General features: G+C 64.0%; 48 protein-coding genes and 1 pseudogene (2 of these 49 only partly in view). 34 read left to right on the plus strand and 15 right to left on the minus strand.

The genetic code is table 11. The features are described from left to right. Positions 1-293 carry the 5' end (the start) of an FdhF/YdeP family oxidoreductase gene (locus tag U0034_RS26345; protein ID WP_085228804.1) on the minus strand. It extends 2,035 nt beyond the left edge of the window, so 293 of the gene's 2,328 nt are visible here — the first part of the coding sequence; it begins with the start codon at positions 291-293; its stop codon lies off the left edge, out of view. Positions 294-507: 214 nt separating this feature from the next. Here U0034_RS26345 and U0034_RS26350 point away from each other — a divergent pair, with 214 nt between their 5' ends. The 3 genes from U0034_RS26350 to U0034_RS26360 all read left to right on the plus strand — a co-directional run bounded on the left by U0034_RS26350 (position 508) and on the right by U0034_RS26360 (position 4,140). Further along, on the plus strand, positions 508-1,935 hold the full coding sequence (locus tag U0034_RS26350) for an aminotransferase-like domain-containing protein (protein ID WP_085228903.1): 1,428 nt from the start codon (positions 508-510) through the stop codon (positions 1,933-1,935). 138 nt (positions 1,936-2,073) lie between these two features. Further along, a complete protein-coding gene (gene pyk / locus U0034_RS26355; protein ID WP_085228904.1) occupies positions 2,074-3,492 on the plus strand; it encodes a pyruvate kinase in 1,419 nt (472 codons plus the stop codon). 174 nt (positions 3,493-3,666) lie between these two features. Beyond that, positions 3,667-4,140, plus strand: a complete 474-nt coding sequence (locus U0034_RS26360; RefSeq protein ID WP_085228805.1) for a VOC family protein — start codon at positions 3,667-3,669, stop codon at positions 4,138-4,140. A gap of 141 nt (positions 4,141-4,281) precedes the next feature. Here U0034_RS26360 and U0034_RS26365 read toward each other — a convergent pair whose 3' ends face one another. The 4 genes from U0034_RS26365 to U0034_RS26380 are packed head-to-tail and all read right to left on the minus strand — an operon-like array spanning position 4,282 to position 10,244. Beyond that, on the minus strand, positions 4,282-5,304 hold the full coding sequence (locus U0034_RS26365; protein ID WP_085228806.1) for a beta-ketoacyl-ACP synthase III: 1,023 nt from the start codon (positions 5,302-5,304) through the stop codon (positions 4,282-4,284). A 54-nt stretch (positions 5,305-5,358) separates the two neighbouring features. Continuing rightward, positions 5,359-5,703, minus strand: a complete 345-nt coding sequence (locus U0034_RS26370) for an acyl carrier protein (protein WP_085228807.1) — start codon at positions 5,701-5,703, stop codon at positions 5,359-5,361. 60 nt (positions 5,704-5,763) lie between these two features. Continuing rightward, entirely contained in the window at positions 5,764-9,645 is a 3,882-nt protein-coding gene (locus tag U0034_RS26375) for a type I polyketide synthase (protein ID WP_244142491.1), read from the minus strand. Beyond that, complete coding sequence (locus U0034_RS26380; RefSeq protein WP_233211825.1) at positions 9,642-10,244, minus strand: zinc-binding dehydrogenase; 603 nt, start codon at positions 10,242-10,244, stop codon at positions 9,642-9,644. The genes U0034_RS26375 and U0034_RS26380 overlap by 4 nt, the downstream gene beginning before the upstream one ends. 57 nt (positions 10,245-10,301) lie before the next feature. Here U0034_RS26380 and U0034_RS26385 point away from each other — a divergent pair, with 57 nt between their 5' ends. The 6 genes from U0034_RS26385 (at position 10,302) to U0034_RS26410 (ending at position 14,850) form a co-directional block, all read left to right on the plus strand. After that, the gene (locus U0034_RS26385; RefSeq protein WP_233211826.1) at positions 10,302-10,634 is read left to right on the plus strand and encodes a hypothetical protein; all 333 of its coding nucleotides are present in this window, start codon (positions 10,302-10,304) and stop codon (positions 10,632-10,634) included. Continuing rightward, complete coding sequence (locus U0034_RS26390; protein WP_085228809.1) at positions 10,615-12,444, plus strand: tetratricopeptide repeat protein; 1,830 nt, start codon at positions 10,615-10,617, stop codon at positions 12,442-12,444. Before U0034_RS26385 ends, U0034_RS26390 begins: the two co-directional genes overlap by 20 nt. Position 12,445: 1 nt before the next feature. After that, positions 12,446-12,763, plus strand: coding sequence for a hypothetical protein (locus U0034_RS26395; protein ID WP_085228810.1), 318 nt, complete (start codon positions 12,446-12,448; stop codon positions 12,761-12,763). A gap of 10 nt (positions 12,764-12,773) precedes the next feature. Then, on the plus strand, positions 12,774-13,529 hold the full coding sequence (locus U0034_RS26400) for a glycosyltransferase family 25 protein (protein ID WP_085228811.1): 756 nt from the start codon (positions 12,774-12,776) through the stop codon (positions 13,527-13,529). A 63-nt stretch (positions 13,530-13,592) separates the two neighbouring features. Next, entirely contained in the window at positions 13,593-14,279 is a 687-nt protein-coding gene (locus tag U0034_RS26405; RefSeq protein ID WP_085228812.1) for a DUF2968 domain-containing protein, read from the plus strand. A 97-nt stretch (positions 14,280-14,376) separates the two neighbouring features. Then, the gene (locus U0034_RS26410; RefSeq protein WP_085228813.1) at positions 14,377-14,850 is read left to right on the plus strand and encodes a hypothetical protein; all 474 of its coding nucleotides are present in this window, start codon (positions 14,377-14,379) and stop codon (positions 14,848-14,850) included. A gap of 95 nt (positions 14,851-14,945) precedes the next feature. On the opposite strand, the gene U0034_RS26415 is transcribed toward U0034_RS26410, so the two are convergent. After that, complete coding sequence (locus U0034_RS26415) at positions 14,946-15,557, minus strand: recombinase family protein (protein WP_085228814.1); 612 nt, start codon at positions 15,555-15,557, stop codon at positions 14,946-14,948. Between the two features lie 1,221 nt (positions 15,558-16,778). On the opposite strand from U0034_RS26415, the gene U0034_RS26420 reads away from it, so the two are divergent. The 7 genes from U0034_RS26420 to U0034_RS26450 all read left to right on the plus strand — a co-directional run bounded on the left by U0034_RS26420 (position 16,779) and on the right by U0034_RS26450 (position 23,501). Beyond that, positions 16,779-17,639, plus strand: a complete 861-nt coding sequence (locus tag U0034_RS26420) for a MurR/RpiR family transcriptional regulator (RefSeq protein ID WP_085228816.1) — start codon at positions 16,779-16,781, stop codon at positions 17,637-17,639. A 573-nt stretch (positions 17,640-18,212) separates the two neighbouring features. Beyond that, entirely contained in the window at positions 18,213-18,911 is a 699-nt protein-coding gene (locus U0034_RS26425; RefSeq protein ID WP_085228817.1) for an MgtC/SapB family protein, read from the plus strand. Positions 18,912-19,140: 229 nt separating this feature from the next. Further along, positions 19,141-19,899: a glutamine ABC transporter substrate-binding protein GlnH gene (gene glnH, locus U0034_RS26430; RefSeq protein ID WP_085228818.1), complete on the plus strand. Its 759-nt coding sequence runs from the start codon at positions 19,141-19,143 to the stop codon at positions 19,897-19,899. 91 nt (positions 19,900-19,990) lie between these two features. Further along, entirely contained in the window at positions 19,991-20,647 is a 657-nt protein-coding gene (gene glnP / locus U0034_RS26435; protein WP_085228906.1) for a glutamine ABC transporter permease GlnP, read from the plus strand. Beyond that, positions 20,644-21,372: a glutamine ABC transporter ATP-binding protein GlnQ gene (gene glnQ, locus U0034_RS26440; RefSeq protein WP_085228819.1), complete on the plus strand. Its 729-nt coding sequence runs from the start codon at positions 20,644-20,646 to the stop codon at positions 21,370-21,372. The genes glnP and glnQ overlap by 4 nt, the downstream gene beginning before the upstream one ends. 158 nt (positions 21,373-21,530) lie before the next feature. Continuing rightward, on the plus strand, positions 21,531-22,892 hold the full coding sequence (locus tag U0034_RS26445) for an aspartate aminotransferase family protein (protein ID WP_085228820.1): 1,362 nt from the start codon (positions 21,531-21,533) through the stop codon (positions 22,890-22,892). Between the two features lie 36 nt (positions 22,893-22,928). After that, complete coding sequence (locus U0034_RS26450) at positions 22,929-23,501, plus strand: carboxymuconolactone decarboxylase family protein (protein ID WP_085228821.1); 573 nt, start codon at positions 22,929-22,931, stop codon at positions 23,499-23,501. A gap of 69 nt (positions 23,502-23,570) precedes the next feature. Here the strand turns inward: U0034_RS26450 and U0034_RS26455 are convergent, their stop codons facing one another. Then, positions 23,571-24,440 (minus strand): class I SAM-dependent methyltransferase, encoded by an 870-nt coding sequence (locus U0034_RS26455; RefSeq protein WP_085228822.1) that lies wholly within the window; start codon positions 24,438-24,440, stop codon positions 23,571-23,573. A 229-nt stretch (positions 24,441-24,669) separates the two neighbouring features. Here U0034_RS26455 and U0034_RS26460 point away from each other — a divergent pair, with 229 nt between their 5' ends. The 6 genes from U0034_RS26460 (at position 24,670) to U0034_RS26485 (ending at position 31,533) form a co-directional block, all read left to right on the plus strand. Further along, entirely contained in the window at positions 24,670-25,485 is an 816-nt protein-coding gene (locus U0034_RS26460; RefSeq protein ID WP_085228823.1) for an alpha/beta fold hydrolase, read from the plus strand. 290 nt (positions 25,486-25,775) lie between these two features. Beyond that, on the plus strand, positions 25,776-27,170 hold the full coding sequence (gene otsA / locus U0034_RS26465) for an alpha,alpha-trehalose-phosphate synthase (UDP-forming) (protein WP_085228824.1): 1,395 nt from the start codon (positions 25,776-25,778) through the stop codon (positions 27,168-27,170). Between the two features lie 247 nt (positions 27,171-27,417). Beyond that, entirely contained in the window at positions 27,418-27,840 is a 423-nt protein-coding gene (locus tag U0034_RS26470; RefSeq protein ID WP_085228907.1) for a rubrerythrin family protein, read from the plus strand. A gap of 216 nt (positions 27,841-28,056) precedes the next feature. Beyond that, on the plus strand, positions 28,057-29,394 hold the full coding sequence (locus tag U0034_RS26475; RefSeq protein ID WP_085228825.1) for a heterodisulfide reductase-related iron-sulfur binding cluster: 1,338 nt from the start codon (positions 28,057-28,059) through the stop codon (positions 29,392-29,394). 36 nt (positions 29,395-29,430) lie between these two features. Beyond that, a complete protein-coding gene (locus U0034_RS26480) occupies positions 29,431-30,012 on the plus strand; it encodes a DUF3501 family protein (RefSeq protein ID WP_085228826.1) in 582 nt (193 codons plus the stop codon). A 516-nt stretch (positions 30,013-30,528) separates the two neighbouring features. Beyond that, complete coding sequence (locus U0034_RS26485) at positions 30,529-31,533, plus strand: transposase (protein WP_085228908.1); 1,005 nt, start codon at positions 30,529-30,531, stop codon at positions 31,531-31,533. Positions 31,534-31,660: 127 nt separating this feature from the next. On the opposite strand, the gene U0034_RS26490 is transcribed toward U0034_RS26485, so the two are convergent. Beyond that, on the minus strand, positions 31,661-33,169 hold the full coding sequence (locus tag U0034_RS26490) for a mannose-1-phosphate guanylyltransferase/mannose-6-phosphate isomerase (RefSeq protein ID WP_269149695.1): 1,509 nt from the start codon (positions 33,167-33,169) through the stop codon (positions 31,661-31,663). Between the two features lie 341 nt (positions 33,170-33,510). Between U0034_RS26490 and U0034_RS26495 the strand changes: the two genes are divergently transcribed. The 9 genes and pseudogenes from U0034_RS26495 to U0034_RS26535 all read left to right on the plus strand — a co-directional run. Further along, on the plus strand, positions 33,511-34,920 hold the full coding sequence (locus U0034_RS26495) for an undecaprenyl-phosphate glucose phosphotransferase (protein WP_085228828.1): 1,410 nt from the start codon (positions 33,511-33,513) through the stop codon (positions 34,918-34,920). Positions 34,921-34,996: 76 nt separating this feature from the next. Then, positions 34,997-36,418, plus strand: coding sequence for a UDP-glucose dehydrogenase family protein (locus U0034_RS26500; RefSeq protein ID WP_085228829.1), 1,422 nt, complete (start codon positions 34,997-34,999; stop codon positions 36,416-36,418). 26 nt (positions 36,419-36,444) lie between these two features. Then, positions 36,445-37,620, plus strand: a complete 1,176-nt coding sequence (locus U0034_RS26505; RefSeq protein WP_085228830.1) for a polysaccharide biosynthesis/export family protein — start codon at positions 36,445-36,447, stop codon at positions 37,618-37,620. A 4-nt stretch (positions 37,621-37,624) separates the two neighbouring features. Then, positions 37,625-39,862, plus strand: coding sequence for a polysaccharide biosynthesis tyrosine autokinase (locus tag U0034_RS26510; RefSeq protein ID WP_085228831.1), 2,238 nt, complete (start codon positions 37,625-37,627; stop codon positions 39,860-39,862). After that, positions 39,859-40,779, plus strand: coding sequence for a glycosyltransferase family 2 protein (locus U0034_RS26515; RefSeq protein WP_085228832.1), 921 nt, complete (start codon positions 39,859-39,861; stop codon positions 40,777-40,779). Before U0034_RS26510 ends, U0034_RS26515 begins: the two co-directional genes overlap by 4 nt. Continuing rightward, positions 40,779-42,266 carry an O-antigen ligase family protein gene (locus U0034_RS26520; protein ID WP_085228833.1) on the plus strand — a complete coding sequence of 496 codons (1,488 nt, stop codon included), beginning with the start codon at positions 40,779-40,781 and terminating at the stop codon, positions 42,264-42,266. Before U0034_RS26515 ends, U0034_RS26520 begins: the two co-directional genes overlap by 1 nt. Continuing rightward, complete coding sequence (locus U0034_RS26525; RefSeq protein WP_085228834.1) at positions 42,263-43,486, plus strand: glycosyltransferase family 4 protein; 1,224 nt, start codon at positions 42,263-42,265, stop codon at positions 43,484-43,486. Before U0034_RS26520 ends, U0034_RS26525 begins: the two co-directional genes overlap by 4 nt. 14 nt (positions 43,487-43,500) lie before the next feature. Beyond that, positions 43,501-44,685, plus strand: coding sequence for a glycosyltransferase family 4 protein (locus U0034_RS26530; RefSeq protein ID WP_085228835.1), 1,185 nt, complete (start codon positions 43,501-43,503; stop codon positions 44,683-44,685). Positions 44,686-44,910: 225 nt separating this feature from the next. Then, positions 44,911-45,173, plus strand: a pseudogene (locus tag U0034_RS26535) (tyrosine-type recombinase/integrase); the annotation flags it as partial. A 40-nt stretch (positions 45,174-45,213) separates the two neighbouring features. Here the strand turns inward: U0034_RS26535 and U0034_RS26540 are convergent. Then, entirely contained in the window at positions 45,214-46,110 is an 897-nt protein-coding gene (locus tag U0034_RS26540) for a hypothetical protein (RefSeq protein ID WP_085228836.1), read from the minus strand. Continuing rightward, entirely contained in the window at positions 46,110-47,189 is a 1,080-nt protein-coding gene (locus U0034_RS26545) for a type IV toxin-antitoxin system AbiEi family antitoxin (RefSeq protein ID WP_102622871.1), read from the minus strand. Before U0034_RS26545 ends, U0034_RS26540 begins: the two co-directional genes overlap by 1 nt. Positions 47,190-47,893: 704 nt before the next feature. Here U0034_RS26545 and U0034_RS26550 point away from each other — a divergent pair. The 3 genes from U0034_RS26550 to U0034_RS26560 all read left to right on the plus strand — a co-directional run bounded on the left by U0034_RS26550 (position 47,894) and on the right by U0034_RS26560 (position 52,885). Next, on the plus strand, positions 47,894-49,063 hold the full coding sequence (locus tag U0034_RS26550; RefSeq protein ID WP_139831182.1) for a hypothetical protein: 1,170 nt from the start codon (positions 47,894-47,896) through the stop codon (positions 49,061-49,063). A 339-nt stretch (positions 49,064-49,402) separates the two neighbouring features. After that, positions 49,403-51,169, plus strand: coding sequence for a methyl-accepting chemotaxis protein (locus U0034_RS26555; RefSeq protein WP_085228839.1), 1,767 nt, complete (start codon positions 49,403-49,405; stop codon positions 51,167-51,169). A 114-nt stretch (positions 51,170-51,283) separates the two neighbouring features. Next, on the plus strand, positions 51,284-52,885 hold the full coding sequence (locus U0034_RS26560; RefSeq protein ID WP_085228840.1) for a peptide chain release factor 3: 1,602 nt from the start codon (positions 51,284-51,286) through the stop codon (positions 52,883-52,885). A gap of 99 nt (positions 52,886-52,984) precedes the next feature. Here U0034_RS26560 and U0034_RS26565 read toward each other — a convergent pair whose 3' ends face one another. The 5 genes from U0034_RS26565 to U0034_RS26585 form a co-directional block, all read right to left on the minus strand. Continuing rightward, positions 52,985-53,434: a hypothetical protein gene (locus tag U0034_RS26565; protein WP_085228841.1), complete on the minus strand. Its 450-nt coding sequence runs from the start codon at positions 53,432-53,434 to the stop codon at positions 52,985-52,987. 148 nt (positions 53,435-53,582) lie between these two features. Next, positions 53,583-55,043, minus strand: a complete 1,461-nt coding sequence (locus U0034_RS26570) for an NAD-dependent succinate-semialdehyde dehydrogenase (RefSeq protein ID WP_085228909.1) — start codon at positions 55,041-55,043, stop codon at positions 53,583-53,585. A gap of 29 nt (positions 55,044-55,072) precedes the next feature. After that, on the minus strand, positions 55,073-56,092 hold the full coding sequence (locus U0034_RS26575) for a dihydrodipicolinate synthase family protein (RefSeq protein ID WP_085228842.1): 1,020 nt from the start codon (positions 56,090-56,092) through the stop codon (positions 55,073-55,075). A 34-nt stretch (positions 56,093-56,126) separates the two neighbouring features. Further along, positions 56,127-57,137: an ornithine cyclodeaminase family protein gene (locus U0034_RS26580; RefSeq protein ID WP_085228843.1), complete on the minus strand. Its 1,011-nt coding sequence runs from the start codon at positions 57,135-57,137 to the stop codon at positions 56,127-56,129. A gap of 79 nt (positions 57,138-57,216) precedes the next feature. After that, positions 57,217-57,671, minus strand: the end of a protein-coding gene (locus tag U0034_RS26585) for a LysR substrate-binding domain-containing protein (protein ID WP_158243583.1). The gene runs 757 nt beyond the window's last position; the window shows 455 of its 1,212 coding nt (coding positions 758-1,212); its start codon lies beyond the right edge, outside the window; its stop codon occupies positions 57,217-57,219.

Here is a 57,671-nt window from a genome sequence, read left to right on the forward strand (position 1 = left end):
GCAACCGTATGGGCTTCGAAGAACGCGGGCGTCACGCGCTTGCTCGTTGCTTCCGCCGCCACTGCCTTGACGCCGTTTTCGCAGAACTCGAAAGTGGACGAATGCTTGCGATCGGGCCACGCGCAGCCCGGGCAGTCGAAACCGTCCGGCTGGTTCTGCTTGAAGAGCGTGCGGTACTTCCCGCCGGCCACGCGTTCCTTCACGAGATTGATGGCCACTTGTTTCAACGCGCCCCAGCCGCCGGCGGGTTGCGTATAGGGTTCGATGTGCCCCTGTGCTTTGAGCTTTTCCATGATTCGATTCTTTTGCTGACGGCTCACCCGCTTGCCGGGTGGCCGTCGGGTGGTCGCCGGGGGGCGCCGGGTGCTATTACGCCGCGATGAATCGAAGCTTAAGGGCAATGCCATGCGACCAAAGCGCACACATTTGCCTCTGAAAAAAGAGCACAGTTCGAATATGATGCGATATGGACGAAAACTGTGCTCCATAACGGTGCGCAGCGAACGCATGAAACTCTACGAAAAGCTCGCCAAGGACATCGACGATCTCGTCAAACGGGGTGTGTTTCGGCCCGGCGACCGCATTCCTTCGGTCAGGCAGACGAGCCAGCATCGCCAGGTCAGCGTCACCACGGTCATTCGCGCCTATTTGCTGCTGGAGAGCCGCGGCGTGATCGAAAGCCGCCCGCAATCGGGGTACTACGTGCGTGGTACCCAGCGCGAGCAGGTAGCCGAGGACACCACGAGCCTGCGCATATCGCGTCCGGTAGCGGTCTCTGCCAAGGTGGACGTCAGCCGCCTCGTGCTTTCGACGCTGCGCTCCATCGGCACCGGCGAGGCGATTCCGCTCGGCTCGCCGTATCCCGACCCGCGGTTGTTTCCGTTCGAGAAGATCAACCGCTATGCCTACAACATCGGCAAGGAGAAGGCGAGCTGGGGCGTGACCGACGATCTGCCGCCCGGCAACCCGGGCCTTATTCGCCAGATCGCGCGGCGCTACCTGCAAAACGGCATTGCGATCGACCCGGGCGAAATCGTCGTGACGGTGGGCGCAACGGAGGCGATCAATCTGTGTTTGCAAGCTGTCGGCAAGCCAGGGGATACCGTGGTCGTCGAATCCCCGACGTTCTACGCGATGCTGCACGCGATCGAGCGGATGGGCATGCGGGCGATCGAGGTCGCCACCGATCCGCAGCACGGCATCGATCTCGATTCGCTCGAGCAGATTCTGAAAAAGCGCAACATCGCGGCCTGCATGGTCATGCCGAACTTCCAGAATCCGCTGGGCTTCCAGATGTCCGACGAAAAGAAGCAGGCGCTCGTGGCGCTGGCCATGCGCCACGACGTGCCAATCATCGAAAACGACGTCTATCACGAGCTTTATTTCGGCGAGGCCCATCCGAGCGCCCTGAAGTCCTATGACACGCAGGGCATCGTGCTGCACTGCGCGTCTTTTTCGAAAAGCCTTTCCGCGGCGCATCGCATCGGATGGGCCATGCCGGGGCGGTATCGCGAGCAAGTGGAGAAGCTGAAATTCCTCAATACGCTGACCACGCCCTCGATTCCGCAATTGGCCATCGCCCAGTACCTCGAAAACGACGGCTACGAGCGCCATTTGCGGCGCGTGCGCGCGCTTTATCGCCAGCAGGCGCGTTTGACGAAGACGATGGTGAGCCGGTTCTTTCCCGAAGGCACGCGCACATCTCAACCGATGGGCGGTTACGTACTCTGGGTGGAATTGCCGAAAAAGGTCGACTCGATGAAGCTTTATCGCGCGGCCCTCGAGCACGGCATCACGATCGGGCCCGGCTACATGTTTTCGGCATCGGCGAGCTACAGCAATTTCATCCGGCTCAACTACAGTTACGCGTGGTCCGCCGAGATCGAGGATGCGCTCGTCACGATAGGGAAGATCGTCGCCCGGCTCGCGCGATGAATGCGCCCAGCGGTATCGGCATTCGATACATCTCGTACCGGCTCTCGTGACTTTAACGGGTCTTATCGTCGCTGGTTCGGGGTACTAAATTGCTCGCCTGGCGCAAATGTGTGCAGCAAGGAAAAGGAGAAGAGGACCATGAAGCGGGAACGTCACGCAAAGATCGTCGCCACGCTAGGGCCTTCGAGTTCCGATCCGCAGACGATACGGCGGCTCTTCGATGCCGGCGTGGATGTCTTCCGGCTCAATTTCAGCCACGGCAGCCATGACGATCATCTGCAGCGGCTGCGGCACATCCGCGAGATCGAAAAGGAAACGGGCCGCCCGATCGGCGTGCTGCTCGATCTTCAGGGGCCGAAACTGAGGCTCGGCACGTTCGAGTCAGGCAGTGTCGTGCTGTCGCGCGGCCAGCGCTTTCTGCTCGATACCGATCTCACGCCCGGCGATGCCTCGCGCGCGCCGCTGCCGCATCCGGAGATCTTCGCCGCTATCGAGCCCGGCTCGGAACTGCTGCTCGATGACGGCAAGGTACGGCTGCGAGTCGTCTCGAAGGGGCCCGATCGCGCGGAGACGACGGTGATCGTGGGCGGGCGCGTTTCCGACCGCAAGGGCGTGAACGTGCCGGGCGTCATGCTGCCGATCTCGGCGATGACCGGCAAAGACCGCGAGGATCTCGCGTTCGGCCTCGAACAGGGCGTCGACTGGGTTGCGCTCTCGTTCGTACAGCGCCCGGAGGACATCGACGAGGCACGTGCCATCATCGGCGATCGCGCGTGGATCATGGCCAAGCTCGAAAAACCGCGCGCGATCGATCATCTGGATGCGATCGCCGCGCGCTGCGACGGGATCATGGTCGCGCGCGGCGATCTGGGCGTGGAGCTGCCGGCCGAGCAGATTCCGGAGCTGCAGCGGCGCATCGTGCGCGTCTGTCGCGCAGCGGGCAAGACCGTGGTGGTGGCCACGCAGATGCTCGAATCGATGACGGAATCGCCGGTGCCCACGCGCGCGGAAACGTCGGATGTGGCCGGTGCGATCTACGAAGGCACGGATGCCGTCATGCTTTCGGCGGAATCCGCCAGCGGGAAATATCCGCTCGAAGCCGTTTCGATGATGAACCGGATCATCGCGCGTGTGGAGCTGGATCCGGAGTATCGGGCAGGCATAGACGCCTCGCACACGCCGGCGCAGTCGACAGCCGCCGATGCGATCTGCTGCGCGCTTCGTACGGTCGTTCAACTGATCGCTCCCGCGGTCACGGTCACCTGCACCTCTTCGGGTTTCACGACGGTGCGGGCGGCGCGCGAGCGGGCGCCGAGCGCGATCATGGCTCTTACGCCCTCTCTGGCGGTGGCCCGGCGGCTCGCGCTCGTCTGGGGCACGCATCCGATTGCGTTGCGTACCGCGCACGATGTCGACGACATGATCGCGCTGGCCTGCGACACGGCCCGCCATGAGGGGTTCGCGAATACCGGCGATTCGATCGTCATTGCAGCCGGCTTGCCGTTCGGCGAGTCGGGGACCACAAACCTGCTGCACATTGCCAAGGTGGGCACCTGAGGTGGCGCAGCGCCGGATAACTAAGCAGGTTTTTCATTTCGCCGAAAATTTTTTTGGCGGCCATGTCGATTTCGGGTTGGCTCGTTCGTCGTCAGGATAGAGCCGCACGAATGCGGGCAACGGGTGTTGCCGTGCGGCTCCCTTACCGACAACTTTCAGACAGGAGCCATCGCCATGACCACCTCGACCGTCAAGCCGATCCCCGAAGGGATGCACACGCTCACGCCGCAGATCATTTGCGCGGGCGCATCGGACGCCATTGCCTTTTACAAGGAGGCGTTCGGCGCAACGGAGCTGATGCGGCTGCCGGCGCCGGACGGCAGAATCATGCATGCGCAGGTGAAGATAGGGGACTCGGTCGTCATGCTCACCGACGAGATGCCGGAGCACGGGATGATGGGGCCGAAGGCGCTCAAGAACACGCCCGTGAGCCTCTATCTGTATGTGGAGAATGCCGACCGCGCGTTCGAACGCGCCGTGGCGGCCGGGGCGAAGGTCATCATGCCGCTCGCCGATATGTTCTGGGGCGACCGCTGGGGGCATCTGGAAGATCCGTTCGGGCACCGGTGGCATATCGCTTCGCATATCCGTGACGTTCCGCCGGAGGAGATGCAACGCGCGGTCAAGGAGGCGAACTGCCCGGGTTGAGGCCGTAAAGCGGGTGGTAAAGCGGGTGGTAAAGCGCGGGCGGTAAAGCACGCACGGACGGCGGTTGACGCTGCGGGCGCGCCCGCAGCTTACCGGTTGGGAGCCCGCGACATCGGGCAGCCTATGGCGGTGGACGAGCCGCTACCATCGAATCAACGCGGATCCCCATGTGAAACCTGCTCCCATTGCGGGAGTCAGGACGAGATCGTCTTCCTTTATGCGGCCGTCCGCGACGGCTTCCGCCAGCGCGAGCGGGATGGACGCGGCGGACGTATTTCCGTGATGGTCGAGCGTCAACACGATTTTCTCCATCGGCAATTGCAGCTTTTCCCCCAACGTCTGAACGATGCGCCGATTCGCCTGGTGCGGCACGACCCAGTCGAGATCGTCCTTCGTCAAGCCGTTGACCGTCAGCGCTTCCTGGGACGCCTCTGCGAGATTGACGACAGCATGCACAAAGACGTCGCGTCCTTCAAGATGCATTGTTCCGGCGGTTTGAGTGGAAGACGCTCCGCCGTTCGTGCGAATCTTGTCCTCGTGCCGCCCGTCGGAGTGCAGATGAGTGGACAGGATGCCTTTGAAGCGGGCGCCTGTCCGGCGCTCGGCGCGTAATACGACGGCGCCGGCACCATCCCCAAAGAGTACGCAGCTGTTGCGGTCTTTCCAGTCGATGATCCGTGACATGGTCTCCGCGCCGATCACAATGGCCGTACGCGCCTGACCCAGCCGTATCATGTTGTCGGCAACCGACAGCGCGAAAACAAAGCCGGAACAGACGGCCTGCACGTCGAAAGCGATCCCGCCCGTCATGCCGAGGGCGGCCTGCACGCGGCAGGCGGTCGCGGGCACAGTGCGGTCCGGCGTACAGGTAGCCACGACGACGAGGTCGACGTCCTCCCCCCGGATGCCGGCGTTTCCCAGTGCGGATACAGCCGCCGCAATGGCGAGATCCGACGTGTTCTCTCCATCCGCCGCCACCCGTCGTTCCTTGATGCCGGTGCGTTGGACAATCCACTCGTCGGACGTATCGACCATCATGGCCAAGTCGTGATTCGTCACCCGACGCTCGGGAAGCGCCGAGCCGCAACCGACCACCCGGGAGCCCCAGATCGTCGCTGCGTTGGCGGGCGGCGCTGTACCGACAGAGCCATTTATTTCGCTCATTTCTCGTACTCCAGTGAGTGGCGTTGAGACTGCTGCCGTGCCGTATCGTTGCGGCTACCAAGTCCCCACGTCCCCGGTGGGGCCGCTCGACTTTTCCGCATTACCCGATTGCCCGGCATTCTGGAGGTCGATCTGCGAGACAAGATATTCGGCGAGCGACGCGAAAGTGGGGTAGTCGAACAACGTGGTATCGCTGATCTTTATCTTGAGCCGCTCCTCGAGGAAGAACGCCAGCTCGACGGAGTGCATCGAATCGAAGCCGGCGTCGTCGAACGTCTCGTCGAGGTCGGAAGGCACCTTCAGATTGTTTGCTTCGGTCCACTCCTGGACCCATGCGAGGATCTTTTCCGTAGTCATCTTGGTGCCATTCATGGCAGGGGTTTGAAGTTGGTCGCTCATCGCAGTTGCTCCGGAAAATGGGTGAGGGGGAAACGAGTTGGTCGTCGTCAAACAGTCTGGCTATGCTTCCGTTCCACTATCGAAGAACTTCGCCAGCCCGCGAGCAGAAGGAAGGCGAACGATGGAATCGTGATCGTCGTCGAAGGCATTCAGCGTGATCTCGCCGTTGGTCATCTGGCGCAGGCGCGTCATAATCTGTTCGCCGGAGGTATCCGCCTTGCCGCGCACGGCGAGTGCATACTGCATGCTCGTACGCACGAGCCGGGGCTGATGCAGGGACAAGGCTGCCGCGCTCGACGCGTGACGGCGGGCGATGTGTGCGAAGAGCGTCGGGTTTGCGCGACGACGGACATCGGACAGTGCGAAGTCACTGTCCAGCATCGCGTCGAAGCGCTCGTCAGCGAGCAGTTTCTCGACAAGACCCGGCCCCTCGTCGCAATCGAGCGCGCTGACAATCGTTCTCAGCCGACTGGCGAATTCCCCGTCGTAGAGCGGGCTGTCGACGATCAGAAGCGGCGGCGAGTCGACGCCCTCCGATTCCCACTGCGCCGCCATTTCGTGTGCGACCAGACCACCAAACGACCAGCCGCCCAAGAGATCCGGGATCCGGCCAGCCACGCCGAGAAATGCGGAACGATATAGCGACGCCAACTGCTTGACCGATAGATACTTGATCGCGTGGTCCTGGTCCGAATAGGGGTGCCGAACCGCGATGATGGACGGATCGCCAGGCCATACGGAAGCGAGATCCCGATAGCAGAAGACGTCTCCGCCGACGGGATGGACGAGCGCGATGACCGGTCCGCTCCCTTCCCGCAGCGATACCACCAGGGCACGTGCATCGATTTCGCCGAAGCTGGTGTCCGATGGTTTGCTTGCCCGATCCGCTTTCGACGACGCGAAGTAGCGCGCCAGCGTTACCACCGATGCGCCTCTCGCGAGCAGGGACACCGGCGGCATTTTTCCAAAGGCTTGATGCAGGCGCACGCGTAGTTCTGTTAGCGCAAGCGAGTCCACACCCTGACCGGCAAGCGGCAGCTCGTCCACGAGGTTGACGGTGTCCGGTGCAACCGACGCGGCGATGGAACGGACGGTGGCAAGAAGCTGTCCTTCGTTCCCGCTCGTGGAAGGATTCTCTGCGCTATGGCCTGCGTGCGCGAATGCCGAGGGGCTGCCAATCCGCGTCGGGATTGCGCCGGTTTCATATAGGGGCTTCTCTCCGTCGCGGGCGGCCATGACAACTGGCGTGCGTTCGGGAAACGGCAGTTCGAATCTCTCGCCATCGAACCGGTAAGCAGGCAGCTCCACGGGCGTGGGCGCGTTCCCGTACATCGTTGCCCACGCAATCGGGTGTCCCACGCTGTAAAGACGTGCGCAGGCATGGGCAAAGCCGGTCATTTCGGGTTCGTCGTCGCCCTCCGGCCCATCAGCCAGCGACGAGATAGCGCATTGCCCGTCTCCTCCGGCGGCCGCGCGCGCCAATTTCGACAGTGCTGCGCCGGGTCCGACCTCGATGAAGGTGGTCCGGTCGTCGAGTGCGGCGTGCAACGCCTCGTGAAATCGCACGGGCTGCTCGACCAGGTCCAGCCAATGGTCGATTGCCGTAATGCTGCCCGTCGCGAGTTTTCCAGTCAGGGTGGAGGCGATCGGTATGGCCGGCGGCGCGAACGTAAGCGGTGCCAGTGCCTGCCGGAAGGCTTCACGCATCGATCGGAGCATGGGAGAGTGGCCGGGCGTATCGTACGTCTTCAGCAAGGAAACGCGCTTGCCCAACGCCACCATGGCGTCCTGGACCTTTGCTATGGCTTCTTCGGTGCCGCTTACGACCGTCTGATCGGGGCCGTTCATGCCGGCAATGAAGAGCTCGCTACCAAACTCGAACTGCCGGGACAGCTCCTCGATGCTGGCGGCTACCGCGAGCATCGCCCCTCGGGGCGTCTCGGTATCGAACAGCCGCCCACGCGCCTCGACAGCCTTCAGCCCATCCGCGAGTGTCATGACACCGCCGATAACAGCGGCTACATGCTCGCCGAGCGAATGCCCGAGCAGAAGGTCGGGATGTTTGCCGAGTGTCATCCACGTGCGGGCCAGCGAAAAGCAGACGATGAAATGGGCCAATTGGCCCGGATGGTGGCGAACCGCCTCGGGACTGCGACCCAGGATCGCGTTCAGCACGGCCTTTGCCGTGTCGTCGTCGAGTTCTCGAAGACACGCGTCCGCGAATTTCCGGAAGATCCCGTTGCCGTTATAGAGCCCTGCGCCGCCCCCTGGCTGCCAGGCACCTTGACCCGGAAACAGGAATGCAAGGCGTGGCTTTTTCGGTGGATCGCCTGCATGCCATTTGCCGGACGGATTGGCGTCGAGGAAATCGTCGATTGCTTCCAGGAAGTCCTCTTTCTTTGCGCCGACGAATGCCACCCGATATCCGAAATGGTCCCGTCGGGCGCTCGCCGTGTAACAGATGTCGCGCAGCGACGCGTGCGAATCCGTCAACATGTCCCGATAGGCGGAGGCAAGCCGTGCCCTTGCCTGGGCCGAGCGGCCTGAAACCGTCAGGACGCGCTCCCTCTCGGCTCCCGCGACAACCTGGGATGGGTTCGAGTGGGAGGAGAGAATCAGATGGACATTGGTCCCTGTAATACCGAAGCCGCTGACGCCGACCATCGCGTTGTCGCCCTCGAGCGGGCGACCGTGCCGAGGGATGTCGAGTTGCGCACCGTCCCACTGGAATCGCGGGTTTGGCGTCGCGAAGTTCACCTGGGCCGGTATGTAACGATGGCGCAGAATAAGAATCGCCTTGATGATGCCCGCCATGCCGGCTGCGGCTTCAAGGTGACCCACCTGTGCCTTGACCGAGCCCACCAGGATAGGCTTTTCCCTGGCGATCGAACGGGTGTATACGTTGCGCAGCGCCGTCAGCTCGATTGGATCGCCTAACGACGTGCCGGTGCCGTGTGCCTCGACGTACGCCACCTCTTCGGGGCGCGTACCGGCGCGCGCCATCGCGTGCCGGATAACGGCTTCCTGTGCGGCTCCGTTTGGGGCGGTCAGGCCATTGCTCGCACCATCGCTGTTGATGGCCGAGCCTGCCAGCAGAGCGTCGATCCGATCGCCATGCTCGAGTGCGTCCTCGAACCGCTTCATGACGATGACACCGCCTCCTTCGCCCCGGATGTAGCCGTCGGCGGCCGCGTCGAAGGGCCGACAGTTGCCGGAGGGCGACATCGCCTGAAGCCGGGCGATGCCGATCGTCTCCTCAGGGCCCAGGATCAGGTTGATGCCGCCCGCGATAGCCAAGTCGCAATCGCCGGTCCGCAGGCTCTGTGCGGCAAGGTGAATGGCGACGAGCGATGAAGAGCACGTGGTGTCGACGAATACGGCCGGCCCGCTCAAGCCAAGTACGTGCGCGACGCGCCCCGGCGTCATCGCACGAAGGTTGCCGAGCTTGGAATACGTGGTGATAGCCGAAGCGTTGCCGGACCAGAACGTTCGGCGGCCGTAGTCCGCTTCGCCCGCCGTCATGAAAACGCCGACTCGTTTGCCCCGCAACTGGCTGGGCGCGACGCCGGCATTTTCCAGCGCCTCCCATGTCAATTCGAGCATCCACCGCTGCTGGGGGTCCATCTCGGCGGCCTCCGCAGCCGAGATGCGGAAGAACCGGTGGTCGAAGCGGAATGGATCGGCAACGTAGCCAGCCACTCTGGAATAGGTGGTGCCCGGTTCGTTCGGGTCGGATGAATAGTACGCGTCGATATCGAACCGCTCGGGCGGGGTCTCTTGAATTGCCGACAAGCCCGAGTTCAGGAACGCCCAGTATGTGGAGGTGGAAGATCCTCCTCCAGGAAACCGGAGAGACATCCCGATGATGGCCATTCGCCCAGCGTTTGCTTTTGACGTGTCCATAGTGTTCCTCGTGCCAGGAGCCGGTATTTCGAAGATCAAGGGCGGCTCGCCGCAGCCACGTCGTCAAGGTTGCTTGCCTGCACGAGTACAGCCATGTTTCCGGGCAGGTGCTGGTTCGTTCGGATCCTTGCGTGGGCATCGGGCAACCGGTTCCACGGAAAGACTTCGGAGAGGCAAGGATCGATGCGGCCACTCATCACGAGCCGGTTGGCTTGGGCCGCCTCCTTCAGGGTGGCGAAATGGCTGCCCTGGATTCGTTTCTGGCGCATCCAGATGTATCGAGCGTCGCAGGCAAGTTCGTATCCGCTGGTCGCTGCGCAAAAGACGACCATGCCGCCGCGTTTGACGACATAGCACGACGCTGCGAACGTGTCCCGGCCCGGATGCTCGAACACCATGTCCACGTCGCGCTTTTCGCCCAGCGCGTTCCAAATGGCCTTGCCGAATTTCTTTACGTTCTCGATATATGAAGCGTATTGCGCTCCGGAATCGAGGGCGGGCGGGGCGCCCCAGCATGAAAACCGAGAGCGGTTGATGACGCCCACGGCACCGAGACTTTTGACGAACGCCGCCTTGGAATCGTCCGAGACCACGGCGACGGGGCGGGCACCCGCCAGGGCGGCCAGTTGGATGGCCATCGTTCCCAGCCCGCCGGCCGCGCCCCATACGAGGACGGACTGTCCCGGTGCGAGCGCATGTGGCTCTCGAACGCGCAGCGGCGCTTTCTTGTCCGGCTTGTCGAATACGCGGTGAGCGACGATGCGTTTCTCGTCGCCCTGCTGATCGTGCCGCTGCTCGATTTCGGACAACAGCGTCCTATTCCCGATGTCGACCTGCGTGCCGTCTGCGGGTTCGATGCCAGACGTTGGACGGACGCCGTCAACGAACTTGTGCGCCTGGGTGCGCTTCAGCGGTCGCGGGCGCGTCTGCCGGCCAGGCGCGTTTCCGCTTTCCGGCTCGGCAGCCAGTTTCGGCCGCGTTTTGTTCACGAGGCCCGCGAGGGACGGCATGACGATGCGCTCGTCTGACGCGTTCGCATCGGCAGGCGCCGAGAGCCGGCTCTTCGAAGCTGCGTTGGACGCCCACCGTCGCAGCGCGCTCTCCGATGCGGCTCGGCATTATCGCGCGCTGCTCGAACTTGTACCGGACCACGCGGCGGCACTCAATAATCTCGGCGCGCTGCTCGAGCGCACCGGTGACGCGATCGAGGCGCAGCGTTGCTATCGCACGGCGCTGCGCCTCGATCCGGACTACCTCGACGCGCACTACAACCTGGGCCTGCTGCTCCATGAGCAAGGTCGATTCGAGGAGGCGCAAGCGTGCTACCGAAACGTCATCGCCCTCGCGCCCACGCATGTGGCGGCGCATGTCTATCTTGCCGGGCTATTGCAGGAAACCGATCGGTTGGCCGACGCGGAGCCGCTTTACCGGCGCGCGGTGTCGCTGAGCCCGAACGACGCGCTCGCGCAGCACGGACTGGGGCTTTTCTTCGTGGCGAGCGGGCGGGAAGAGGAGGCCGAGGTCTGTCTTCACGAGGCATTGCGTCTTGCTCCCGATTTCAAAGACGCTAATGCCGCGCTTGCTGCGCTGTTGCACCGCCGACAACGCTATGCGCAGGCTGAAGCCCTCTACCGCCGGGTGCTGTCGCTCGATCCAGGTTCGGTCGAGGCGCTGAACAATCTCGGCCGGCTGCTCCACGACGCAGGGCGTTTGTCGGAAGCCGAGCGCTATCTGCGGCAAGCACTCGAAGCCGCACCCGGGCGCACACCCACGGCTTTCAATCTGGGACTCGTTCTGCTCGCGATGGGGCGCTATGAAGAAGGCTGGCCGCTCTACGAGATGCGGTACGGCGAGTCGCCATACTGGGGCGATGAATCGCATTGCCATGCGCCGCCGGTTTTGCCGTTTCCACAGTGGGGCGGCGAACCGCTGGAGGGCAAGTCGCTCGTGGTGTTCGGCGAGCAGGGTTTGGGCGATTGTGTGCAGTTCGCCCGATACATGCCGATGTTGAAGGCCAAGGGCGTGTCGAAGCTGACGCTCGTTTGCCCACGGACGTTGTGCCGTCTATTGCAAACGATCGAGGGCGTCGACGCTTGCCTGCCTGACGATGACGTATCGCAACTGGCGGAGCACGATTATGCCTGCCTCGTGATGAGCCTGCCGCTGCGCATCGGCACGACGCTCGCGACAGTGCCGGCCGAAGTGCCGTACCTCCACGTCCCGAAGGCCGAGGCAAAGCGATGGAAGCGACTCGTCGGCCCGGGGCGTTTGAGTGTCGGCCTGGTCTGGGCGGGGAATCCGCGTCCGGACATGCCAAGCGCTAATGCGGTCGATCGTCGGCGCTCTTTGAACGCCGCGGCGTTCGCGCCGTTGCTGGACGTGCCGGGCGTCGCGTTCGTCAGCCTGCAGAAAGGGGAGGCGGCACGCAGCCAGATCGCCGACATACGCGCTGCCCTGCACCCATGCGACCCAATGGCGGAGGTGGAGGACTTCGCCGACACGGCGGCGATCATTTCAACGCTCGATCTCGTCATCACCGCTGACACGTCGGTCGCGCATGTGGCTGGCGCGCTCGGTAAGCCCGTCTGGATCCTGTGCCGCTTCGACGGTTGCTGGCGGTGGCTTTCGGGGCGTGACGATTCACCGTGGTACCCGTCGGCAACGCTTTTCCGGCAGAAGACGCCGGGAGATTGGGCCGGCGTCATCGCCGAGGTGCGCGCCGCACTCGAGCGGCAGGTGTGCGCACGAAGCATTTCCTCCACGCGGTTCGCTGAAGTCGCGCTGCCAAATGGTAGAGACGTTGGCAGCGCGAATCCCGGACTATCTCGATCGATATGACATGGACATCTCTTACGAAACCGATGCGCTTTGCCATGGCGCGCTGCTCGGACTGCTATGCGGCGGTATTGGCGTTCCGGCGCTGAGTTATGCGTTCGAGGAGCTCTCAGGGTTCCCGGCCGATGATTGGAAGAGTGCGGTGGGATCTGTGCTCGTCGTGGCCGCGATCATCATCGTGCCGCTTCTGGTCAAGTTGAAAAAGGCGAAGCGCGCGGTGGATCTGCCCGTCGACTCGGGCCGGGTGGTGGCGAGTCTCCATGGGAGGCTGGTGGGCGTCGCCGTGGGGGCGCTTTTCGGCATCGCAATTCTGACGAGATGAGGCAGGCGGCATGACACCCGATTCGCCATCCTCGGCCAGCCGCGTTCGCGTGATCTCGCTGCCCACGGCTCAGGCTAGACGTGAGGCGTTTGCCCGGCAAAATACCGCGCTCGACTACGTCTTCCATGACGCGATCGACGGCCGTGCGCTCGTACCGCCGGAACATCGCGACCTCTTCGCGGATGGGCTCGACTACAGCCCGGGTGCGTACGGCATTGCCATGACCACCTGGCAGTTGTGGAAAGCGGTTGCCGAGGACGGGCAGACCGTCACGATCGCGGAGGACGACGCCATCTTCCGGTCAGACTTTCAGGACACCATGGCGGGCCTGATGCGGCAATGCGAGCCATTCGATCTGGTGACGTGGGGCTACAACTTCGATTCGGTACTTCGGCTGGCAATGTTCGATGGTCGTGTGCCTTGCGTTACCGCTTTCGACCAGAACCTGCTGCACGGTTCGATCGATGCCTTCCGGATGGACCGGTGCCCGGTCGTACTGATGCGCCTTCTGGAGTTCTACGGCATCTGCGCCTATTCCATCAGCCCCCAAGGCGCGCGGCGGCTGCTCGAACGTTGCTTTCCCCTCGGGCCCACCACCTACCCGTCTGCTTCCTTACAGCGGGGCGTTCCCAATGTCGGCATCGACGTCGCCATGAACAGCCACTATGCGGACCTTCGTTGCTTCGCCGCGTTTCCGCCGATGGCCGTGACGCCGAATTTCTTCGATACGTCTTCCATACAGAACCAGAATCAGAACCGAACGTGACGACCATTCGGCAATGCGGCGTCCGCTCGCCGTCAATTTGATGTCCTCTCACCGGAGAACGATATGAGCATTCCTAGCGAAACCGTCACCGAATTTACCGGCAAGGCGACATCCGACATCGATGCGACGCGTCATCGCACGGAGGGTTCGGCCGCGGGCGGCGAACTGCCGCCCGCGACAGTCGTGGCCTTGCACGACGTTCCGGCCACGTCGCATCACGGCAGCCAGCGCGCGTCCAAACCCGCGGACATAGAGGAAGTCGCCGACCGGATCCTGGCGAACGCACTGACACCCGTGCAGGTCTTCAGCAGCTTCGAGTACGAGATCAACCTGCTTTTCGAACCGGCATCGCTCGGGTTCTACGTGGTGCTGAGTCATGCCGGCACGATCCGCCGCGCACTGCAGTGCGCGGCGCTCGAGGGCGCGTGTCAGGCGTTCCGCCACTTCCAGGAGCAAATCCTCGTGTGGTGCGAACTGGAGCTGCGGCGCGTACAGATCGATGCCCGCAACGCACAGCTCGCTGCCTTGTTCAACGATGCGGTTGCCGAGGCTGAGCGGCTGCGCGCGGATATCGAGCGCAGTGGCGCGCTGGTTCACCTCGTCAATAGCCGGCAGCAGGTACTGCGTCGCGAGGTGGCACAGTTGCAGGCGCAGCGTATCTCCACCCAGGCGCAGTTGGACCGTCAGCTCCGGCAACTCGCCCAGCTACGTCTGTGCGCGGCCGGAGGAATACCGCGCAACCTGCGGTAATGGGTGCGGCTACGGTCCGGTCCACGGCATATGAAGTCGGGAGCGTTGGCTCCGGCGCGTAACGATCGGAAAACAGCAGACTCGATGAGAGGCGAGCATGACCATGAATCCAGCTACGCGCCGTGGCGAACGCGGGGATGTTGCAAGTTGCGCGTTGCCCGCGCAAGTACCGGCACCGGCGCTCACGCTGCCGATCGGCAAAGTACGCGCACTATCGATCGAGCATCACACGGCACTGGCTATTCTGCGCGCGGGACGGGGAAGCGCGGACGCAGCCGCCTGCCTGCTGCGTACGGTTTCCCTGGCTTACCTCATCGAGAAGCTGGAACGTGCACGGGCCAGACCGAGGCCGTATCGAAAGGCGGAGATCCTGTTGGAGCGATGCGTCGTGGAGGCGGAACATAGCGGCAAGTGGTGCTTACCGGAGGAGTACGTGCCACCGGTCGCCCAAATTCTGGCTGTGCACGACGCGCAGCTCGCCCGCGTGCCGCCCCCTGTTTATGCGGAAGCCTGGGAACGTTTCGCCCGCGTGGTGGCGGGCAATCACGGCTCGCCGATCCCGGGGCGATGAGCTTGGCGCCTCGATTCGAGCAAGAGCCGAATCTGTCCGGCAAAGCTCCGGCGCAGTGTCGCCCCATAGGCCGTCGGCGTGGCGAGCGAGACCTCTCAGTCATGAGAGGACACACTGATGGAACCGGTTCCTCCCGCTTGTTGGGATTGCCACCGCCGGAGGTTGCGCATCAGGGTTCTGCGATCGACGTTCAACTGCTGCGCCACGAATTGCGCCGAATGCCGATCCAGCAGGGCGGTGGCGTGTTCGCATTGTTCCTCGTCGAGCGCTAACGGCCGACCGATCCGCTTGCCGCGAGCGCGTGCGGCGGCGACCCCCGCCCGGGTCCGTTCGCTGATCAACCCTCGCTCGAATTCGGCGAGGGCCGCCAGCATGTGGAAGGTGAACCGACCGGCGGTTGAGCGCGTGTCGATATACTCTGTCAAAGACACGACCCTGACTTTGCGTTCCTCCAGATCGCCCATGATGGCAGCTAAATGGCGAAGGGAACGTCCGAGGCGGTCCAGGCGCCATACGACAAGCGTGGTCCCGGGCTGGGCCGCCAGCAGCGCGTCCCGTAGTCCGGCGCGATCGAACCGGGCGCCTGAAACACCCTGATCCGAATAGGTCACGTCACACCCGTACGAGGCCAATGCATCCAACTGCAGACTCAGATGTTGCTCGTCTGTCGATACCCGCGCATATCCTATTTTTTCGATTACAGACATTCCCCTCTCCACCTCGGCAGCGATAAATGCGTCCGCGTCGCCTGCATCTTTGCTTTACAGGATTTCGATACGATCCTGGTGCTTTCGATCCTGCATAGCCGATCGATTGATCGAAAGGCGAAGCGCACCGACGCGCGGTACCCATATTCATCAGAGGAAATGGTCAAGGAACCCCGGACCGGTTCACTGCCGGTATGTAAGCAACGGAGTATCGGTTATTCATGTCGATTGATGCATTAATAGTGGCAGGTGGTTGTAACACTTTTTAGGAATTTCGGTATGAGTCGGATAGGAGATGTCATACTGACACATCGCATGTAGCTTGAAATGCAACAAATGTCACGGACAGGTCGTTGACCTTTATTGAGGAATTGTGCTGCGACAAAGTCAAGTGACGAGACTTTCGACTTTGTAAAGCGGCGGCGACATGGAGCAAAGCGGCTGAAATGAATGGTGAGCTTCACTGCGATATGTTGCTGTAATTAGGCCGCGCGATGCTTTCCGACTAAGCGTTACTTCCGTGAGCCCGGATTGAAGACCGGAATAAAGATAGCGCCTTTGCCAAAGGGGAACCGCGCTTGAAAGGGGAGCGCTAAAGCACAGGGTGGGGGCAACGCCAGCTGTAGTGACCGTTGTTTAATGGCAGGATCGTGATACGTTTGTTGTCGATCCATTTGCCGCTCGTCAAATGCCAGAAACGTTGGGCGAACTTGCTGCACTGGCCCGCACGCGCTCTTCCGCTTCGACGAAGCGACGGCGTCGAACCGGCTCGAGGTCGCGAAACCAGCGATTCCTCATGCTTATCAGAAATGCGCTGTTGGCACGAAACCAGCCGAGAAGATGCGGGGGGCATTCGGAAATGAAGCGGAATTCGTTGCGTATGCGAACGAAGGAAAAGCCACCGCCAAGAGCGAAGTGGATAGCGAACAAATGCGGCAATGCGAGCGCTGAGCAGAACGCGATCAGTAGCAGATTCCGGTGCCGGACATAGAGGGAAGGGCCGAGGGAAAGGACGCCGCGTCGAAATGACGGTTCGATCTTCCGCGTGATAGTCAGCGGAGGTAGCCATACCGTCAGTAGTAGAAGTGCCGCTCCGCACAGCGATAGTGCACGCAAAGCCGTCGTCCAAAGTATTTTGCCCGCGGCGGACGGGGGCGGTCGGCTGAGGTGCTGGAACCGGCGGTGATACCATTTTGGTGTCGCCGCGCCCCCGTTGCCCCCATGCCCGAAAGCTTCGAAGAACTCGCCGCCCTGATCCGCACACGCTTTGCCGAACTGAGCCCGCAGTTTCAGGCCGGTGCCGCGTTTCTTCTCGATCGCCCCGACGAAGTCGCCGTGCTGTCGATGCGCAAGGTGGCGGATCACGCGCAAGTCCAACCGGCTTCGCTCGTGCGGCTTGCCCAGCAACTCGGTTTCCCGGGCTGGAACGAACTGCGCGATCTGTTCGTCGCGCGCCTGCGCACGCGGCCCGAGCCGTTGACCAGCCGGGCGCGCTCGCTCGTCTCGGGCGCCAGGAAAGACACGCTCGCACACGACCTCCTGGCCGCGCATCGGCACAACCTCGAAGTTACGGCGGCACAAAACGAACGGGCGATCGTCGACGCCGCGCGCACCTTGCGGCGCGCAAGACATATTTATGTGGCCGGCTTCCGCTCGTGCTACCCAGTCGCTTTCGGGCTGGTCTACGGTTATGGGCTGTTCCGCTCGACGATTACGCTGCTCACGGGCGAAGCGGGTACGCTCGAAATGCAGTTGCGCGGCATCGAGCGCGGTGGCGCGACCGTCGTCATCAGCTTCGCGCCCTACTCGATCGAGGCCGCGCGCGTGGCCGAGGCCGCGCTCGAAAAAGGCAGCCGCCTGATCGCGATCACCGATAGCGCGGTCTCGCCGATCGCATTGAACGCTGACCATGCGCTGATCTTCTCGCACGAAAGTCCATCGTTTTTCCCCTCGCTCGTTGCGGCAGCGGCCGTTGCGGAAGCGCTCGTCGCGCACCTGCTCGCGCTCGAAGGCAGCCAGGCTGTCGAGCAACTGGAAGAAGCGGAGCGCTCGCTGCACGAGAAAGGCGCGTACGTGCCCTGACGCGGCCACCCGTTGCCCACCTGCCCCTCGACCACTTGAAATCGGGTTGACCCGGCATCGCGGCGCTGATTAGAATCGGCAGGTCTTTACAAAAGGGGCCAATCATGGACTCCAGCAGTAGTCGACCTACGAACTTGTTCGCTGTCTGAACGACAGGACGTCCGCGCTCCTCTTTTCATCACCAGCCGCCGTCCTGCCATCAGGCAGACGGTGCGCGCCTTCATCAATCCCGTGCACCCCGATTTGCGTCATCCGGCGAGGCTTTCGTTCGCCCGGACGGCCGGCGCCGCGAACCTGCGTTCGCCGCTTCGTCTATACGCGCTGCGCTGACACGTAGCGCATGCGCGGGCAGAGCGGCGTGTGCATCCGTGCGAATGGGCACAAGCCTCGCCGCCAAGCCGATGCTCGAGCACATTCGGGCGCGACCGCGGGATGCGGGCTTGCCGCCGCGCCGCGGGATTGCCGTCATACGCGCGCGGCACAATGACCCGGCCCTGGCGCGGACATCAGGCAGGGCACGCGGATGCGCTCGCGTACTGCCCACAACCGATTAACCGAATACCTGCAACCGAAATGACGATTGAATTCATCTGGCGACTTTTCGCGGCGTTTGCCTGCGGCGTTGCGATTGGACTTGAACGGCAGATGCGCCAGCGTACGGCGGGTCTGCGCACGATCACACTGGTGACGAGCGGCGCGTGCCTGTTCGTCTCTCTCGGGGTGCTGATGGGCACGGGCGTCACACAGGTTGCGGCCTACGTCGTCTCCGGGGTCGGCTTTCTGGGGGGCGGCGTGATCATGCGCGACAAAGGCTCGATACAGGGCATCAACACGGCGGCCACGTTGTGGTGCGCGGCAGCTGTCGGCGTGCTTTCGGGCGCCGGCTATTACGCGCCCGCAGCCGCGGGGACCGCCGTGGTGCTGGTGACGAACACGGTCCTGCGCGAGATCGGCCGCGTGATCAACGCCACATCGGTATCCACCGCGGATCTGGTGCGCGTGTACCAGCTCACGGTTGTGTGCCGGGAAGAAGACGAAATTCATATCCGCGCGGTGTTGTCGAACGCCATGCATGCGGAGCCGCTGTCGTTCCAAAGTCTTACGAGCCGGGACTGCGAGGAGCGGCCGCCTCGTGTCGAGGTGACCGCGACTTGCCGCGCGCATCCGAGTCACCAGGCGCGGCTCGAACAGATCGCCAGCCGGATCAGCATGGAGAAGGGGGTATCCCGCGTCAGCTGGGCTGCAAACGAAGCAGAGCCGTCGCCGGAATGAAGTGAATCGCCTGCCCGCCGCCGGCGTTGCAGGGCCTGTCACCCCTCCCAATTTCCCTATTGACGCCCGGTTTCTGTTGCGAGAGCATGCGCGCTGACAACATATGTTGTATGTTCGTGCGGTTGTTACACCACTTGGTGTAAGAAAGGGTGGCCGATGCGTTCTCGCCGGGCTGGCGGGGAGCCGTGCGGCCTGCCGAGAAATCGCTCAACCTGACGCGGAGGCCAAGATGGGTCGTCGTTCGTTTCTGATTTCGTTAGTGATTGGCGCAGCCGCCTTCGGCTCGGCTGCGCCGTGGGCGCGTGCGGATACGACGCTGATCGTCGGCACGGATACGTCGTTCATGCCGTTCGAGTTCAAGCAGGGCGACAAATATGTGGGTTTCGACATCGACCTGTGGGCCGAAATCGCGAAGGACCTCAAGCTCGGCTACAAGCTGCAGCCGATGGATTTCGCCGGCCTCATTCCGGCCTTGCAGACGCACAACATCGACGTTGCGCTATCGGGGATGACGATCAAGGAGGAGCGCAGGAAGGTCATCGATTTTTCGGATCCGTACTACGACAGCGGTCTGGCCGCGATGGTCGGCATCCACGACGCGACGGTCCATTCGATCGATGACCTGAACGGCAAGATCGTTGCCGCGAAGACGGGTACTGCCACCGTCGACTGGATCAAGGCGCATCTGAAGCCCAAGGAGATCCGTCTCTTTCCGAACAGCGACGAGGCCTATATGGCGCTCGAGGCCGGGCGCGTCGATGCCGCGATGCACGACACGCCGAATGTCCAGTACTTCGTGAACACCGCCGGCAAGGGGCGGGTGAAGGTGGCGGGTACGCCCGTGAGCGGCGACAAGTACGGCATCGGTTTCCCGAAAGGCAGCCCGCTCGTCGCGCAGGTCAACGCGGAACTGAAGCGGCTCAAGGCGGATGGCCGTTACGCGGCGCTCTACCGGAAGTGGTTCGGCTTCGAGCCGCCGAAGTCATGAGCGGCGTGCGCTCGATTCTCAACGCAGCGGCCGACGCGCGCGGCACCCCGTGCGCGTACCGAGCCGATTGCCTCGAACAAGGAGCATGACCGTGGATTTCGATTGGTCGGTGATCTGGAGCGCCCTGCCGGATCTGCTGGAAGGCGTGAAGCTGACGATAGGGATCGCGGCGCTCGGCCTCGCCGGCGGCTTCGCCATCGGCATGCTCGCCGGGCTCGCGCGAGCCTACGGGCTGATCGTCGCCAACGTAGCCGCGCAGAGCTATATCGAGCTGATTCGCGGTACGCCCATTGTCGTGCAAGTCATGTTTCTGTACTTCGCGCTGCCGGTGCTCGTGCACGTGCGGATCGACGGGATGACGGCGGCGGTCGTTGCCATTGCCGTGAACTCGGGTGCCTACCTCGGCGAAGTCGTGCGCGGCGCACTGCTTTCGATTCCGAGGGGGCTTGCCGAAGCCGGCCTCGCTATGGGCCTTTCGATGCCGCGCGTGCTGCTGAAGATCATCGGGCCGCTCGCATTCCGCCGCCTGATCCCGCCGCTCGGCAACCAGTGCATCGTCAGCTTGAAGGACACGTCGCTCTTCATCGTGATCGGCGTGGGCGAACTCACGCGCAAGGGGCAGGAAATCATCGCCGGCAATTTCCGGGCCGTCGAGATTTGGACTGCGGTGGCCTGTATCTATCTGGTCTTGACGGGCGTGATGACGGCGGTGCTCCGACTCGTCGAAAAACGGATGAGGATGCTATGAGCATGGTCGAATTCAAATCGGTGACGAAGCATTTCGGGTCGTTGCAGGTGCTCGATGGCATCGATCTGCGGATCGACGCCGGCGAGGTGGTGGTGGTGCTCGGCCCGTCGGGCTCCGGCAAGTCCACGATGCTTCGCTGTATCAACGCGCTCGAAAAGATTTCGAGCGGCGAGTTGCTCGTGGATGGCCTCAGCGTCAATGGACGCGCAGCCGATATCCATCGGATCCGGCTCGAGGCCGGTATGGTTTTCCAGCAGTTCAATCTGTTTCCGCAGATGACGGCTCTGGAGAACGTTATGTTCGGGCCGCTCCAGGTGCGCGGCGCGGCGCGCTCGGACGCGCGCGAGCAGGCGCTGGCGCTGTTGCGCAAGGTCGGGCTCGCGGAGCGCGCGGGGCATTACCCGTCGGAGCTGTCGGGCGGCCAGCAGCAGCGCGTCGCGATCGCCCGCGCGCTCGCCGTGCGGCCGAAGCTCATGCTGTTCGACGAGCCCACGTCCGCGCTCGATCCGGAACTGCGCCACGAGGTGCTGAAAGTGATGCAGGACCTCGCTGGCGAAGGCATGACGATGATCGTGGTGACGCACGAGGTGGGTTTTGCCCGACGGGTGGGCACGCGTTTGCTCTTCATGGAGCACGGCCGGATCGCCGAAGACGGCGCACCGGCCGCGCTGATCGACGCGCCGCCCACGCCGCGCCTGCAAAGCTTCCTCAAGCACGTGGCGTAGCCGGCGTCCGATGCCTATAGTCCCTCGGGATCCGACGTGGGCGCGTCGCGATGCGCGTACACGAGGCCGGCGCCCTGGTATTCGAAAGAATTGCAGACCGGATACGCTGAACGTTGCTCGGTACGCGGCCATTCCTTTTCCTGATTCGAGGCCATTGCATGTCGTACGTATTTCATCGGAGTCCGAGGCAAACCCTCCCTATGGCGGTGGCCGGGGACGGTATCGAGATCGTGGACTCCGTGGGCAAGCGCTATATCGATGCGAGCGGGGGCGCGGCCGTTTCGTGCCTGGGGCACAGCCACCGTCGTGTGATCGACGCCATCGAACGTCAGGCCCGGCAACTCGCGTATGCGCACACGTCCTTCTTTACGACCGCCGTGGCGGAGGAACTTGCGCAGCGCCTCGTTGAAGCGGCGCCCGCCGGGCTGGGCCATGCCTATTTCGTCTCGGGCGGCTCCGAGGCGATCGAGGCCGCACTGAAGCTTGCGCGGCAGTATTTCGTCGAGATCGGCGAGCCGCAGCGGCGGCATTTCATCGCGCGCCGGCAGAGCTATCACGGCAATACGCTCGGCGCGCTCGCCATCGGCGGCAATGCGTGGCGGCGCGAGCCGTTCCTGCCGCTGCTGATCGACGCACACCACGTGAGCCCGTGCTATGCCTATCGCGACCGGGCAGCCGGCGAGTCGGACGAAGCCTATGCGCAGCGTCTAGCCGATGAACTGGAGTGCAAGATCGTCGAACTCGGCGCGGGCAGCGTGGCGGCGTTCGTCGCCGAAACAGTGGTCGGGGCGACGGCGGGCGCGGTGCCGCCGGTGCGCGAGTACTTCCGCAAGATCAGGGCCGTCTGCGACAGGTATGGCGTGCTGTTGATTCTCGACGAGGTCATGTGCGGCATGGGGCGGACCGGGCGCCTCCACGCATGCGAGGAAGAGGGCATCGTGCCCGATCTGCTGACGCTTGCGAAGGGCCTCGGCGCCGGCTATCAGCCCATCGGCGCGACGCTCGTGGCCGATCGGATTTACGATGCGATCGTCGAGCGTGGCTCTGGGTTCTTCCAGCACGGGCACACATACATGGGGCACGCGACCGCGTGCGCGGCCGCATTGGAGGTGCAGCGCGTGATCGCGGAGGATGCCCTGCTCGGAAATGTGGCGGCGCGCGGCGAACAACTGCGCGCGTGCCTGAACGATCGATTTGCGGCGAAGCCGTATCTCGGCGATATTCGCGGACGCGGGCTTTTCGTCGGCGTCGAATTCGTACGAGACCGCGAAACGAAAGCTCCGTTCGATCCGGCACACCGCCTGCATGCGGCGATCAAACGGGAAGCGATGGCGCGCGGGCTGATGGTCTACCCGATGGGCGGTACGATCGACGGCACTCGCGGCGATCATGTGCTGCTTGCGCCACCCTTCGTCTGCACGCAGGAGGACATCGGGCATATCGTCGAGCGGTTGGGCGACGCGGTCGATGCAGCCGTGGCAGCCGTGACTGCAATCGGCGGAGACCCTTCGAGCAGGTGACCCGTCGTTCGACTTCCAGCTATCGTCGAGGCGTTGATGACCGATGACCGTACCCCCGCTCCCCGGCTACCCGAGTTCGATCCGTCGAGCGCGAGTCCGGCGCAGCAAGCCGTGCTCGACGAGATCCTGCGCGGGCCGCGCGGCAATCTCGCCGGGCCTTTTCTGGCATGGATCGCAAGCCCGGAGTTCGCGCAGCACGCGCAACGTCTCGGCGCGTTCTGCCGCTACCGCACAGGCTTGCCGTTGCGCCTTTCCGAACTGGCTATTCTCGTGACGGCGGCGCGCTGGCGCGCGCAGGCGGAATGGCAGATCCACCATCCGATCGCGATCGACGCGGGCGTGCCCGCCGCCGTTGCCGATTCGATACGGCGCGGCGAGCGCCCGGTGTTCGCCGAGCGCGACGACGAATTGATCTTCGATTTCGCCAACGAGCTTTACGAAACAAAGCGCGTGAGCGACGCGACGTTCGAGAAAGCGATGCAGCGCTTCGGCCGCGAAACGACGGTCAATCTGGTCGGCCTTCTTGGCTATTACGCGCTCGTCGCAATGACGTTGAACGTCTTCCAGGTGCGAGGCGGGAGCGAGCCGACGTTGCCGTTCCAGGAGTGATGCGCCGATCCGCTGTGCGTGCCACGCCGCGCGACGGCCCGCGCAAGCCTGCAATAAGCATGAAAAGACCTAGGTGGTCGCGACGAGGAACGCCTCGCCGCTCGAGGGGCGCAGCCCGTCCGCACGCCCGGCGAAATAGCGGTGCGTCAGATCGGCTGTCGACACATGCTCGGCCTTGGCGAAACCCGCTTCGCGCGAAAGCGCGAGCATCTCCTCCGGGCTGAAGAAGCTGACGAACGGCGTGCCCGCCGAGCGTGCGCGCTCGTAGACAGCCGCATGCCCCGCTCGCTCGTCGTCGGGAATCAATTCGAGCGGCAGCAGGAACGTCATCGCGAACGTCGAGCCCGGTGCAAGCGTGGCGGCGTGGCGCAGCATGTCCGCGATCGCTTCCTTCGTCAAATACATCGATACGCCGGTGGACGCTACGACAGCGGGCTGGCTCGCATCGAAGCCGGCAGCCGCCAGCTCGGCGAGCCACGATTGCCCCGCCTCGAAGTCGACAGGCACGAACCGCAACGCCTGGGGTACGCTCAGGCCAAGCTCGGCGAGCCGCCGCCGCTTCCATGCCTGCGTGGCGGGTTGGTCGACCTCGTAGATGCGCAGCCGAGCCGCGAGCGACGGCTTGCGCTGCGCGAAGGTGTCAAGGCCCGCCCCAAGCACCACGTATTGGCCGATGCCGGCATCGGCAGCCGCCGCGACGAGATCTTCGACGAAGCGCGCACGTCCGACGATGGATGCGCGATAACCGCGCGTGCCCTCGGGGTGCATGTCGGGGCGATCGCGCCAGCCGCCGTCGGGTGCGACCAGCTGCAGGCCCACATTGTCCTCGAACACGAAAGGCGGGGCGTCGACGAGAAGATGCAGCGCGCGCCAAAGCGCAACGCGCACCGCCGTGCTGTCCGGCGACGCCGAAGCTGAAGCCGTTTGTTTTTCGTGCATTGCATTCTCCTGTTCGCGATGTTCACGAGCGCGCAACGCGCATCGACGAGAGTGTAGCGGGCGCTTGCGACCGCTGCCGTGGACGGACCGGCTTGCCTGCGCCGCGCCGGTCGATACGGCGGGCGGCCACGCTGGCTGCCCGCGGTCATCTTTGCTAGCATCTTGCGCTCGCGTGGGCGCCACCGGGCGTACCGGCGCCATTTGAGCTACCTGATCTACTCGAGCGAACATGCCATTCATCGAAATCGACGGACAGCAGTTGCACTATCGGATTGAAGGCGCGGGGTTCCCCGTGCTGCTTGGACACAGCTACCTGTGGGACGCTTCGATGTGGGCGCCGCAGATCGAGGCCCTGTCGCGCCACTACAAGGTCATCGTGCCCGATCTCTGGGGCCATGGGCAGTCGGGGTGTCTCCCCGGCAATACCCGCACGTTGGGCGATCTGGCTGCGCAGACAAGCCGCCTGCTCGATGCCCTCGATATCGGGCAGTGCGCGATCGTCGGCCTTTCGGTCGGCGGAATGTGGGGCTCGGAGCTGGCCTTGCGCGAACCGGGTCGGGTCAGGTGCCTCGTGATGATGGATGCGGACCGCGGTGCCGAGCCCGAAGTCACGCGCACGCGCTACTTCCAGATGCTCGACACGATCGAATCGACGGGCAGTATTCCCGCCCCGATGATCGAGGCGATCGTGCCGCTCTTTTTCCGTCAGGGCGCAACGCTCACCGACGACGTGCACGTCAACTTCAGAAAAGCACTGGCGGCTTTCTCGGCGGAGCAGTTGCGGCAATCCGTCGTGCCGCTGGGCAGGCTCATTTTTGGCCGGCCCGACGAGCTTGCCCGCCTTGGCGGCCTCGACGCGGCCACTACGCTGCTGATGTGCGGCGAACTCGACATTCCGAGGCCGCCCGCCGAAATGGCGCGCATGGCCGAGGCGATAGGCTGCAGCCAACGGGTCGTGCCCGGCGCGGGCCATATCTCGAACCTCGAAAACCCCTCGTTCGTCAACGAGGCGTTGCTTGCCTGGCTCGCTCGGCACGTGGCATAGAGCACACATGCGCCGGACTTCACATCCGGCGCAACGATAGCCGCGAGCGATCATCTGTGCTAGCATCGCATGCTCAATTACGAGATAAAGCAGCGTTTTGACTGCGAAAGCAGGACTGATGCAGACTGCTGAAGCAGCTCGTATCGGCGTCGCTCTCGCCGAATGCAGCGACGCCACACGTATGGCCCGATAAGAACGACAACACGGGGCGCCGGGGACTTTCTCGCGGCAATACACCAATCACAAAGCCGCTCACCGTACGCACTCCGTGCTTTTTATAAGGAGCCCTAGTGAGCCGTCTCGTTGTAGTGTCGAATCGCGTGGCAGACCCGCGCAAAGCCGCAGCCGGTGGGCTGGCCGTGGCGATCAAGGACGGCTTGCAGCAAACCGGCGGCATGTGGTTCGGATGGAGCGGCAAGACCATCGACGATGCCTCGGGCGCAAGCGGTCCCGGTGGCGTGCATCTGCAAACGACCGGCAAGGTCCAGCTCGCCACCGTAGATCTCAGCCAGCAGGATTACGAAAGCTACTATCTCGGCTACGCCAATAACGTTCTGTGGCCGGTGTTCCATTACCGGCTCGATCTCGCGCAGTTCGACGTGCGATTCGCGAGCGGCTATCGCCGCGTGAATCAGCTCTTCGCGCAGCGTCTGTTTCCGCTGCTCAAGCCCGACGACATCATCTGGGTGCACGACTACCATCTCATTCCGCTCGCGGCCGAGTTGCGCGCGATGGGATGCGGCAACCCGATCGGCTTTTTCCTGCACATACCTGTGCCGCCGCCGCTCATCATGGCGGCGATCCCCGAGCACGAATGGCTCATGCGCTCGCTTTTCGCCTATGACCTCGTGGGGGTGCAGGCCGAGGCCGACATGATGCATCTCGTGCGCTACGCGGAATCGGAAGCGAACGCGCAGTGGCTGCCGGGCGGTTATCTGCGCGCATTCAATCGCACGTTGCGCGTGGGCGCCTATCCGATCGGGATGGATGTCGATGAATTCTCTTCGCTCGCGCAGGCGCGCGAGGGCGCGGACATGTTCTCGCGCATGCGCGCGGAGTACTCGCGCAGGCAGTTGCTCGTGGGCGTGGACCGCCTCGATTACTCGAAGGGGCTGCCGCAGCGCATCGAAGCGTTCCGTTACCTGCTCGAGCACTATCCCGAGAATCGCAAGCGCGCCACGCTGATCCAGATCGCCGCGCCGAGCCGCGAGGACGTGGGCGCCTACGATCAACTGCGTCGCCAGATGGACAGCATGTGCGGCGCGATCAATGGCGACTACGGCGAACTCGATTGGATGCCCGTGCGCTACATTCACCGCAACGTTGCGCGCAAGCGCTTGCCGGGGCTTTATCGCGCGAGCCGCGTCGCGCTCGTCACGCCGCTGCGTGACGGCATGAATCTCGTCGCCAAGGAGTTTCTCGCGGCCCAGGATCCAGAAGATCCCGGCGTGCTCGTGCTCTCGCGTTTTGCGGGCGCCGCCGAGCAATTGAGGCAGGCACTGCTTGTCAATCCCTACGATTCGCACGGCACGGCGCAGGCGATTCAGCGCGCGTTGACGATGCCGCTCGGCGAGCGTATCGAAAGGCATTCGGCGCTGATGGAGACGATCCGCAAGTACGACGTGCACTGGTGGCGCAAAGCCTTCCTCGAGGCACTCAAGGAAGCGGTCAACCGCACTTCGTGACGGCCTGCGCCCGCGCGGCGCATCGTTCAATCTTCCGACGAAGCCCTCGACAAGCGCGGCGCGACGGTAAATCCCTATCGCCAGCATAGAAAATGCCAATTGGGGAAGCGTCTGCCGACCTCCTAGATTGAAACAGTGCGACGCCCGCCGCGGGCGCCGTATTGCGCGTCGTTTCGTTCCCACATTACAGATGTCGGCGCCCGCGCCGGATCGCAGCCGCGTGTGCCGGTCCATGAAGGAGGCTCAGATGGCACAGTTGAAAGGCTCCAAGACGGAAGACAACCTGAAGGCCGCGTTCGCCGGCGAATCGCAAGCCAACCGGCGTTACCTGTATTTCGCCGCCAAGGCCGACGTCGAAGGGCAGAACGACGTCGCAGCCCTGTTCCGCTCCACCGCCGAAGGCGAAACGGGGCACGCGCACGGACACCTCGAATACCTCGAAGCCGTGGGCGACCCGGCCACCGGCTTGCCGTTCGGTACGTCGCGCCTGAACCTGCAAGCGGCCATTGCCGGCGAGACGCATGAATACACCGACATGTACCCCGGCATGGCGAAAACGGCACGGGAGGAGGGCTTCGACGAAATCGCCAACTGGTTCGAAACCTTGGCCAAGGCCGAACGTAGCCACGCGAATCGCTATACGAGAGCGCTCGAAGCGCTGACCGACTGACGTCGGCGCCGTAGGGAGCGCCGGTACCTCGGCGCTTGCCCCGTTCTTGCGGCCTTGCCGGCGCGGGCGAGGATGCGGGCGCGGCTGCGTTCGGCCCGCCGCGCCCGCCTTGCCCGCCGTGCCGCGTCGATCGGAAGGCGGCGCTCGGGTGCCCGCTCCAACGCCGCGGTACCCCGGTGGCCTCGGCGGTCACCAGCGAAAAAGGAGCGTGCGCTCATGCCACACAAGGAAGGCAGTCTGGAGGCGCCGACGCGGCACCCGCTCGATTGGCGCTCGGAAGCGTTTTACGATCGGCAGGCAATCGAGAGCGAACTCGAGCGCGTCTTCGACGTTTGCGCCGGATGCCGGCGCTGCGTCTCGCTGTGCGGGGCTTTCCCGACGCTTTTCGATCTCGTTGACGAAACCAATACGGGCGAAGCGCACGAGGTCGATAAAGCGTCGTACTCGCGGGTGGTCGACCAATGCTATCTGTGCGACCTCTGCTACATGACGAAGTGTCCCTACGTGCCGCCGCATGCGTGGAATATCGACTTCCCGCATCTGATGCTGCGCGCGAAGGCGGCCCGCTACAAGGAAGGGCGAGTGCCGTTGCGCGACAAGGTGCTCTCGAATACCGATGCGCTCGGGCACTTCGCCGGGATCCCGATCGTCACGCGCAGCGTCAACGCGATCAACCGGTCGAAGCCCGCGCGCGGTGCGCTCGAATCGGCGCTCGGCGTGGACCGCAAGGCATGGCTGCCCGAGTTTGCGCCGCGCAAGTTCCGCGGTGCGGCCAAGGCATCCCCCGATGCGCCCGTGCGCGACGGCGAGCGCACGCCGGGCAAGGTGGCGATCTACGCGACCTGCTACGTGAATTTCAACGAGCCCGGCATTGGGCATGATTTACTAGCCTTGCTGGCACATAACGACATTCCCTACGTGCTCGTGGCGAGCGAAGCCTGTTGTGGCATGCCGCTGCTCGAGCAGGGCAACCTCGAGGGCGTGGCGGCAAAGAAGGAGAAGAATCTGCCGGTGCTCGCACGATATGCGCGGGAAGGCTACGCGCTGATGGCGGCCATACCGAGCTGCGTACTGATGTACAAGCAGGAGTTGCCGCTGATGTTCCCCGAGGAAGCGCTCGTGCGCGAGGTCGGAGAAGCGTTCTGGGATCCGTTCGAATACCTCGTGGCGCGCCATCGCGACGGCCTTCTGAAGACCGATTTCAAACAGCCGCTCGGCAAGATCTCCTACCACGTGCCTTGTCATGGCCGCGTGCAGAACCTGGGCCGCAAGACTTACGATGTGCTTGCACTCGTCCCCGGTACGGAAGTGAAAGTGGTCGAACGCTGTTCGGGCCATGCCGGCACGTTCGGCGTCAAAAAGGAGTTCCATGCGGCGGCGATGAGGATCGGGACCCCCGTCTTCAAGGCGATGGCGGAGTCCGAGCCGGCCTTCATCGCCTCGGACTGCCAGCTCGCCGGTCACCATATCGCGCAAGGAATCGAGGAGGCGGGCCTGACAGGCGCGCCGCTCGCCCATCCGCTGACCCTTTTGCGCAAGGCTTATGACATTTGAGCGACGTTCTCTCTTTTTTTGCAAGGAATTGAGCCAATGACTATTTCGAGAGATTCGTTGATGACGCTGGAGGCTTACGCCAAAGCCCGCAAGTCAATGCGTGAGCGGGTGATTGCCCATAAGAAAGACCGGATAGTCCGCATCGGCAATCATTTGACGCTGTTATTCGAGGATGAATTAACAATTGGGTACCAGATTCATGAAATGTTACATATCGAAAAGATTTTTGACGAAGCAGGCATTCAAGGAGAATTGGCCGCCTATTTGCCTCTGGTGCCGAGTGGAAGCAATTTGAAAGCTACGATGCAGATCGAGTACGAGGGGGAGGTCGAACGCCGTGCTGCGCTGCGGCGATTGATCGGCATCGAGGACCATGTGTTCGTGCAGGTTGACGGCGAAAGCCCGATCTATGCGATTGCCGACGAGGACCTTGAGCGCGACAACGACGAGAAGACTTCGGCTGTCCACTTCTTGCGGTTCGAGTTCTCGCCCGGCATGAGGCAGTGCTTCCTGGACGGAATGGGCCTCACAATAGGATGCGATCATCCCTCGTATCCGAGCCCGCCTGAGCGAGTACCCGACAACGTCCGGGCGTCCCTGCTCAACGACCTGCGCTGAGCGTCTTTGACGCATCGCCGCAACTTTCCATTACAAGAGCATTACAGCGGCAAATTGTTCCGATCGAATCATGAAAATAATGCCGAATATCGGGAATGAAAGTTGCGCAGTCTCTCCTGTACAATTGCATCGCATGCCATAATTCGATTTTTGTTGGATCAACGACGCATTATGCATTTGCGTTGTCACGAAAATATTCTAAGATAGCGTCTCTTTGACAAGTCCCACGCGGACAGCATCGACACGCTGCTTGAGTCGCGTAACCGGAAAGCATCGATTCTGCTAAGCATTCGATTTCGAGTGCACACCGCGATGGTATGGTTTCTGCACTATTTTCCCATGCACGAGCGAGACCCCCTTTTTTGCGTCATCAGAGGGCAAAGTCGCACTACCCCTGTGCGGTTTTGGTCGCTGTAACAACAACAAAAAACACTTTGTGCAACCCGAGGCTCATTTGCGAATGACCGTTCGCTCGAGCCGAGTGTCGCAGCCCGGCCAGGCTGCGTGGAGAAGAATATGTTTTTTGAAGAGTTGAACGACGACGAGTGGGCGCGTATTGCCGCCCTGGCTGCCGATGAACCTGTGCATCCTCATCGCCGTGGCCGTCCTCGTGCCGAAACCCGTGTGGTGGCGAACGCGGTCCTATGGATTCTGACGACGGGAGAGCGCTGGTCGAAGCTGCCGGCACGCTACCCGTCTGGCCCGACGTGCCGCCGTCGCTTCGACGAATGGCTGGCCGACGGCACGCTCTTCGAGATGGTGAGGATTCTGTCCGATAGCGGGCGAGTGTTCGCCTACGTGCCGCAGCCGCAACCGGTCTCCACTCCGGCGCCGAAGGCTCCTCCGGCCGTGGAGTCGCCCCGCTTGCGCGGCGTGTTCTGGACCAACCCGGAATCGTGGCAGACCGAGGGCGGATGTTCGAGGCGCGCGGGCGACCTGCCCGTGGCGGCCTCGCGCACGCTCGGCGCCGTACCCGACCCGCTGCGCGCGATGCACGAGCGCACAGCCGGCGCCGAGGCCTCGTTCAGCGCCGCCGAAACGCACAAGCGGGCCGATGACTACTGCGGCTATACGATTCACGCGATCGCACAACCCGTGACGCGGCAGGCCGGCCTCAGCTACCGCGCATCGGCGGAAATCCTTCACGAGGGCACGCGCATCGAGCGCTCGGGCCTGATCGGCCCGCGTTTCGCCGACCATGAGAGCGCCGAGCGCCACGCGCTCGAATGGGCGCGAGACTGGATCGACCGCCGTGCGAACGCGGCCTCGGCCGCGGCGGCGGAAGCGCGACAGGACGAGCGACAGGGCGAGCAGGTCGAAGCGCCTGTCGCACCGGCGCCTGAGCAGAAGAGAAAGGAGCCGGCGGTTGCAAAGCCGCTGCCGGCGCCGATCGCGGCCATAGCGCCTTCGGCTGCGCGCAAGCTCGAAGGCGGGGTGGGTCGCCACGCGCCGGAGTGGCTGCTTTATTCCGAGCACGGGCGCGGCGACGCGACGCCGCCGGAATTGCTCTATCACGCCTGAGCGGCGCCGCGCGGGCGGGCGGCGCACGAAAAAAGCAAGCGGGCCCGCAGACCCGCTTTTGCTCGTTTGCCCTGGCGTGCCGTTGGACACGGCAGCACCGCGACGGCACGATGGCCGTCAGGGGCGGTCAGTGACGGCCGTAGGTATCGTCGAAGCGCACGATATCGTCCTCGCCGAGGTACGAGCCCGATTGCACTTCCACGATCTCGAGCGGGAGCTTGCCGGGGTTCTCGAGCCGGTGAGTGACGCCGAGCGGGATATAGGTCGATTCGTTCTCCGACAGGAGGAACGTTTCGTCTCCGCGCGTGACGCGTGCGGTGCCGCGCACGACGATCCAGTGCTCGGCGCGATGGTGGTGCATCTGGAGCGAAAGGCAGGCGCCGGGCTTGACCACGATCCGTTTGACCTGGAACCGTTCGCCCGAGTCGATCGAGTCGTAGTGTCCCCACGGCCGATGCACCTTGCGGTGGTTGGCGGCTTCGGGCTCGCGCTCGGCCTTGAGGCGCGAAACCACGCGCTTCACGTCCTGCACGTGCGATTTGTCGGCAACGAGCACGGCATCGGCCGTTTCCACGACGATGAGGTCGTGCGTGCCCACGCATGCGACGAGCCGCCCCTCCGAATGCGCAAGCGTGGCCTCGGCTCCCTCGAAGAGGACGCGTCCGCGGCTGACATTGCCGCTGTCGTCTTTCGGAAGGATCTGCCAGAGCGCATCCCACGATCCGACATCGGACCACCCGGCGCGCAACGGCACCGCTACGCCGCTGCAGCCGATGTCCTTGGTGGCGAGCCGCTCCATCACCGCATAGTCGATGGAGTTCGAGGGGGAGGCGGCAAAAGCGTCGCGATCGAGGCGGAAGAAATTGCCGTCCGTCGTCCCGCGCGCATGCGCCTGCGCGCAGGCGTCGTACATGGAGGGCTCGAACGTGCGCAGGGCGTGCAGCCAGACGGAGGCGCGCACTACGAAGATGCCGCTGTTCCACCAGTACTCGCCCGAGGCGACATATTGTTGGGCCAGCTCGAGGTGCGGTTTCTCCACGAAGCGTGAGAGCCGGCGCGCGGCAGGCCCGGAAGCCGGTTCCGCGGCACCCGCCGCGGGGGGCAGCGCCTCGCCGAGGCGCAGGTAGCCGTAGCCCGTTTCGGCTTGCGTCGGCACGATCCCGAGCGTGGCGATCATGCCGTCGGCCGCATAGCCGATGGCCGTTGCGACGGCCTCGGAAAATCCGGCGGGGTCGGCGATCGCATGATCGGCCGGCATCGCGACGAGTAGTGCGTCAGCGTGCTCGCCAGCGCCCGCCAGCGCATCGAGGGCCGCGATCGTCAGTGCGGGGGCTGTGTCGCGCCCGAGCGGCTCCAGCACGATACGGGCCTGCACACCGCTTGCATTCAACTGTTCCTGGGTCGTGAAGCGATGCTCGTCGCCGCATACGACGACGATGGACTCGGCGAACGGAAACCCGTCGTACAAGCCCTCCAACCGGTGCGCCGTCGATTGAAGCAGTGATTCGTCGCCGAGCAGTTCGATCAATTGTTTTGGATATTGCTCGCGCGACATCGGCCAGAGCCGGGTACCCGAGCCGCCCGCGAGAATCACGGGCTGTACCTTGAATCGCGTGCGCGCCATCGGCGACGGCATGGCGACCGGATGAGCCGGCGCGGCGATGCCCGCTTCGTCGACGGTTGCGTTCGGAGTCGTCATGGTGGCCTCCTTGGGGCGTCAATCGGATAGCCCAGTGTGGCAGGAAGTAAATCGAACAATAAAACGCCGACGAATGGCGCGGCCGGCCGCGAGCGTGGGTGCGCGGCTGGCCGAAGCAGCGAAATGTGACGAAAGGGGCTATGCGAAGTACGAAAAAATCAAAAAATAATTGGTAAAAGCCCGCTGAAATATTTTTGAATATTCGTCCGCTTGCTGTTCGCTTTTTGATGGCGCTTGATGGATACCTATGAATACACGGCTGAAATCGAGGTGCAGCGATGTTGGGCCTACTTTCGCGGATGATCGACGTTGCGCTGGCGAGCCTGGGCGCATTTGCGGCCGCCGCACTGTACGCAGGACACCCTGTGTGGCTCAACGAGACGCAAAGCATCGCCATGGTCTTCGACGACATGCTCGTCGTCGCCTTCTTCCCTGCGCTCGGGATTTATCGCTCGTGGCGCGGAAAGCCGCTCAGCGATCTGCTGTGGCGCACGGCGTTCGCCTGGCTGCTCGTCGAATGCACGGGCGTGCTGATGAGCTTCAGCGTGCATCGTGCCGACGCGCTTTCACGCACGTGGCTTGTTTTATGGGCCTTCACGACGATTGTCTTGCTGCTTGCGGTGAAGGCGCTGGTCTATTCGACCCTCAGGCGCCTGCGCCGCCAGGGCTTGAATCAGAAATCCGTTGCCATCGTCGGAAGCGGCCCGTATGCCACGTTTCTCATCGAGCGCATGAAGGCGCGCCCCGATGCAGGGTTCGCGCCCGTTTGCGTCTTCGACGAAGAAGCCGATGACGCACGCGCACCGGCGTCGACGGATCGCGATTCCGGCCACGCGGCGATTTCCGGCGTGCCGATCGAACGTGACTTCGCGAAGCTCGTGCAGCTCGTCAAGCGACGTGCGATCCGCGAGCTCTGGCTGGCGTTGCCGATGTCGCACGAACCGACGATTCATCGCATCGTGACCGCATTCAGGAACGATTTCGTGAACATTCGCTTCATTCCCGATGTCAGTAGTCTAAGTCTGCTCAATCAGGAGGTCGTCGATCTGCTCGGCGTGCCGGCGATCAACCTGGCCGCTTCGCCGCTCGGCGACGTTCGCGCGTTGCCGAAGCTCGTCTTCGACAGGCTCTTCGCGCTTGCCGCGCTGCTCGCGCTCATGCCCGTCATGGCCGCCATCGCCGTGGCTGTAAAGGTTTCGTCGCCGGGGCCCGTGTTTTTCCGGCAGCGGCGCCTCGGCGCCGACGGCAACACGTTCGAAATCTACAAGTTCCGGACGATGAAGGTGCACGCCGAGCAGGCCGGCAAGGTCACGCAGGCCACGCGCAACGATTCGCGCGTGACGCGCGTCGGGCGCTTCTTGCGCCGCACGAGCCTCGATGAGCTGCCGCAGTTCATCAACGTGCTCAAGGGCGAAATGTCCGTCGTGGGGCCTCGGCCGCATGCGCTCGAGCACGACGATCTCTACAAGGATCTCGTGAACGGGTACATGTTCCGCTATCGCATCAAGCCCGGCATCACCGGCTGGGCTCAGGTACACGGTTTTCGCGGCGAGACCGACCGTATCGAGAAGATGAGCGGGCGCGTGAAACTCGATCTCTACTACATCCAGAACTGGACGTTCTGGTTCGACATCAAGATCGTGATGCTCACGCTTTGGAAAGGCTTCGCCGGCAGCAACGCGTATTGAATCGAACCGTGCCGCGTCTCATGAGGACGTGGCGAAACCGTCTACACCGTTTTCGTTTTCTTGAGGCCATCGAAACATGAACGTGACCATCATCGGCTGCGGATACGTCGGACTCGTAACGGGCGCATGCCTTGCCGACATCGGCAATGACGTGTGCTGCTTCGACGTCGATCACAACCGGATCGCCACCCTCGAATCGGGCGGCATGCCGATTCACGAGCCGGGCCTGCGCGAGATCGTGGCGCGCAACCGCGCGGCCGGACGGCTGTCGTTCGTCACCGACGTGAAGCCGGCGATCGAGCACGGTGACGTCATCTTCATCGCCGTCGGAACGCCGAGCGGCGAGGACGGCTCCGCCGATCTGCAATACGTGCTCGCCGCGGCGGGCGAGATTGGCCGCCACATGCGGGGCTTCACGGTCGTCGTCGACAAATCGACGGTGCCGGTGGGCACGGCCGAGCGCGTGCGCGAAGCGATTTCCGCGCAATTGAAGCTGCGCGGCGACGATTCGCTCTTCTCCGTCGTCTCGAACCCCGAGTTCCTCAAGGAGGGCGCCGCCATCGAGGATTTCACGCGGCCCGACCGCATCGTCATCGGCTGCGACGACGACATGCCCGGCGAACGCGCGAAAGAGACGATGAAGCGTCTTTATGCGCCTTTCAATCGCAACCACGAGCGCACGATGTATATGGATGTGCGTTCCGCCGAGTTCACGAAGTACGCGGCCAACGCAATGCTGGCCACGCGCATTTCGTTCATGAACGAACTCGCGAACCTGGCGGAGCGGGTTGGGGCCGACATCGACGCGGTGCGGCGCGGTATCGGCTCGGACCCGCGCATCGGCTATCACTTCCTTTATGCGGGCTGCGGCTACGGCGGCTCGTGCTTTCCCAAGGACGTGCAGGCGCTCATCCGCACGGCCGACGAAAACGGCCAGTCGATGCAGATTCTCCACTCGGTATCGACAGTCAACGCTGCCCAGAAGCAGATGCTGGCCAACAAGATCGTCGCGCGTTTCGGCGAGGATCTGAGCGGGCACACGTTCGGCGTTTGGGGCCTCGCTTTCAAGCCCGAGACCGACGACATGCGCGAGGCCCCGAGCCGCGTGCTGATCGCCGCGCTGCTGGCGCGCGGGGCGCGCGTCGTCGCCTACGATCCCGTGGCGGTGGAAGAAGCGAAGAAGGCGTTCGCCGCCGATCTGCGGGACGACGCCGAGGCGCTTGCTCGTTTGCTGCTCGTGGACGATCAGATGAGCGTGGCGCACAACGCCGACGCGCTCGTGCTGCTGACCGAATGGAAGGCATTCAAGAGCCCGGATTTCGATGCGTTGAAGCGACTGCTCAAGCAGCCCGTCGTGTTCGACGGCCGCAATCTCTACGAGCCGCTCGCGATGGCCGAGGCCGGCATCGAATATCACTCGATCGGCCGGCCCGGCGGGGCTGCCCTGGCTAAGCGGTCGAAGCGACCGGGCGGCCCTGTGGCCGCCTATCCCGCATGAAGTCAAGCTTACGTTTCAGCGAATCCATGAATCATCGCCTCCTTTCCCTGACTGCCTTCGCCGTTGCGGCCTCGTTGCTGGCCGGCTGTGCCGCCGCGCCCGGCAACGCGCTCGATACCTCGCATCTGCGCGAGACGGCGCCCGCGAACGCGGATCAGACCTACGACGTGCATCTGATCACGCCTGAGATCGTGCAGCAGCTCACGGCCGCGCAAACGACGCCGCAGAAGGTGCCCGAATCGCGCTTCCCCGATCCTGCGCAGTACATCTATCGCATCGGCCCGCAGGATATTCTCGGCATCACGGTCTGGGACCACCCCGAGTTGACGACGCCGCAAGGCACGTCGTTTTCGGCCGGCGGCACCACGACGCAGACGATCGCGGGCGCGCTCGCCCAGCCGTACACCACGGCGTTGCCGGGGCAGGCCGATCCGTATGGGCAGACAGTGGGGCACGACGGGACGATCTTTTTCCCGTTCGTTGGCCGCGTTCGCGTGGCGGGGCAGACGCCGCAGCAGGTGCGCGACCGGCTGGCCGCGCAGCTCGCGCCGTACATCCACAATCCGCAGCTCGACGTGCGCGTGCTGGCCTATCGCAGCCAGCGCGTGCAGGTGACGGGCGACGTGAAGTCGCCGGGCCCGCTCGCGATCACGGACGTGCCGCTCACGCTCGTGGACGCGATCACGCGCTCGGGCGGCACGACCGACAACGCGGATTTGCAGCGCGTGCGGCTCACGCGCAACGGGCAGTTCTATCAGCTCGACGCGAACGGCGTGCTCGATCGCGGCGAACTGAAGCAGAACGTGCTGCTGCAGGACGGCGACATCATCAACGTGCCTGATCGCTCGGACAGCCGCATCTTCGTGATGGGCGAGGTGAAGACGCCGATGGCCGTGCCGATGATCCGCGGCAACCTCTCGATTGCCGACTCGCTGACCACGGCCGGCGGCATCCTCGACACGGATGCGAATCCGCGTCAGATCTACGTGATCCGCGGCATGCGGACGAAACCGACTTCGCCCGAGATCTACCGGCTCGACATGACGAAGCCCGATGCGATCCTGCTGTCGACGCAGTTCCCGTTGCAGCCGTACGACGTCGTCTACGTCGGCACCTCGGCGGCGGTGCAGTTCAACCGTCTGATGCAGCAGGTCCTGCCGACGCTTCAGACGCTTTTCTTTACGAAGCAGTTGACGAAGTGACGCTATGAAGACAAGTTCGAGCATCCTCGCCCAATCGATCGCGCCGTCGCCGACGGTCTTTCAATCCGAAGAAGACGATGTCGTGCTCGGTCAGTTGCTGCAGGCCGTGGTGGACGACATCGGCTGGCTGATCGGCATCGCCGTGACCGTCGTCGCCCTGGCGGCGGTCTACTGCTTCCTGGCGAAGCCCGTTTATCAGGCCGATGCGCATGTACGCGTCGAGCCGCCGAACGACTCGTCGCAGGCGTTTTCGCCGACGAACGGCGCGGCGGCCGGCGGCGGCTCGACTTCGCTGCCGACCGATGCCGAGATCGAGATCATCAAGAGCCGCGGCGTGGTCGGTCCCGTCGTCAACGAGTACAAGCTCAACTTCTCGGTAGCGCCGAGAACGTTCCCGCTGCTCGGCACGATCGCACAGCGATTGGCGTCGCCGGGGCACCTCGCCAAGCCGTGGCTCGGCATGTCGTCCTATGCGTGGGGCGGCGAGGAGGCCGACGTGGACTTCGTGCAGGTGCCGCCGGGCCTTGAAGGCAAGAAGCTGACGATGACCGCGTCGGGCGGCGATCATTATGCGTTGCGCGACGCCGACGGCGATCTGCTGCTCGAAGGCAAGGTGGGCGAGCCTGCGTCGGGCAATGGCGTGTCGATTCTCGTGAAGCGGCTCGTGGCCAACGCGGGCACGCGTTTCAATGTGGTGCGCTGGAACGATCTCGATGCGATGACGGCCTTCCAGCTCGCGCTCGACGTGGAGGAGCAGGGCAAGCAGACCGGCGTCGTCGAAATCTCGCTTCAGGACAAAAATCCCGAGCGTGCCGCGCTGTTGGCCAACGCCGTTGCACGCTCATATTTGAGCGAGTACACGAAGTCCAAGCAGTCGCAAGCGCAGAAAATGCTCGACTTCCTCGAGAGCGAAGCGCCGCGCATGAAAACCGAGCTGGAGCATTCCGAAGGCGCCTTGAGCGCATATCAGGCACAGTCGGGTTCGATCAACCCGAGCGAGGAAGCGAAGTCCTATCTCGAAGGCAGCATTCAGTACGAGCAGCAGATTTCGGCGCTGGAATTGCAAACGGCGCAGTTGCATCAGCGCTATGGCCCCAACCATCCCGCCATCATCGCCTCGGAGCAGCAGCTCGCACGGCTGAAGGCCGATCGCGACCACTTCGCCTCGCGCTTCAGGAACCTGCCCGCCGCCGAAGTCAAGGGCGTGGCGTTGAAGCGCAATGCGAAGGTGGCCGAAGACATCTATGAGCTGCTGCTCAATCGCATGCAGGAGCTGAAGGTGCAAAAGGCCGGTACCGGCGGCAACGTGCATCTGATCGACGTGGCACTGCGCCCGGGTGCGCCCATCAAGCCGAAAAAGGTACTGATCCTTTCGGCTGCGGCGATGCTCGGCCTCATTGCCGGCACCGGTGTCGTGTTCCTGCGCCGCAGCCTGCTCAAGGGTATCGAGGATCCCGAGCGGGTGGAGCGCGCATGCGGGCTGCCGCTTTACGGGCTCGTGCCCGCGAGCCAGGAAGCCGAGCGGCTCGATCTCAGCTATGCGCGCGGGCGCAAGGGCGCGCGGCCGATTCTCGCGCTCGCGCGGCCGAACGATGCCTGTATCGAGAGCCTGCGCAGCTTGCGCACCTCGATTCAATTCGCGCTTGCGGAAGCGCAGAACAACGTGATGGTCCTGACGGGCCCGTCGCCGGGCATCGGCAAGAGCTTCATGACCGCCAACCTCGGCGTGTTGTTCGCCGATTCGGGCAAGCGCGTGCTCGCCATCGATGCCGACATGCGTCGCGGCACGCTGCACGAATACTTCGGCGGCGGCTTGCAAGTGGGCCTTTCGGAGTTGCTCGCGGGGCAGATCTCGATGGAAGAGGCGGTGCGCCGAACGCCGGTGCCCGCGCTCGATTTCATCGCGTGCGGTTCGAGGCCGATGAACCCGTCGGAGCTGCTGATGTCGCCGCGCCTTCAGCAGTACCTCGAGGCGCTCGGCGAACGCTACGACGTCATTCTTATCGATACGCCGCCGCTCTTGGCCGTAACGGATGCGGCGCTGCTGGCCGCCCATGCGGGTACCTCCTTCATGGTCCTGCGCAGCGGCGTGCACGCCGAATCCGACATCGGCGCCTCGCTCAAGCGGCTTGCAACGGCGGGCGTCACCGTGCAAGGCGGTATTTTCAACGCAGTGCCGCCGCGCTCGCGCAGCCTCGCGCGTGCGGGCTACGCGGCTGTCCAGGAGTATCTGAACGCATGAAAGTGACCGTGCTCATCCCCTCCTATCGCCGGCCCGACGACCTCGCGCGCTGCCTGAAGGCGCTGCAACGTCAGCTACGGCCGGCGGATCAGGTACTCGTCGTGGTGCGCCCCGAGGATTACCCGACGCATACCGTGCTTGCCGAGCCCGCCGTGCGCGGGCAGTTGGCGCTCGATTGCGTGACGATCGACGTGAAGGGACTGGTGGCGGCGCTCAACCGTGGGCTCGACGCCGCGAAGGGCGACATCATCGCGATCACCGACGACGATGCGGCGCCGCGCCCCGACTGGCTGCAGCGGATCGAGGCGGCGTTCGCGAGCGACCCCAAGCTCGGCGGTGTGGGCGGCCGCGACTGGGTGCACGAGCGCGGGCGCGTGCTCGACGGCCAGCGCCAGCTCGTCGGCAAGGTGCTGCCGACGGGAAAGATCATCGGCAATCATCACCTTGGCGTGGGAGAGGCGCGTGAAGTGGATCTGCTCAAGGGCGCGAACATGAGCTACCGCCGCGCCGCGCTCGAAGGCATCCGTTTCGACGAGCGGTTGCGCGGTACAGGCGCGCAGATTCACAACGACATGGCGTTCAGCATGCGCGTGAAACGGGCGGGCTGGAAGCTCATCTACGATCCGAAGGTGGCGGTCGATCACTTTCCGGCGCCGCGTCTCGGCGACGATCAGCGTACGGCACAGTCCGAGCTGGCGATGCGCAATGCAGCCTACAACCTGCACCTGACGCTGCGCGAATTTTTGCCGCCGATCCAGCGCGCGGTGGCCTGGTGGTGGTGGATGCTCGTCGGCACGCGTTCGGCGCCGGGGCTCGTTCACCCGTTGATGGCGATCACGTCGAAAGAGGGGGCGTCGATCCGCGAACGCTGGCGTGCGACGCGCCTCGGCGCGCGTGACGCGCGAAGGATGACCTGATGACGCCGATGGCCGGACCGGTGCGCGTGCCCCAACGGGCGCGCGCCGTTCGCAGCGATCCGAAGCACTGGCTGCCGCAGACGCTGCTGATCGGCGCGACGCTGTTGCTATGCGCCGCGCATCAGGGCGCGCTGCTCACGCTCGCGTTTCCGTTGATGTCCGCGCTCGTCGGCGTATGGCTCTACTTCAAGAGCCCGGCCCGGTACGTCGGCTTCGTCTGGTGGATGTGGTTCCTGAGCCCCGAGGTGCGGCGGCTGGCCGACTACTTCAAAGGCGCCTATACGCCGACGAGCCTCGTGCAGATCGCGCCGCTCGCGGTGACGATGGTGGCGGGCCTCGGCCTTCTGCGGCGTTACCGCCTGCTCGGGACGTGGCGCGGATTGCCGATACTGCTGGTCCTGCTCGGCATCGGCTACGCATACATCGTGGGGATCGTGTCGTCCGGCCCGCTCGCGGCAACCTACGACCTCGCCAACTGGCTCTACCCCGTGCTGATCGCGCTGCATATCGTCGCGTACTCGCGAGACTACCCGGAATACCGGCAGGTGATCATTTCCACGTTCATCTGGGGCATGCTCGTGATGGGCGTCTACGGCGTCGTGCAGTTTTTCTTCATGCCGGCGTGGGACGCGTTGTGGATGATCGGTTCGCAGATGAATTCGGAGGGCGACCCGGTGCGCCTGGGCGTGCGCGTGTTCAGCACGATGAACTCTTCCGGGCCGTTTGCGTTCGCCATGATGGGCGCGCTCGTGATCGTGCCGGCCGCGACCGAGCGGTTCAGGTGGCTTGCCGCGGCGGCGGGGTTCGCTTCGTTCGGCCTGTGCCTCGTGCGCTCGACGTGGGGCGGTTGGGTTGTCGCGCTCGTCATCCAGCTGGCCAAATCGAGCAACCGGGTGCGTATGCGCACGATTCTCGGGCTCGCCGTGCTGGCGGGGCTGTGCATGCCGCTGCTTGCGATCGGCCCGGTGGCGGACCGCCTGCAGGCACGGCTCGAGTCGATCTCGAACCTGCATGACGACCACAGCTATGCCGAGCGAAACAAATTCTATGCGACGTTTGCCGAAACCGCGTTTACGAACGTCGCGGGCACAGGGCTCGGCGCGACGGGCACGTCGACGAAGCTGACTCAACCCGGCAATCAGCTCGGCAAGTACGGCAACTTCGACAGCGGCGTCATGAATATCCCGTTCGTGCTTGGGTGGCCGGGCACGCTGCTCTATCTGTCGGGCATCGTCTGGCTGCTCGCGCGGGCTGTGCGCGCCTCGTTCGCGCTGAAGGACGACAAGTTTTCGTCGGCTTGCCTCGCGCTGGCGCTCTCGGTGTTCGTCATGCTCGTCTTTACCAACTCGCTGATCAGCACCGGCGGTTTGCTGCTGTATATGAGCATTGCGTCGCTGATCGCGGGCGCGCATTGGCGCCAGCTGCAGCGACGCAGCGCGCGTGCGCGCCTCGCGCCACCCTTCCTCGACGAGGCGTTCAACTCATGAGAATTGCGATCGTCACGCACGCCGTCCGCCATAACGACGGGCAGGGCCGCGTGAACTATGAAATCGCGCGTGCGGCGCTTGCCGAAAATTGCCCGGTCACGCTCGTCGCCTCGCACGTCGCACCGGCGCTTCTCGCCGACCCGCGGGTACGCTGGGTACCGATCCGCATCGGGCGGATCTGGCCGTCCAACCTGCTGCGCCATCAGCTCTTCGCGATCAAGAGCGCACGATGGCTGCGCGCGCATCGCGACGAGTACGACGTGCTCCACGTCAATGGCTTCATCTCGTGGGTTCAGGCGGACGTCAACACCGCGCATTTCGTGCACGGCGGATGGTTCGGGAGTCCTTACTACCCGTTTCGCCTGACGGGCGGATTGCGTGCGGCCTACCAGTACGTCTATACGCGCTTGAACGCCATGCTCGAGCGGTGGGCTTACCGGCGCTCGCACGTGGTGGCAGCCGTGTCCGAAAAGGTCGCGGCGGAACTGCGCGACATTGGCGTGGCGCCCTCGTCGATCGAAGTCGTCCACAACGGCGTGGACATCGAGACGTTCGCGTCGGCCGGCGGCGCGCGCAGCGCGTTCGGGCTGCCAGGCGACGACGCGTTCCTGCTGCTTTTCGCCGGCGATTTGCGTACGCCGCGCAAGAACCTCGGCACTGTGTTGCGAGCGTTGCGGCAGTTGCCCGAGCGTGTGCATGTGGTGGTCGCGGGGCGCGTGAAAGGCAGCCCCTACCCCGACGAGGCTCGTGCGTTGGGCGTGGCCGATCGCGTGCATTTCCTCGATTTCGTCGAAGACGTGCCTGGGCTCATGCGGTGCGTCGACGCCTACGTATTCCCGTCGCGCTACGAGGCGATGAGCCTGTCGCTGCTCGAAGCGATGGCGGCCGGGTTGCCCGTGGTCACCGCGCGTACGGCGGGCGGTGCCGAAATCATCGGCCCCGAATGCGGCATCGTGCTCGACGATCCCGATGATGTCGAAGCGCTTGCGCTCGCGGTGAGCCGTCTGGCCGGCGATGCGCGCCTTGCATGCTCGATGGGCGTGGCCGCGAGCCGCGTCGCGCAATCGTTCGGCTGGTCGCGCATGGGTGCGAGGTACATGGAGATCTATCGCCGGCGGTTGCGTGCGAAGGCGAGCGAAGCCGGCGCGGGCCAGTCCGCGAACGACACATCGCACCGTGCCGCCCGGTGGGTGCAGACAGAAGGAAGCGAACCGAAATGACGGGAATGACTGGAATGACCACACGAGCCGCTACACGGAACGGCATCAAATCGTTGCAGATCGGCATGCACTGGTTTCCGGAGCGGGCCGGCGGGCTCGATCGCATGTATTACTCGCTCGTGCAGGCGCTGCCCGACGCCGGCGTGGCCGTGCGCGGCATGGTGGCGGGCTCGCCGCGCATCGCGCACGAGACGGGCGGTGCCATCCGCGGCTTCGGCCCGGCGCAGCAGGCGCTGCCGCTGCGGCTGATGGCGGCGCGCAAGGCCTTTGCCAGCGCGGTGCGCACCGAGCGGCCCGACGTGATCTCGTCTCATTTTGCGCTTTACACGTGGCCCGGCCTCGACGTGGCGCGCGACATCGCCCGGGTTTCCCACTTCCAGGGGCCATGGGCCGACGAAAGCGGCGTGGAGGGGGCCGCCTCCCTCGGGCAGCGCGCGAAGCACTGGCTCGAGCGTACCGTCTACGCGCGTTCGACGCGTTTCATCGTGTTGTCCGAGGCCTTCGGCCAGATATTGACCTCGCGCTATGGCGTCTCTCCTGAGCGCGTACGCGTGGTTCCCGGCTGCGTCGACGTGGCGCGCTTCGATATCGACATGACGCGCGCGCAGGCGCGTACGCGCCTGCAGTTGCCGCAGGATCGACCGATCGTGCTCGCCGTGCGCCGCCTTGTCAGGCGTATGGGGCTGGAGGATCTGATCGATGCGATGGCGTTGCTGAAGGCGCGGCGCGGCAGCGCCGACGCGATGCTGTTGATCGCGGGCAAGGGCCGCATTGCCGACGAACTGCAGGCCCGTATCGTCGAAAAGGGGCTCGAGCACGACGTGAAATTGCTCGGCTTCGTGCCGGACGATCGGCTCGCGGAGTTGTACCGCGCGGCAACCCTCAGCGTGGTGCCGACCGTCGCGCTCGAAGGCTTTGGGCTCATCACGGCCGAATCGTTGGCGGCGGGAACGCCGGTGCTCGTGACGCCCGTGGGCGGGTTGCCCGAGGCGGTGGCCGGGCTTTCGAAGGATCTCGTGCTGCGCTCGCCCGGCGCGCAGGCTATTTCCGACGGCCTCGAATCGGCGCTCTACGGCCGTATGCAACTGCCCGATGCCAAAGCCTGCCGCGATTATGCGCTGGCCAACTTCGACAACGCCGTGATTGCGCGCCGTGTCGCGGACGTCTATCGCGAGGCGGTGGAGGCAGGGGCCGTCTGACTGCTGCGACTCCTGTTCCTTACACGAACGATCGGTTGAGGCAAAGCGGAGGTGGCGAGGCGCCCTCCGCTTTTTTTATTTCACCGTGACTCCAGCCCGGTACTTTGCCGGACTACGCCAAGGCTCGATACAGCAGGTTTATCAATAACATTGGCGAGTTCATCATATGCCGGTGCTTTCTGAAACTTGACCCGACTTCCTCTCTGCTGGCTCGCGCAGGAATGACTGGCCCAGGTACGCCGGGGGGGTGATCCCGGCGAGGCCAGGGCGGAAGCGCGCAAAGCGCCCACCGTCGAGGAGTTGTGCAAGAAGTTCATGGAGGATCACTCCAAAGAAGCGCAACGAGCCCAGCACCCGCGTCGGCTATCAAGGCGTCATTGCCCGCTGCATCATCCCGCTGCTGGGGCCGCAAGAAGGTCCACGATGTGATGCACCCTGACATCACCGGATTGATGGAAAAACTTTCGTACAAGCAGACCGAGGCGAACTGATGCCTACGAATATCGCCTTGATCGCCATACGTGCTCCTCATCCGATTCGGGCAAGGAGTTGTTCGATCACGTCGCAGGCCTGCCGCTGCCGCAACGTCCTCGCCTCACGTTGCGCTGGCTCGTCGCCTTCGCCCAGCTCGAACTTGGCGACCGACACCGGACCGTCCTTGCGGTAGCCCTCGGCTTTCTCGTCGCTTACGAAGCGGCTGCGCAAGATCGCCAGCGAGGCCTCGACGACGGCACCGTGCTTGCCGTTGCGCTCCTTGTGGAAAGCCGCAGCCACGGCGTCCAGTCCTTCGGATGCGTGTTCAATGCAATAGATCAGATCGTGCGCATCCTTGCGTTCGAAGCGCTGATCGAAGGCGAACGACTTCAGGCAGGTAAAGCTGACCAGGTTGGCATGCTTGATCTGTTCCGTCGCGATTCCGTTGCCACCGAGGAGTTCAGCCTGTATCTCGGTGACTTGGTGAAGGTCAAAAACGATGGACGAATACGGGATATTCAGTGCAGAGATCGTGCCTTCCGTCGGCAATGGCTGTACCTTGCCACCAGCGATGTCCGGTGCATCCGCCAGCAGTTCCAACACCATCAATGCGCCATGTTCAGTGCGGGTCTGCCAACGCCAGGAAAGCTTTGTACCGGCGCTGTTCTCGGCCCGCTCGAACCCCATCTTCTTGAGGTTGTCTTCGAGGGTGTGATGCGCCTGGGTATCGGCTAGGATTTGCAGGTCGATCACAATGTCCACGTCCAGAGTGCCTGCGTGCGCTGGCACTACCGGGGGGCGCTCGACAACTAGATATCGCGGCGTGAGTCCCCCGATCAGGTAGACCGACTCCTTCCACGGCCCGAGTCCGCGCAGCAGCGTCACGAGGACGCGTTCGCAGTCCACCGTGTACTGGTCGCTGTAGCCGTCGAACGTTGCAGGTTTTGCCATCAGAATCCAATCCTTTCCTTGCGTAAGTGCTCGGCCATTTCCTTAGCGCGGCCTTCACCGCGCAAGAGGTCGAGATAGACCTGAACCGGACTGGCCAACCAAACGCCCCCGACGTTCTGCCGAAACAGCAGTTCTCCCGCCGACTTCGTCTCGATGACCGCGAGGTTCGCCCCTTCATTGACGACGCGCGCACCCAGCTCAGCCATTGCCGTCTCGGCACTGGTGCTGGGTAGCAGTCGAACTCGCACCTGTGAGATTCCGGACAAAAAGGGGGCATAGCGCTGTGCAGCGGCTTCGTAGCTCACCGCGTAAGCAACCTGATGCGCATCGAACGTCTGGCCGAGTCGTTCGATCAGTGCATCAGATTTCAATCCGGGCACGAAATACCGGCGCAGCACTGGCGCGCGCTGCGTGGCGAACTGCTTCACCCAGGCATCGAGCAACGCACTTGGCTCGCGCAGATGCCGTTCCTTGCTTGGCCCTTGTCCTCGCGACACCAACCAGTCGTACCGTTCCAGCTCACTCAGCACGTCCGAGGCCGTGGATGGGGCCACCTGCGCCCGTTCGGCCACTTCGGTAACACCAAACCATTCCTCGTGATTGGCGAGGAGCGCGAACAAAACCTGGGCACGCCGACCGGAGAAGAGTGATCGCACCGACTTTTCCAAAGTCTTCGGAGCCGGCTTATCGATGTAGACGTAGGCACCAGCGGCCGGCAGGAAAAGGCTTCCGCCGCTGTCGAAGTAGCCGATGCGCTCGGCTCTAAGCAATTCTTTCGCCCCCGGTGAGAGCGACTCGGCGATCAGTAGGTGTTGCACATCAGCGTAGTGACCGTGCTGTAGTGACTTCAACTGCCACAATGCCTGGCGCACATCTCGGGGATAGATGGACTTCTTAGCCTCAACCAGCAAGACAATCGATTTACCGGCGACGTGCAGATCAATCTTCGCGTCGACGCGACCAGCGGCTTGAACAGCAGGTTCCGACTGAGTCAACTCGGCATGCACGTCCGGCAACTCCCGTAGTGAATCCAAGAGTTGTTCGATCAGAGCGTGTTCCACGAAGATCGATTCGGTCATGAGGCTTTATTTTCTGTTCAGCGAATAATGGCATTATACCGAATATTCGGCGTAGATGCCATATTCGCTGTTCAGCGAATTCCCCGTGATGGCTTGGTGTGTGACAGTCGTCCCGGCGTTCTGCCGTCGGGCTCGCGGGTAACGGAAGACTGCGCCCGACGCTCGGCTCACAACGGACAGGGTCCGTGGTGGAATGCGGGGGCCAGCCATATGAATGCGGCCTTCCCGAAGCGCTGGTTTGACGCTCTGGGGCTGGTTTCGTTGCTGGACACCCGGCAACGCCTCCAGCGTTATTCATGAACCGCCATATGCGGTGGTGTGAGGGGGCGATGGGGGTAACCCCGTTCCCCACTCGATTCTCCGTTCGCTTGACGCCCTGAGCTTTCGCCCTGCATCGCGACCGCTCGGGATCCGGACCGATAGGATCGGCGCTGTCACGCAATAGGGAGTTCAGAGTGCCGAAGATCCAGTCGGGCGGGCCGATATCGCCGGCTGCCAGTGCACATTCCGCCGAGCCGCAGGATGAAAACGAAGCGCGCGCGCCGAATAGCGCCGCGACTCAAGGGTCGAGCCGCCATCAGGACGCACGACTGCAGCCTCTCGATTCGAGGCGGCGCCCATCGTCGCCAACCGGCGCCTCATCGAGCGCGCCGCGCACCGCAAACCTCCCGGTAGCAGGCGAAAACCCGGGCGCGGTCGGCGCCTTGCGTAGACGGCGGACCGGCGGCGACGGCGAACTCGCCCCGTCAACGACGAACGAATCGGCTTCGACAGGCCGTGACGAAGACCGCGCGGCCGACGGCGAAACGCGTGAGCAGGCCACGGGCGTAACGAGGCTCGCCCGTGGCGCGCGCAACGTCGCGTACCGAGCGTTTCAAGGCTATGTGGGGATGCTCGCGATCTCGGCCGGCTATCGCACGGTGCGCAATCCGGGCGAAGCGCTGCGCCATCCATTGGCGACGCTCGGCGGGATCGTGTCGTTCAGTGAGCGCCTCTCGGAGCAGACGATCCAGCAGGGCCGCGCGGACGTACTGGCACGGCATGGCAGCTATATTCCCGCGGACAGCGCTTGCCACGAGGTCGAACCACGCATTTCCTACGAATTGCCGCTCGGCGTAGGCGGACGCGTGACACGCGGCAACCGTCCGCACTACAACAAGCCGACCGATTTCGAGTTGAGCCGTTTCGTGCCAAATGGAGGTGGACTGCACGCCGTTCACCACGAAAGCCTGCATTGCTACACCCATCCGAACTTCGCCACCTCGATGCGCAATAGCCCGTACTGGCGCACCATCGAAGAGGCGCTGACCGAACATTTCGCAGACGAATTACCAGGGCACGCGATCGGTAAGGCCACGCCATACGACCTCAGCCGGCTGCCGAACGGCAAGCGTTGGTCGACGGCGGCAGCGGAACTGGAAAAGGCTGCCGGTACCGAGACGCTCCAACGTGCGTATTTCAGCGGCGATGTGGACGCGATCCGCGCGGTGTCGGCCGCCATCGTCGACATCTGGCCGAAGGAGCCCACCCACACCGCGTGGCGCGCCATTTCGCTCAGCCAGAGCCACCAGCGCCGCAGTCTGGCGGAATGCTTCGTCGGTGCGGCGCTGCTATCGACAGGCAAACTGCCAGCCGACCCCGCGCCGGGTTCGGGCGACGCGGGCAACTGGGCATGGCGGCATCTGCCCGTCAATCAATTCAAGCAGATTGCGCCGAAGCAGGCCAAGGCCATCCGGCAGCAGGCGCAGGCGCTTCAATCGAAGCTCGGCCGGACATTCGATCAGGCGTTCTACGGCTTCGATTCGCACACGCAAGGCGAGGCAATGGGGGCAATTCAGGCGCAAATTCACCGCGAGTGGAAGCCGGTGCTTTGAATTTGACGCGCCGAGTAGCATATCGAGCGAAGCGAGACGGTATCAATCACGCTTCTCTACTGCATTCCTATTTGAACCGAAAAGGCAGATATTCGCTTTTGCCTGCGCCGCTGGCTGCGCGGAAAATAGTGCGTGATGCCGCGCTCCGCCCGCCTCCCCGCTGCGCGGGCGTCCCCAGCCTCTCTCCTTATCAGAAACCCTAACGCAAACGATTGCGCTCGCTAGTGCGCTCAAGTCGCTGCTTCGCTCCTCCGTAAGAGCAATTGCATGTTTTTATCAATGTCGGGGCCAATGCGCAATTGCCGGCGACACCGTCTCGGGTTTACGGAGAAATTAAGTATGGGATTCAATCAAATGACGGTCCGTGCGAAGCTTACGCTGGCATTCGGCGTTCTGGCGGCGATCGTGCTGCTCGTGTCGGGACTGGCGCTGAAGGCGCTTGCGGATGCGAATGACGCGTTCGCGACCTACGTGAAAGGAGTCAGCGCGCGGGCCGAGATGGCGACGATGGTGCGAACGGCGGTGGACAGGCGGGCGATTGCCGCGCGTAACCTCGTGCTGGTGAAGAAGCCCGAAGACCTCGCGATGGAAAAGGCGGCGGTGCTGCAGGCCGAGAAAGATGTGCAGGTACGCCTTGCTCAGCTCAACGACATGGTTGCGCACGGCGTGGGCGTTGCGCCGGAAGCGAAGACGCTTGCCGCCGGTATCGAGCGCGTCGAAGCCCAGTATGGGCCGGTGGCGCTTGCGATCGTGAACGCAGCGCTCGAAGGGCGGCACGATGAAGCCGTTACGATGATGAACGACCAGTGCCGTCCGTTGCTCGCGCAACTGATCGAGGCTGCCAACAAGTTCGTTGCATTCTCGCGGGGCCGAGCCGACACCATGGTGGCCGATGCCGAGGCGCGGTATGCGACCGAGCGGCTCGTCCTGATCGGAATGAGCCTCGCGGCGCTTTGTTTGGCAATCCTGGCTGCGTTGGCGATTACGCGCAGTCTTACGCGGGCATTGGGTGCCGAGCCGAACGTGCTCGGCGAGGCCACGCGCCGCGTGGCCGAGGGCGATCTGCGCCCCGTGGCGGGCTCGCAGTCCGCGGCGCCGGGCAGCGTGCTCGCATCGATGGGCGAGATGCAGGGGAGCCTGGTGCGGCTGATCGGTCAGGTGCGTACGGCAGCCGACGGCATTGCCACGGGCTCGAGCGAGATCGCCTCGGGCAACGAGGACTTGTCGTCGCGTACGGAGCAGCAGGCCTCGTCGCTGCAGGAAACGGCTTCCAGCATGGAGGAGTTGACCTCGACTGTCCGCCAGAATGCCGATAACGCGCAACAGGCGAGTTCGCTTGCCGCGAATGCATCGGAAGTGGCACAAAAGGGCAGCGGCGTCGTGAGTCAGGTCGTGGATACGATGGCGCGAATCAGCGACAGTTCTTCGCGAATCGCGGAAATCACGGGCATGATCGAGGGCATCGCCTTTCAGACGAATATCCTCGCGCTCAATGCGGCTGTGGAGGCTGCTCGCGCCGGCGAGCAAGGGCGTGGATTCGCCGTGGTCGCGAGCGAGGTGCGCAGCCTTGCGCAGCGTTCGTCGAGCGCCGCGAAGGAAATCAAGGAACTCATCGGCGAATCGGTCGATCGCGTACGCGACGGCGCGCAATTCGCCGAAGAGGCGGGCGCGACGATGACCGAAATCACGCAGGCGATTGCGCGTGTGACCGACATCATGGGCGAGATCGCGGCCGCTTCGAGCGAGCAAAGCCGTGGCATCGAGCAGGTCAACCACGCGATTACGCAGATGGACGAGGTGACGCAGCAAAACGCGGCGCTCGTCGAGGAAGCCGCCGCGGCGTCGAAATCGCTCGAACAGCAGGGGCGCCAGCTGAACGACGCCGTGGCGTTCTTCCGGTTGGAGGCGGGCGCTACCGAACGCTCCCCGGCGCCCGAGCGCAAAAAGGCGGCCGTAGCCAAGCCGGCTGCGCCTGTTGCGCGTCGTGCCGTTGCCGTTGCTCCGCGCCCAACCAAGGCGGCTCCGGCCGCAACTGGAGGGGCGCCGGCCGTGGCTGCGCCAGCGGCAAGCGCGCAGGCTGCAAGCGCCGACTGGCAGACCTTCTGACCGCTCGGGTGGGGCGGGTGGGGGCGATCTCGGCAGACTGCGGGGGCGGCGGTGTATCATCGCCCCCGCGCACCATGCTGCATCCTCGAGCCTGCCCCCATTTACGTACCCAAGATGTCAGTCGCCGAACTCAAACGCCGCCGCACATTCGCAGTCATTTCGCACCCGGACGCCGGAAAGACCACGCTCACCGAGAAGCTCCTGCTTTTCTCGGGCGCCATTCAGATCGCCGGTACCGTCAAAGGCCGCAAGAGCGGTCGCTATGCCACGTCCGACTGGATGGAGATCGAAAAGCAGCGCGGCATTTCGGTGGCGAGTTCGGTGATGCAGTTCGAGTACGGCGACGCCGTCATCAATCTGCTCGACACCCCGGGCCACGAAGATTTCTCTGAAGATACGTACCGCGTGCTGACGGCCGTGGATGCGGCGGTCATGGTGATCGACGGCGCCAACGGCGTCGAGGCGCAAACGCTGAAGCTGCTCGAAGTATGCCGCAGCCGCCGCACGCCGATCGTCACGTTCATCAACAAGCTCGATCGCGAAGTACGCGAGCCGCTCGACTTGCTCGACGAAATCGAGCAGCACCTGGGCGTTGCGGCCGTGCCGTTCACCTGGCCGATCGGCATGGGCAAGGAATTTCGCGGCGTGTACGACGTCGAGCACGACCAGGTGCGGCTGTTCCGTGCCGGCGAGGATACGGCTGGCGGCGCCGTCGAGACGCTGAGCGCGCCGGACGACGAGGAAGGCGAGCGGCGTTTCGGCTTCGCGTGGACGCGCGCCAAGGAAGAAATCGATCTGATTGGCGCGGCCACGCCAGCTTTCGATCGGGAGGCGTTCCTGGCGGGCGAGCAGTCGCCCGTGCTGTTCGGCTCGGCCATCAACAATTTCGGTGTGAAGGAAGTGCTCGACGCGCTGGTCGAGCTTGCGCCGCCGCCTTCCGCGCGCATGGCCGTGGAGCGCCCGGTGCAACCGGAAGAGCCGAAGTTCACCGGTGTGGTGTTCAAGGTGCAGGCGAACATGGACCTTGCGCACCGCGATCGTGTGGCGTTCATCCGCGTCTGCTCGGGGCACTTCGAGCGCGGCATGGCGCTGAAGGTGACGCGTTCGGGCAAGACGTTTCGCGCGAACAACGTCGTCACGTTTCTTTCGCAACGGCGCGAGACGGTGAGCGAAGCGTACCCCGGCGATATCATCGGCATTCCGAATCACGGCACGCTGAGCCTCGGCGATACGCTGACCGAAGGCGAGCAGTTGCAGTTCGTCGGCTTGCCGTTCTTTGCGCCCGAGATCTTCCAGACGGTCGAGGTGGTCGATCCGATGCGTGCGAAGCAACTGGGCGAAGCGCTCAAGCAGCTTGGCGAGGAGGGCGCGATCCAGGTGTTCCGCCCGACGCATGGCGGCCTGACGATCCTGGGTGCCGTGGGGCAGCTGCAATTCGAGGTGGTGTCGCACCGCCTGTCGGCCGAGTACAAGGTCGATGTACGCATCATGCCGGCGCGCTATCGGATGTCGCGTTGGGTCACCTGCGAGGATCCGGCCGAGCTCAGGCGCTTTCTCGACGCCTATTCGGTGCGGATCGCACTCGATGCCTCGAATGCGCCGACCTATCTGGCCTCGCATATCTCCGAGATCGAGGTGGCGCAAAAGGCGTGGCCGAAGATCGTCTTCAATGAGTTGCGCGAGCGTTCGGGTGCGCCGTTCAAGAAGGCGATTTGAGGCGGTTCGGTTGGGACTCGAGCTGGATAGCGCCTGTTGGGAGGCGCCGAGTGCAAAGCCGATCAGCGCATTGAAAAGACGGTTGCGGTTGCCGTCTCGTCAGTGCGCTTCCACGGCTTCGACGACCTCATGCTCGACATACGTCAGCCGACGCCAGCGCTCGATGCCGGTGAAAACGCAGGCGATGCCGTGCACCGCAGCCGCTTCGGCGAATTTCTCGCAACACAGCGCCTTGAGTTCCCCGATGGCTTCCTGAGTGAAGTCGCCGCCGCTCGCAAACGATATGGCTACCACGAGGCGCCCATCGGATTCCAGGAGCGCTTCGTCAATTTCGCAAACGTCGTATGCCGGTGCTTCGACCTCGCCATCGTCGGGATACATCGACGGCAGGTTCCGGTACTCGCCATTGATCGCGGCGTACGCATCGTCGAGTGCGTGGCGCACGACGTCGGGGATATCGCCCTCGAATTCAGTGGTGAGTCCGGCGAGTTGAAACTGCACTGCAATCCAGGTTTCTTCGAGTTGGGGGGTACTGCTCGATACCGCCATTGACGTTCCTTCGGTTGTGCGCGTTTGTGCCCTCGAGCGAAACAGGCGTTGCGTATGTTACGACGCAGGCGGCAATGCCGCTACCCCGGGGCGTCGCAGCCACGCGAGCCGCCCCACCGCTCCAACGACCAGCGGCCCCGGCCGACGATCAAGCACCCTGCCAGCAGAGGTATTTCACCTCCAGAAACTCGTCGATGCCGAGGTGCGACCCTTCCCGCCCCAACCCGCTTTGCTTCATCCCCCCGAACGGTGCCAGCTCGTTCGAGATCAACCCGCAGTTGATCCCGACCATACCCGCTTCGATGCGCGCCGCAGCCCGCCAGATGCGCTGTGCATCGCGGCTGTACAGATACGCGGCCAGCCCGTACTCCGTATCGTTGGCGAGCGTGAGTGCCTGCTCGTCGTTGTCGAAGCGCAGCAACGGCGCGACGGGGCCAAAGGTTTCCTCGTGCGAGATCCGCATGGCAGGCGTGACCTTCCCCAGCACCGTGGCCTGAAAGAAGAAGCCCCCCAAAGCGTGACGGGCGCCGCCATGCAAAAGCTCGGCACCGTTCGCCAGCGCGTTCTCGATGTGTTCCTCGACTTTACGCACGGCGGCTTCGTCGATAAGCGGGCCAAGGTGCACCCCGGACTCCAGTCCGCTGCCCACGCGCAGCTGCGCGACGCGCTCGACCACCCGCTCGGCCACCGCATCGTACACGCCCGATTGCACCAGTATCCGGTTTGCGCTGATGCAGGCTTGCCCTGTATTGCGGAACTTCGCCGCGACGATACCGTCCGCGGCGGCATCGAGGTCCGCGTCGTCGAAGACGATGAGCGGCGCGTTGCCGCCCAGCTCCATCGAGCACTTCTTGACGGTCTGCGCGGTCTGCGCGAGCAGCACGCGGCCGATTTCGGTCGATCCCGTAAACGTCAGCTTGCGCACGAGAGGGTTCGCCGTCATCTCGCCGCCTATCGCGCGTGCGTCGTCGCCCGTGACCACGCTGAGCACGCCAGGCGGAAGCCCCGCACGCCGGCCCAGTTCGGCGAGCGCGAGCGCGGTCATCGGCGTCTGGCTCGCGGGCTTGATCACCATCGTGCAGCCCGCGGCGAGCGCGGGTCCCGCCTTGCGCGTGATCATCGCAGCCGGAAAATTCCATGGCGTGACCGCGGCGCATACGCCAATCGGTTCGCGCAAGGCGATGATCCGCTGCTCCGGCTTTGCGCCCGGGATCACGTCGCCGCGTACACGCGTGGCTTCTTCGCCGAACCACCGTACGAACGATGCGGCATAGTCGACTTCGCCGCGCGCTTCGGCCAGCGGCTTGCCTTCCTCTAACGTGATCAGGGTGGCGAGGTCGTCCCTGTGTGCGACGATGAGTTCGTACCAGCGCCGCAGCGCCGCGCCACGATCATGGGCCGTCTGCGCGCGCCACGCGCCGAATGCCTCATGCGCGGCTTCGATGGCGAGCCGTACCTCGCCTTCCCTGCAACGCGGCAGTGCGGCGAGCACCGATCGATCGAAAGGGTTCCGAATCGTGTAGCGGCCATGCGGCGTGTCTTCGACCCATTGACCGCCGATGAATGCCGCCTCGTGCCAAAGGCCGGTGTCGTGCAGAAGATGCTTCATCCGTTGTTCGCCCTCCATTGTCCGTCGCATCAGCAGGGAAAGCGGCCGACCATGTACTGCGCATCGTCGTCGTCGGTCACCGGCAGGCCGGACGCTTTCAGCCCCTGGCGCAGCATCTTCATGAGCCGATCCGGCACGCGCATGGCGGGCGCGCGCAGCGGGCCGCCATTGAACCCGGCGAGCCAGTCCTGGTATTTCCACATTGCCCGGTTCAACACGCCGGTGCCGCCCGCATAGGTCTGCGCCGCCGCGCCGTTGGCGTTGCGCGCGGGATTGACCTGCCAATACAGCTGCATGGCTTCTTCCCATCGGCCGCGCCGCGCAAGATCGAACGCCCTCGGGTAGTAATCGCTCATCCAGGCGGTGTTGCTCGTGCCCGAAAACTGCAGCTTCATGAGGCTCATGAGCGCAATGGCGTCGCCTTCTATCGGGCAGCTGATCACCACGTCTTCGCGGAAGTGGTGATACATCTCGCAGATGCCTGCTGGCAGCGGAAAGCCCTGCTCGGCTTTGATAGCGACGATATTCGGGCAATCGTCGAGCAGACGGCGCACGAGCGATACCGGCATGCCGGCCGGATGAACGCGTTCGAAGCCCCAGAGCGGAATCGGGAACAGCATGACGGCGAGATCGGTCGCGTCGCAAAATGCCTTCGTGTAGTCGTAGATCTCTTTTTCCGAAGTGGGCCAGAACTGAGGCGGATAGGAAAGCAAAACGATGTCCGCGCCGGCTTTTGCCGCGAGTGTGGCCGCCTCGATATTTTCGGCAAGCGTGCCGAATGCGGCATGAAAGAAGAGGCCCAGCTTGTCTCCCGCCGTGTCGCGTGCCCAGGCGGTAAAGCGTGCGTTCTCCTCGGGTGTGATGGCGACTTCGCTGCAAAGCAGCGTATAGCGGAAGCCGAGACGCATCGCAAGATCGATGTCGTGGCGAATGCCGCGCTCGTTGAGTTGCTTCAGGTCCGCGCTGTAGCTTGGAATCGTCACGGCCGAGCAGCCGGTTAGCTGCTCTTTTGCCCATGCGCGGGCGTCTTGACGGGTGTATGCAGGCATGAGAACGATCCTCGAGTCGAATATTGCGGTTTATTTACTTGGCTACGGGCACGATGCTCGCCGGCAGCGGCATACCGCAGCCGCGCGCCTTGGCGCGTATGAAAAGCATTTCGGCGATCACCACGTCCTGTAGTGCCGAGCCCACCGATTTGTAGACGACGATGTCGTCGTTGGACTGGCGCGGTATTGCCTGGCCCGAGACGAGCGCGGCGAGCGAGGTCAGTTTCCCGGCGAGCGGTACGCCTGCGCGTGCCGCGGCGATGCCGTCGCCGGTGTCGTGCGCGACTTCGTCGGGCATGTCGGCCACGACGCACGCGGCCCGCGCGATCGTCTCTTCATCGAGCTCGCGCTGCTCGGGCAACGTGGAGCCGAGAGAGACCACCGTCGAGCCGGCCCGCAGCCACGCGGCGCGCAGCACGGGTGACTCGTCGCGGCTGCGCGCCGCGCAAATCACGACATCGGCATCCTGCACGGCCGCTTCGGCGCTGATTGCCGCGGAGATCTCCACATGGGGCGCGAACGCGTCGGCAAAGCGCTCGCGGCTGGCCTGCGTCGGGCTGAACACGCGCACTGCTTCTATCTCGCGCACGGCGATCAGGCATTCGAGTGCGCCGCGTGCCTCGAATCCGGAGCCGATCACCGCAACCCGCAAGGGTTGTCGCGGGGCCAGCCGGTCGATGGCGAGCGTAGCAGTGGCGGCGGTGCGCAGTCCCGTCACGCGGTTACCGTCGATGAGCGCACTGAGCGCCATTGTTTCCCGATCGAAAAGCGAGATCAGATAGGCGGCACGGCGCGCGCGTGGGGAGGCCGCAATGAGCTTGCAGCCCATGTGCCCTCCGACGGGCGAGACGGCGCTCAGGCTGCGCAGCCAGATACCGTCGCCGCGTGCCATCGAGCGTGGAGGAACCATCGCATCGGACGGGCAGGCGCGGTAGGCATCGGCAAGCGCGGCGACGGCTGAGGGCCAGTCGGCCAGCGATGCGACGTCGGCATCGCTCAGAAAGCGTGTGGGCGCCGGGGCGCCGGTGGGTCGGGTGGCGGACATGGTGCTGGTAGTGACGTTGATGGCCAACGCACTATAGGCAGCACCCTCGATGGCGTGTACTGCTCAGCCTCGAAAGCAGCTATGCATCGGATCGATGGCTCGCACCGACCGCGAGGCCCGCGCCGTGCAGCCGTTCGATCAACTGGCGCACTTCGCGCGTTGCGCGCGTATGCGGGCGCTGCGGCGATTCGGCAAGCACGACGAAGCGCTCGAGCACGGGCCCGACGATGCGCGCCGATGCCAGCCGCGCATCGAGCCGGCCTGGCGAGACCGACGCGATGGCATAGCCGCCGCCTGCGGCGACGATCTCGTGCTGCAGCCGCACCGAATCCACCTCCACGGCAACCTGGAGCGTCAGCGCGTGCTCCCGGGCCAGGCGATCGAGGCGCCCGCGCAGCGGATGCGGCCGCGCGGGAACGACGAGCGGCACACCGGATAGCCGGCGCAGCGCAACGTCCTTGCCTTCGACCATCTCGTCCCCGCTACGTCCGACCAGATGCAGCGGTACCTTGGCGAGTACGCGAGCGTCCCGGA

The sequence above is a fragment of the Trinickia caryophylli genome (genome assembly GCF_034424545.1).
Classification (GTDB): Bacteria; Pseudomonadota; Gammaproteobacteria; order Burkholderiales; family Burkholderiaceae; genus Trinickia; species Trinickia caryophylli.

Bases quoted from the DNA above. Each gene is read 5' to 3' on its own strand.
- U0034_RS26515 (WP_085228832.1), top strand. From the start codon at position 39,859: ATGAAAGTGACCGTGCTCATCCCCTCCTATCGCCGGCCCGACGACCTC.
- U0034_RS26410 (WP_085228813.1), top strand. From the start codon at position 14,377: ATGACCATGAATCCAGCTACGCGCCGTGGCGAACGCGGGGATGTTGCA.
- U0034_RS26495 (WP_085228828.1), top strand. From the start codon at position 33,511: ATGTTGGGCCTACTTTCGCGGATGATCGACGTTGCGCTGGCGAGCCTG.
- U0034_RS26555 (WP_085228839.1), top strand. From the start codon at position 49,403: ATGGGATTCAATCAAATGACGGTCCGTGCGAAGCTTACGCTGGCATTC.
- U0034_RS26540 (WP_085228836.1), bottom strand. From the start codon at position 46,110: ATGGCAAAACCTGCAACGTTCGACGGCTACAGCGACCAGTACACGGTG.
- U0034_RS26420 (WP_085228816.1), top strand. From the start codon at position 16,779: ATGCCCGAAAGCTTCGAAGAACTCGCCGCCCTGATCCGCACACGCTTT.
- U0034_RS26525 (WP_085228834.1), top strand. From the start codon at position 42,263: ATGAGAATTGCGATCGTCACGCACGCCGTCCGCCATAACGACGGGCAG.
- U0034_RS26390 (WP_085228809.1), top strand. From the start codon at position 10,615: ATGACGATGCGCTCGTCTGACGCGTTCGCATCGGCAGGCGCCGAGAGC.
- U0034_RS26400 (WP_085228811.1), top strand. From the start codon at position 12,774: ATGACACCCGATTCGCCATCCTCGGCCAGCCGCGTTCGCGTGATCTCG.
- U0034_RS26485 (WP_085228908.1), top strand. From the start codon at position 30,529: ATGTTTTTTGAAGAGTTGAACGACGACGAGTGGGCGCGTATTGCCGCC.
- U0034_RS26505 (WP_085228830.1), top strand. From the start codon at position 36,445: ATGAATCATCGCCTCCTTTCCCTGACTGCCTTCGCCGTTGCGGCCTCG.
- U0034_RS26500 (WP_085228829.1), top strand. From the start codon at position 34,997: ATGAACGTGACCATCATCGGCTGCGGATACGTCGGACTCGTAACGGGC.
- U0034_RS26545 (WP_102622871.1), bottom strand. From the start codon at position 47,189: ATGACCGAATCGATCTTCGTGGAACACGCTCTGATCGAACAACTCTTG.
- U0034_RS26560 (WP_085228840.1), top strand. From the start codon at position 51,284: ATGTCAGTCGCCGAACTCAAACGCCGCCGCACATTCGCAGTCATTTCG.
- U0034_RS26445 (WP_085228820.1), top strand. From the start codon at position 21,531: ATGTCGTACGTATTTCATCGGAGTCCGAGGCAAACCCTCCCTATGGCG.
- U0034_RS26460 (WP_085228823.1), top strand. From the start codon at position 24,670: ATGCCATTCATCGAAATCGACGGACAGCAGTTGCACTATCGGATTGAA.
- U0034_RS26470 (WP_085228907.1), top strand. From the start codon at position 27,418: ATGGCACAGTTGAAAGGCTCCAAGACGGAAGACAACCTGAAGGCCGCG.
- glnQ (WP_085228819.1), top strand. From the start codon at position 20,644: ATGAGCATGGTCGAATTCAAATCGGTGACGAAGCATTTCGGGTCGTTG.
- pyk (WP_085228904.1), top strand. From the start codon at position 2,074: ATGAAGCGGGAACGTCACGCAAAGATCGTCGCCACGCTAGGGCCTTCG.
- U0034_RS26405 (WP_085228812.1), top strand. From the start codon at position 13,593: ATGAGCATTCCTAGCGAAACCGTCACCGAATTTACCGGCAAGGCGACA.
- U0034_RS26380 (WP_233211825.1), bottom strand. From the start codon at position 10,244: ATGGCCATCCAACTGGCCGCCCTGGCGGGTGCCCGCCCCGTCGCCGTG.
- U0034_RS26520 (WP_085228833.1), top strand. From the start codon at position 40,779: ATGACGCCGATGGCCGGACCGGTGCGCGTGCCCCAACGGGCGCGCGCC.
- U0034_RS26580 (WP_085228843.1), bottom strand. From the start codon at position 57,137: ATGTCCGCCACCCGACCCACCGGCGCCCCGGCGCCCACACGCTTTCTG.
- U0034_RS26570 (WP_085228909.1), bottom strand. From the start codon at position 55,043: ATGAAGCATCTTCTGCACGACACCGGCCTTTGGCACGAGGCGGCATTC.
- U0034_RS26370 (WP_085228807.1), bottom strand. From the start codon at position 5,703: ATGAGCGACCAACTTCAAACCCCTGCCATGAATGGCACCAAGATGACT.
- U0034_RS26565 (WP_085228841.1), bottom strand. From the start codon at position 53,434: ATGGCGGTATCGAGCAGTACCCCCCAACTCGAAGAAACCTGGATTGCA.
- U0034_RS26475 (WP_085228825.1), top strand. From the start codon at position 28,057: ATGCCACACAAGGAAGGCAGTCTGGAGGCGCCGACGCGGCACCCGCTC.
- U0034_RS26395 (WP_085228810.1), top strand. From the start codon at position 12,446: ATGGACATCTCTTACGAAACCGATGCGCTTTGCCATGGCGCGCTGCTC.
- glnH (WP_085228818.1), top strand. From the start codon at position 19,141: ATGGGTCGTCGTTCGTTTCTGATTTCGTTAGTGATTGGCGCAGCCGCC.
- U0034_RS26360 (WP_085228805.1), top strand. From the start codon at position 3,667: ATGACCACCTCGACCGTCAAGCCGATCCCCGAAGGGATGCACACGCTC.
- U0034_RS26365 (WP_085228806.1), bottom strand. From the start codon at position 5,304: ATGAGCGAAATAAATGGCTCTGTCGGTACAGCGCCGCCCGCCAACGCA.
- U0034_RS26385 (WP_233211826.1), top strand. From the start codon at position 10,302: ATGTGGCTCTCGAACGCGCAGCGGCGCTTTCTTGTCCGGCTTGTCGAA.
- U0034_RS26480 (WP_085228826.1), top strand. From the start codon at position 29,431: ATGACTATTTCGAGAGATTCGTTGATGACGCTGGAGGCTTACGCCAAA.
- U0034_RS26490 (WP_269149695.1), bottom strand. From the start codon at position 33,169: ATGCCGTCGCCGATGGCGCGCACGCGATTCAAGGTACAGCCCGTGATT.
- U0034_RS26510 (WP_085228831.1), top strand. From the start codon at position 37,625: ATGAAGACAAGTTCGAGCATCCTCGCCCAATCGATCGCGCCGTCGCCG.
- U0034_RS26425 (WP_085228817.1), top strand. From the start codon at position 18,213: ATGACGATTGAATTCATCTGGCGACTTTTCGCGGCGTTTGCCTGCGGC.
- U0034_RS26455 (WP_085228822.1), bottom strand. From the start codon at position 24,440: ATGCACGAAAAACAAACGGCTTCAGCTTCGGCGTCGCCGGACAGCACG.
- U0034_RS26450 (WP_085228821.1), top strand. From the start codon at position 22,929: ATGACCGATGACCGTACCCCCGCTCCCCGGCTACCCGAGTTCGATCCG.
- U0034_RS26415 (WP_085228814.1), bottom strand. From the start codon at position 15,557: ATGTCTGTAATCGAAAAAATAGGATATGCGCGGGTATCGACAGACGAG.
- U0034_RS26530 (WP_085228835.1), top strand. From the start codon at position 43,501: ATGACCACACGAGCCGCTACACGGAACGGCATCAAATCGTTGCAGATC.
- U0034_RS26575 (WP_085228842.1), bottom strand. From the start codon at position 56,092: ATGCCTGCATACACCCGTCAAGACGCCCGCGCATGGGCAAAAGAGCAG.
- U0034_RS26350 (WP_085228903.1), top strand. From the start codon at position 508: ATGAAACTCTACGAAAAGCTCGCCAAGGACATCGACGATCTCGTCAAA.